This is a genomic window from Shewanella gelidii (genome assembly GCF_014647855.1).
Classification (GTDB): Bacteria; Pseudomonadota; Gammaproteobacteria; order Enterobacterales; family Shewanellaceae; genus Shewanella; species Shewanella gelidii.
Genome location: NZ_BMPZ01000008.1, coordinates 57,672 through 115,342, shown reverse-complemented (window position 1 = coordinate 115,342; position 57,671 = coordinate 57,672). Strand labels below are relative to the sequence as shown.

Here is a 57,671-nt window from a genome sequence, read left to right as displayed (position 1 = left end):
TCATAGAGTCTTACCGTGAGCGATCCAGCAAACTCAGTCGTTGTTCTCGATTTCGAAACTACCGGACTATCACCAACAATGGGTGACCGGGCAATTGAAGTCGGTGCCGTTCGTATTGAACAAGGAGAAATAACGGGCAGTTTTCAGCAGTTAATGAATCCAGGCTTTGCAATCAATTCATTTATTGAGGAATACACGGGGATTCGCAATGGCATGTTGGCCCATGCGCCAAGCTGTGAAGAAGTGATGGATCAATTTGCCGATTTTATCGGGGATGCAAACCTGATTGCCCACAATGCAAGCTTTGATCAACGTTTTCTTGATGCAGAGTTGGACGTCATCGGCCGCGGTTATGGCGGAGAGTTCGCATGTTCGATGCTCATCGCACGCCGCCTGTATCCTGATGCGCCAAATCATAAGTTAGCCAGTTTAGTTTCTTATAAGTCGATTGCGAATGACGGGGTATTTCACCGAGCGTTAGCAGATGCACAGGTTACCGCCCAATTATGGTTAACGATGCTCAACGACCTAGCGACTGAGTATCAAGTGAAACAACCAACATTTGCGATGATGCAAAAGCTATCACGTACTCCAAAGGCAAAACTGCATCGTTTTTTGCAAGCACAAATATAGTTTTAGTATGTTTGGCTTTGGTTTCGATCTAGAAAAGTGTCCTCTCGCTGTCGTTTGTGTGCGGCATTCCATCCCTTGCTCAAACAAGAAACAAATCCCACAGATACACAAAGTCGGGGTTCTCAGCCCTTGAGCGATTGAAAGCTGTAGATTGATTTCCGACCTCTCCTCTGAAGTATTGCCATATTCTTATGTATATTTTTTGCGGATAAGTTATCGCATTTTGTCTGATGGGCTTTGGATAAGTGTAAAAAAAAACACTTTACTAAGATATTTCCTCTGAATAGTGAAAATTTCCTTAGAAGTGTTTAAAAACTGACTTGATCGGCGTATGGTAGCAACCAGTTGTTAATGTGCTTTTTCATGAAGCAGAACAATGGTATGACCAATTGACAACTGACCCTTAGAACTCTAATAAAATATCGCGTTTCAGGACATAAAAATGGCAGATATACGTCAGCAAGCACTCGATTATCATGAATTCCCCGTACCAGGTAAAACCGCCGTTAGTATTACCAAGCCTGCTCAAACGAGCTTAGATTTAGCACTGGCCTACAGCCCCGGCGTAGCGGAGCCTGTGCGCGAAATTGCCTCTCAACCTGATGATGCTTATCGTTACACGAATAAAGGAAATAGTGTTGCAGTGATTTCAAATGGAACAGCAATTCTTGGATTGGGAAATCTTGGCCCTTTGGCATCTAAGCCCGTCATGGAAGGCAAGGCGCTTCTTTTTAAGCATTTTGCCAATATTGATGGGGTTGATATTGAAGTGAAGCATCGAACACCTGAAGAATTTGTGAATACGGTGGAAGCGATTGCGGATACTTTTGGTGGCGTAAACCTTGAAGATATCAAAGCGCCAGAGTGCTTTGAAATCGAAAAACAGTTAATTGAACGCTGCAATGTCCCTGTTTTCCATGATGATCAGCATGGAACTGCGATCGTAACGGCTGCTGGAATGATTAATGCGCTAGAAATCCAAGGCAAGAGCATTGAAACCGCAATATTTGTTTGTATGGGAGCGGGCGCTGCAGCAATCGCATGTATGACGATGCTCGTGAAATGTGGTGCGCTGCGAGAAAACGTTTATATGCTCGATCGCAAAGGGGTTCTGCATACGCGTCGTGAAGATATTAATGAATATAAAGCTTTGTTTGCCAATAATACGGATAAACGAACACTTCAAGACGTAATTCAAGGTGCCGATGTATTTTTAGGGCTATCTGGAGCAGACCTTTTAGCCCCAGAAGACATTGCGTTAATGGCAGAAAATCCAGTTATTTTCGCTTGTTCAAACCCTGACCCTGAAATCAGTCCCGAGCTTGCCCATGCCACACGCCAAGATTTGATCATGGGAACTGGCCGAAGTGATTATCCTAACCAAGTAAACAATGTTTTATGTTTCCCGTTTATTTTCCGTGGTGCTTTAGATGTGCGCGCTTCAAAAATTAACGATGAAATGAAAATTGCAGCAGTGCATGCGATAGCGGCGATCGCTAAAGAACCGGTGCCACAGTCGGTCTTGGATGCCTATGACGGCGTAGACTCTTTAAGCTTTGGTGCAGACTATGTTCTTCCTAAGCCAATGGATCCAAGGTTATTGCCTGCGGTTGCCAAAGCCGTAGCGAAAGCTGCTATTGACTCCGGGGTCGCAGCGCTTACCGACTTGCCTGACAATTATATGGCCTAGCGGGGGAGGCTAAACGCCGGGTGTCATTCATTGGGCGTGCTTGCCTATCGAGGTGCTCAACTGTCGCACCTGGTTACAAGTCTTTGATAAAGGAGCTTCGGCTCCTTTTTTGTTGGATGTAAATGGTATGTTGCCTTTTGGAGGTGGCTACTGAATAATCGATACGGAGCAGCTAAGTATAAAAATAAGAACTTAAGCGGATTGCAAAGATGAAGATGACGGGGATGTTAACGAAAAAGTTAACGGGTTTTTGGCTAATGTCTTTAGTCGCGGTAGCGTTTGTGTTTTTACTCACTGCGCTGACGAGCTTTGTTCAGTTATCTTATCGAGCGCAACAGCACAAAGTTGAAACCTTAGAACAAGTTTTACTGAGCCATCATCATCAGGACGCGAGCCAGCTCGATGAATGGTTATCGCCTTTGTTATCGGCCTATGATGCCGCTGAGTTGCGGTTATATCAAAACGATACGCTACATTATGAGTATCTGTCTTCAAGCCCTAAAACAAATCTTATTGAGTATGAGCGTTACCTTGACCGCGCGCGAACTCTCAGGCTCTATCTTGCTTTGCCTCAGCCTTTTGATAGCCATCAAGTGGGCATCTATGAAGTCATGATTGTACTTGTTGGTAGCCTCGCGGTTTTACTCTTTGTTCGCTTTGGCTTTAACTGGTTTAGTCAGCAACTCTATGGTGTTGAGGAGCTCTCGGCGCGGAGTCATTTAATTCTCAAAGGGAAGTTTGAAAAAGCTGCGGAGAAAAAAGGTTCAGGAAAACCGAGAATTATTAACCGAGCTCTGACTCGTTTGTTGGAAGAGCTGATAGACGCAAAGAAAGAGCGTTCACGGTTTGATAAGTTTATTCGTTCCAACACATTTCTAGATACAGAAACGCGCATTGGTAATCGCCTATTTTTTAAAAATAGGCTTGATGCGCTGTCGAGTCATCAAGGCATGATGGGCCATGGCGTGCTGTATTTGTTAGAGATGGAGGATATCGATTTTCTACAACAGCAATTGGGGCATGAATTGGTCTCTGAACTGTTAATCGCCAACGTGAGTGGTATTAACCAATTGCTGCATTCTCAGCCAGGCTCGATCTTTGCGCGTCGCTCGACAAATCAATTTGCAATTGTTATTCCTCAAGTCTCCCTTAAAGAAGCTGACCAATTGGCCGTTAAACTATTGAAAGTGTGTCTGAGCAACTTGCTACAAGAAGGCAAGCAAGGTGAGAGCACTTATTATATTGGTGGGGCTTACTTCAAGGCCGGAGATGACAAAATTCAGTTGCTAGAAGAAGCCGATATGGCTTTAAAAGCAGCGCAATTGCAGGGCAGTAGTAACTGGTTTATTTATGATAAAGGGGTGATTGACAGCGAGCTGGCAAAGGGGTCCGTGCGTTGGCGTAGCTTCTTAGAGAATTCATTGGTTGAGCAGAGATTTGTTGCTTTCACGCAAGATGTCGTGAACAGTGAGGAGCTCATTGACCACAAAGAAGTTTTCACACGAGTTCGTGATCGAAGCAATCAATTAGTTCGAGCGACTCTATTTATTCCAATGGCTGTGAAGTGCGGTTTAATGCCGCAAATTGAGCGGCGAATTATTGAAAACGTATTGTTTTCATTGCTTACAAAGCGTGAAAACCAACATGCAACTTATAGCATTAATTTGAGTCTAGACTCTTTGAAAAGTCGAGCGTTTGTCCGTTGGTTGCAGACAAGTTTATTGGAGCAACGACATTTAGCAGAGCGTTTAATCTTCGAGGTGAGTGAGTCTGTCGTCGTGCAGCATCAAGACGCGCTTGAACCAACACTAAACATGATCCGTAAGATGGGGGCAAAGCTTTGTGTTGATCATGTCGGCTTGCAAGTTGTGAGTACGCAATATATTAAGCAATTGCATTTTGATCAGATAAAGTTACATCGCGCGGTTGTTAGACAAATACATTTACGTCAGGAAAACCAGTTGTTTGTGAGGAGTTTGGTTGCTGGCCTATATCGAACGCAAGTGCAAGTCTTGGCCGAGGGAGTCGAGGAAGAGGGAGAGTGGCAGACCTTGCAAGCCCTAGGCATTATTGCCGCCCAAGGCAGTTTCTTTAATGATCCGCAAGAAGTGGTATAAACAGTTTAAGTAAATAAATGGACGAGATTGGGCTAGGTTAAAATATGGGGGATACCGCATGCGGCAAAATTCACCAATTTTACCTGTAAAATAAGTCAATTAGTGACTACAATGCCAATTATTATTCTAAGCAAAATTAGTCGTATCTTGCTTTAAATATTGTCCTTTTCGGGAATGCATCTGCGCAGTCAATACATGGTTTTTATACTATTGCAGGCGCGGCTTTGTTTTTATATTTCAAATGGATATGTTTAATTTTTATGGGTAAAAGTCTGGCGAATCAGTTCGCATTTTGGAAAAAATCATCTGCGAAAACTGAGATAGGTGTCTATCTTAGCGAGACTCGACTTTGTGTTTTTTGCCCTGCGACAGCAACGGAACCTGAGAAATATCAGACTTTTGAGCTGCAAAATAATGATTGGCATGATGCTTTTGCTCAAGTGGCTAAGCATTGTCCTGCAAGCAAGATGCATATTACGCTTGCAGCAAGCTTGTATCAGGTCATTTTAGCCGATAAGCCCGCAGTGGATGATGCTGAAATTCCTCAGGCACTGCTCTGGGCCGTGAAGGATTTGGTCAGTGTGCCAGTGGCAAACATTCACCTCGACTATTTCGCGTCTCCCATTGCAAGTATTGCAAAAATTAATGTGGTCGTTGTTGATAAGACGATGATGCAAAGTATTGCTGCCGCAGCTGAGCAGCATGATTTGTTGATTGCTGGTGTGAGTATCGAAGAGCTAATCCTAAGTAATTTAACGCGAGAGGATGAAGCCTCTCGTATGTTGATTTGTCATTTGCCAGAACAAGAGCTGTTGTTAACGGTCATTCGTCAAGGCGAGCTTTATATGCAGCGACGGATCCGGGGGTTTAATCAGGTTGACAAGAGCTCTGCCGATGAGTTGAGTTACGGAAGTGCAGACAACCTGAGTTTAGAAATTCAACGTTCGATGGATTACTACGAAAGTCAACTTCGCCAGCCACCAGTGAATGAAATCCAAATATTGATGGAAGGTGAAGCTGCTGCTTTAGCTCAATTGGTTGCAGTGAACTTTAATCAAACCGTTTGCGCACTGGATAAAACGAGCGTTGCTGAAAGAATTGCCCAATTATCATTCGGCGAGTTTGCGCGGGAGGCTGTGTAATGTCGGCAAACAAAACCCGAATCAATTTATATTCAGATGCTTTGCTTCCGGTAAAGCTTCGCCTTTCGTTCCAGCGCTTAATGGTATGGAGCCTTGTATTTTTAATGATCGTTTGTGGTTTGAACGGATTGGGTTATTGGCAACTTGAAAACCAAAAATCAGCACTCGCTGCAGCTAATGTGGAAAAGCAGATTCATGACAATGAAATAGCTCAGCTTAACGCACAAATCGCTGCGCATACAGCCGACAAAAAGCTTGTCAAACGTGTAGAGGTTGATCAGCAGCAACTCGACCTGAAACGGCTACTTTTAAATGAATTGAGCCAAAGAGAGAATATGACCAGCCAAGGATACTCATTAATGATGCGTGAATTGGCACAAGTGGCGGATGCAAATGTTTGGCTTGAAAGAATTCAGGTGGATGAGAGCCAATATATATTCCAAGGCTATAGCAAATATCCGGATAGTGTCCCACGTTGGATTGACAAATTAGCCGAAACCCAGTCATTAAAAGGTCATGCGTTTGCAACCATGAGCATGAAGAAAAGTGATAGCCACCCCTTGTCTTTTACGTTAACCAGCACGCTTGAAGCTGCGGATAAGGTGAAGGTGCAATGATGAAGCAATGGGCACAAAAGTTTGATCAATTGACTCGACGTGAGCGCGGCCTGATTGCCGGCGCTGTTTTTGTCTTCATCGGTATGCTCGGATACTTGCCACTGGAATCCACATTTTTGGCTTATCAACAGTCCACAAATAGTACCAATCAAATTACACAAGAAAACGGCTACGCAGTGCAGCAAATAGAGTTGCTTAAGCAAAGGTTAGCAATCGATCCCAACAGAGGCGTTATCGCGCGGCAACAAGAGATTGCAAAGCAAATGAAAGCGGTTGAAGAGCAGCTCGCGTTTGAAATGGTCGATATGGTTCCTGCTGATCACATGCCCCAATTGCTGTCAGACTTGTTGGCAAAGGTTAAAGGCATTCGCCTACAGAGTTTTACTTCAATCCCACCAGTTCCTTTGATTGAAGTTGGCGAGCAAGAAAAAATGAACTTGTATAGCCACGGGATCCAGCTCGTTGTGAAGGGCGACTATTTTTCTATTCTCAAGTTTATCCAATCTGTTGAAGCGATGCCCGACAAAATGTACTGGAAACGAATGGACTATCAGGTGGAGCGTCATCCGAATAGCTTGGTGACGCTAGAGATATATACGCTAAGCATTAATGAGGACTTTATTAGTGTTGCAAGCCAAAATTAGCCAAATACTAGCGTTTATGTTGGTGTGTGTTGCAGTGGCAGCCCAAGGGGAGCAACTGCGAGACCCAACTTTACCGAGCGTTGTCGTCGGAACCAGTTCAGCACAAAATGCTGCTCCGAAAACTCAAATCGTACTGCAAAGTGTGATGCGCGCGGGAAAAGGTTCGAGTGCGGTTATTAATGGTCGCATTTATGAGGTCGGTGACCGAGTACTCGGCAGTAAAATTCGCAGAATCGACGCAGACTCTGTAACCCTGAGTAGTGGAAGAAAGTTTAAATTGTTTGAAGCAATCACAGAGAGTGTAGGAAAATAGAAATGACTTTCAAAAAATCAATCATGTCTCTGCTCGTGCTATGTTTAGTCGCTTGTCAGTCTACTGACAGGCCGCAGCCAGAAGCTTCAAAGCAAGAACTCAAGCAGCTAACGACAACCGCAGAAAAGCCCAAAGTGGTACCTCCGCCAGCAAGTCTTCCTCTGGGGGTGCAACAAGAATTAACTGCGCAAGGGCTGCTGTCTGGTATTGCACCAGTCACACAAACTGAGCGTCGCATTGATGTGTCTGCAAGTGATGTTGATGCAAAAGTATTCTTCCCCAGCTTGGTGGCTGGAACGCCGTTTAGCATGGCCGTTCACCCTCAGGTCGAAGGTCGTATTTCGCTCTCACTGAAAGGCGTGACCTTAAGCGAAGTAATGCAGGTTGTAGAAGATATCTACGGCTATGAAATTAGCCGACAGGGAAAAATATTAAGAGTCTTCCCTGCAGGAATGCGTACCGAAACATTTGCATTGAATTACCTGTATATGGAGCGGCAAGGCTTGTCGATGACCTCCGTTACTTCGGGCAGGATCTCCGATGAAAACGAATCGGGCTCAGACAATAATAACGGTGACAATGGCAATAGCGGCAATAATTCCAACAGCAGTAATGGTGAAAGTAATACTGGTAGCAATGGCACTTTTATCTCTTCAAAAACTAAATCTGATTTTTGGTCGGATTTGCAAACCACGCTAGAGTCAATTGTTGGCAGTAAGTCTGGTGGACGCCGTGTCATGATTTCTCCGCTTGCAGGGCTAGTGACTGTGCGAGCTCTTCCCGATGAACTTCGTCAAGTGAGTCACTTTCTAAAAACTGCGGAGACGCATTTGCAAAGGCAGGTTGTTTTAGAAGCGAAGATTATCGAAGTGACCCTCTCTGACGGTTATCAGCAAGGGATTAATTGGCAGCAAGTCGCGGGCGGTAGCGGTGATAAAGCGATTACCTTCTCGACCTCTGCAGGAAACGCATTCGGTGATGCGATTTCTACTGCGCTTGGTGGCGCAGCAACGATTGGTATCGATAAGGATGGCGATTTTTCCGCTGTGGTAAGCCTACTCGATACACAAGGGGACGTTGATGTACTCTCGAGCCCGAGAGTGACCGCTTCGAACAATCAAAAAGCGGTAATTAAAGTGGGCACGGATGAGTACTTTGTTACTGAGGTTTCATCAACCACGGTTGCGGGAACAACACCAGTAACAACGCCTGAAGTCGAATTAACGCCATTCTTTTCTGGGATTGCGCTTGATGTTACACCGCAAATTGATGGCGAAGGTAATGTCTTGTTGCATATCCATCCCTCCGTTATCGATGTGCAAGAACAAACCAAAATTGTCAAAATATCTGACAGCGATCTAGAGCTACCACTCGCCCAAAGTGACATTCGAGAGTCGGATACCATTATTAAAGCTGCATCCGGAGAGGTTGTCGTGATTGGTGGCTTAATGAAGAGTGAGAATGTCGAACTTGTATCTAAAGTTCCTTTCCTTGGAGATATTCCTTATTTAGGTGAAGCATTTACTAACCGGAGCAAGAAGGCCAAGAAGACAGAGCTTGTGATTCTCTTGAAACCGACGGTTGTCGATGGCAATACTTGGAAGCAAGAATTACAGCGTTCGAAGAAACTTTTGGATCGCTGGTACCCAGAAGGGCCGTAATTCAATGTATTTGACTCACTTTGGACTAAATCAGGCACCATTCTCACTTACGCCAAATACAGGCTTCTTTTTTGGGTTAACGCCCCATGTAGAAGCGCTACAAGTATTGCAAACGGCGTTGCAGACAGGTGAAGGGTTTATCAAAGTGACTGGTGAAGTGGGGACGGGAAAAACCCTGATTTGCCGTAAGTTAATGAACGATTTGCCTGAGAAATATCGCTGCGCTTATTTACCCAATCCTTACCTTTCTCCCGACGAGTTGCGCTGGGCAGTTGCAAAAGAGCTCGGTCTCCAATATTCAGAGAATTTAGACCAGCAGCAGCTCACGGGGATGATCCAGCAGCAACTAATGGCGTTGAGTGCCCATGGTAATGCTGTGATTCTTGTGCTCGATGAGGCGCAAGCTTTGCCCAATGAGAGCTTAGAAGCATTGCGTCTTTTTACGAATTTAGAAACAGAGAACCGTAAGCTTTTACAAGTTGTTTTATTCGGTCAGCCTGAGCTTGATGAACGGCTCCAAAGCAGTGATTTTAGACAATTACGCCAACGCATAACTTTTAGTTATAAATTGCGCCCATTAACAATGGAAGAAACCCAGGCTTATATTCAATATCGCATGGGAATTGCTGGTTATGGGGGAGATGGTGTATTTGATAAACGTAGTTTACGAATGCTGCATCGAATGTCTCGAGGGATCCCCCGTCTTATTAATATTATCGCCCATAAAGCGCTCATGTTGACCTATGGCTGTGGTCATCACAAAGTGAGCTTTCAACATTTGAAAGACGCAGTTGAAGATACTGAAGATGCCGTATCTGTAAATGCCAGCTGGCAGCCGAAGCTCATGGCGTTATTATTTGTGCTCACCCTCGGCGCCATTTTTGTGAAGGTAAGTCTATGAGTGTGATAAATCAAATGCTCAAAGACCTAGACACCCGCCAGCAGCCCCATGCTGTTGAGCAGGTGCCAGCCGTACGAGTGCCGCCACAAACTAAAAAACAAGGTTATTCGGTATTATTTGCGGCTTGCGCTGTGTCACTGACTCTTGGCGGTGCCGCCGTTTTTGGTTATCAATATTGGCAGAGTTTAAAAGCGGATATTGCGTCACCCTCGGCCACTTCTTATGTGGAACACACACAAAAGAAGGCAGAAAAAGCAACCGAAGAACACACGATTCAGCCTGCCATGATTGATGGAAACAACGCGGCGATAGCCAGTCGTGAACCTACCGATACAGAGTTGGTCGATAAGATTCAGAACAAAGGTTCTCATGCTTCGGGGGCAGAGCAACTTGCTATGGCTGAGGTCACACCGATTCAAGAGCGTGTCGCGTCTTTTGCAAGTGAAAAGGAAGCTAGGCAAACCCAAACTCAAACCCAAGTTCCGCAACCTAAATCCCCCCAAGTAGCCAAAGTTGCAGCGAAAGTTGCACAACCAGTCACCAAGAAAGTCGCTGTTGTAAAGTCGCCGTCCGTTGCTCCCGTCAACATGGCGGTGAAGGAAGTTAAACTTTCAGCCAAAGAGCTTGGTCAGAAGTCAGCGCAAGCGGCGAAACGGGCTGAGAGCCTTGGTCGTTTAGATGAAGCAATAGCTGCATACAATCAAACCTTGGTATTGAATGCAGCCGATCATCAAACTCGCAAACAATTAGCTGCGCTTTATTTCGGGCGAAATCAGCTGCCACAGGCTGCAACCGTGTTGACTCAGGGCTTGGTTCTTTACCCTGATAATTCCGAGCTTTCATTGTTGTTATCGCGTGTGCATCAAGCATCAGGTGATTTTAAACAAGCGATTGCCGTACTGACTGATATTCCTGACTTCGGCGATTTTGCCCGTCAGAAGTGGCTTCAGCAGACCGATCTTGCCCAAAAAGTAGGGGACAACCCGCTTGCAGAGAAGGCATATCGGCAGCTTGTACGTGCTGAGCCCAATCAAGGGCGATGGTGGATGGGACTTGCCCATGCACTGGACTCACAGCAAAAATATACCGATGCCAAAGCAGCTTATCAGTTTGCGTTAACCAAGTCGGGTTTATCGGCACAAGCCGCAGAATACATTGAAGCACGACTTGTGCAGTTAGGAGATAGTTAATGAAGCCAAAGTTGAAGATGCGTCTAGGTGATTTGCTAGTACAAGAGCTGATCATTACTGAATCGCAGCTGCAGCAAGCGCTATCACAGCAGCGTACTTCAGGCAGAAAGCTAGGCTATACGCTGATTGAGCTTGGCAGTATTACTGAAGAGCAGTTGCTGCAATTTTTATCTCAACAGCTCAATATCCCTTATTTAGATATTAGTAAGCGTGCAATTTCTCCTGATGTGGTTGGGCTTTTACCTGAGGTGCAAGCTCGCCGTTACCGAGCGTTGGTCGTCGAAGATCGAGGCGACAGCGCATTGATTGCAATGAGCGATCCTGCTGATTTACAAGCATTAGACAATATTGAGGCGCAACTAGCTCCTCGGACGATTGAGCTAGCGGTAGTTCCTGAGCAGCAATTGCTAGAAGCGTTCGATAACTTATATCGCTTGACCGGTGAGATTGCTGAGATTGCAGGCAAGCTTGAAGAAGAATATGCCGCTGATGACATGTTCGATTTGGCGAGCTTAACTGAGTCTGATAGTGATAATGAAACTACGGTTGTCCGACTTTTACAGACGATTTTTGAAGACGCCGTAAAAATGCGTGCTTCTGATATTCATATTGAACCCGGTGAAAAAGTACTTCGGATCCGCCAGCGTATTGATGGGCAGTTACAAGAGACCGTATTGCAAGAGGTGAATATTGCAGCAGCTTTGGTACTGCGTCTAAAGCTCATGTCTGGGCTCGATATTTCTGAGAAACGCTTGCCACAAGATGGTCGTTTCCATATGGAAGTGAAAGGGCACAAAATTGATGTGCGGATGTCGACGATGCCGATATATCATGGTGAGTCGGTTGTCATGCGTTTGCTGGATCAATCCGCTGGCCTGTTAACTTTGAACGAAACCGGAATGCCACCGCACATTTTAGAGCGCATCCGTAAACAAATTAAACGTCCCCATGGCATGTTGCTTGTAACGGGGCCCACGGGTAGTGGTAAAACCACAACACTGTATGGGATCCTAAGTGAGCTCAACAGCGCGGATACCAAAATTATTACTGTTGAAGACCCGGTTGAATATCAGTTACCACGGATCAATCAGGTGCAGATCAACCATAAAATTGGCCTCGATTTTTCCAACGTGCTACGAACAACATTACGTCAAGACCCCGACATTATCATGGTGGGTGAGATGCGGGACCAAGAAACCGCAGAGATTGGTTTACGCGGCGCTTTGACGGGTCACTTTGTACTTTCTACTTTGCACACCAATGATGCGGTGACTAGTGCTTTGCGTTTGTTGGATATGGGTGCTGCACCGTATCTGGTGGCGAGTGCGCTACGTGTAATTATCGCCCAGCGCCTTGTTCGTCGCGTTTGTCAAAATTGTGCTGTTGATTATCAACTGAATTTACAAGACAAAGCTTGGGTGAATAGCGTAACAGAGCGAGATTTCTCGCAAGCCAAACTTCGCAAGGGGCTGGGGTGTCAAAGCTGTAATAGCACCGGTTATCGTGGTCGAATCGGTGTCTTTGAAGTGCTTGAACTCGATGAAACCATGATTGAGGCGATGCGAACAGGCAATCCACAAGACTTTATTAATGCAGCAAATAACAGCCCCAATTTTACGCCGCTACTTGATTCGGCATTGGCGTATTTAGAGAAGGGCATGACGACCATTGAAGAGGTTGCAAAACTCGCAGAAGATATGAGTGAATTACCTGTAAACACTGAAGAAGTGGGTATGGCTTAAATATGCCGACTTATCAGTATCGAGGGCGAAATGCCCAGGGCGAACAAGTCACAGGAAAGCTGGAGGCTGCGACTGAAAATGCCGCGGCAGACCAGTTATTGTCGCGTGCGGTCATTCCACTTGAGGTCAACCTTTCCAAAGAAAAGTCTGCAATTACGTTCGCGAGTATTTTTGGGCGTAAAGTGAGCCTTGATGAATTACAGATCTTTACGCGTCAAATGTACTCGTTGACACGTAGTGGTATTCCCATTTTACGTGCCATTGCCGGTTTGTCAGAAACGACCCATTCACAGCGAATGAAAGACGCGTTGAATGATATTTCGGAGCAGTTGACCGCGGGACGGCCATTATCTTCAGCAATGAACCAACATGGTGACGTCTTTGATGCGCTCTTTGTGTCTATGGTCCATGTCGGGGAGAACACCGGTAAGCTCGAAGATGCATTTATTCAATTATCCGGTTATATCGAACGAGAGCAAGAGACTCGACGCCGAATTAAAGCGGCAATGCGTTATCCTATTTTTGTTTTAGCCGCGATTGCGATTGCCATGGTTGTCCTCAATATTATGGTAATCCCTAAGTTTGCGGATATGTTCTCTCGCTTTGGCGCAGAGCTTCCTTGGGCGACGAAGCTGCTAATTGCTACATCGAATGCATTTGTGAACTATTGGCCATTGATGTTGATAGGCTTGGTTGGCACCATTATTGGCATTCGTGTCTGGCTCAAAACAGAAAAAGGTGAGCAACAATGGGATCGTTGGAAGCTACATATTCCTGCGGTGGGCAGTATTATTGAGCGCTCGACACTCTCTCGTTACTGTCGAAGTTTTTCGATGATGCTGAGTGCAGGCGTCCCCATGACGCAAGCATTGAGTTTAGTGGCAGATGCCGTTGATAATGCCTATATGCACGATCGAATCGTGGCAATGCGTCAAGGTATTGAGTCAGGAGATTCAATGCTTCGAGTGTCGAATCAGAGTAAATTGTTTACGCCTTTGGTATTGCAAATGGTTGCTGTGGGTGAAGAAACGGGTCAAATTGATCAATTGCTAAATGATGCCGCTGACTTTTACGAAGGCGAAGTGGACTATGACTTGAAAAACTTAACTGCAAAACTGGAGCCCGTTTTGATTGGAATTGTTGCCGGTATTGTTCTGATCTTAGCGTTAGGTATCTATTTGCCGATGTGGGATATGTTGAATGTCGTGAAAGGTGGTCAATAATACGTCATCTTTTGTAAACATTGTTTTAGGGTTAACTCTTTCGAGTCGCACTAAATGTTGATTTTTTCTAGACGTCACTCTAGGTGTTTTGTTTTATATTTATGATAGATAAGGGATTATGTTAAAGCAGCAGCAAGCGGAAGGTGAATTGCTTAGTGTGTATGGCAAGCTTATTGCTATAACCATCATAGCAATGGTATTGGCTGTTTTTAGCTATCGTTACTTTGATCAAGTTGAACGTGTTTCAGCGCAGGGGCAAAGTATAGAGCACCAACGCTTGCTCCGTATCTTGGTGACATTGAAGTCCCAATGGCTTTCAAAAGGGCAGCCAAGATACTTGAATTTGGATTGGCACCAAGTGATACCTGCGACGGCTAATTCCAAGTCGCCTCGAGAGATACAATTTGTAAAAATGTCTCGTCAGGGGTGGCCGATACCAGATTTTGAGACCGTTCAGGGATGTACAAAACTTTGGTCTGCGTTAATGGGCAAGGAAATTGATGCCGATATTGATGTAAAGTATCAATCTCAGCAATCAGTTTGTCGATATGTGTTTGATTCAGGGTATAGCGTAAGCTACCAACTGAGTTCAGGAAGAGTGATATATACAGCGAATGGGCAAAAGGTACCTTAATTTGCTTTGTATTTAGCCGTAAATGTCGTTCGTAAGTATTAATGTGATGCAATTTCAATAAGATGTTGCTAGATTTGAAACAGTAACTCTTGTATTTCCCTTGAGTGGTTGGGGAAAATCGATAAGAAAGGTATTTTTGTATGGGTAGAAATAGTCAAAGTGGTTTCTCGTTAGTTGAACTGGTGATTGTCATCGTCATTCTTGGTTTACTAGCAGCAACTGCTATTCCTCGTTTTTTGAATGTGACTGAAGATGCGCAAGATGCCAGTGTAGATGGCGTTGCTGGTGGACTTGCGACCGCGGTAGGGTTCGTTCGTGCCCAATGGGAAGTTGACGGTCGTGCAGGTTCATCCGTGGTGCTCGATGGTGCCAATGTATTTTTAGACCCTCGCTTTGGCTATCCGACAGGTGCAACTAGCGCAAGTACAAGTGCAACTGGCATGAGTAATGCGGAGTGTCAGGAAGTATTTGAAACCGTTTTGCAAAATGCACCAAGAATTGTGCAGTTTAATGCAAATGCTCAAAATCAGCGTTACACCGCGCGCGTTCTGGCGAATGTGGTTGGGGATGTCATTGACCTTGATGGTAATACGGTGACCGGCGTTGATTTATGTGTATATCACCAAGTTGCGACGCTTGTGCTCGGTACAAATGGCGTACCTACGCCAACCCCAGATTTAACCACAGCAAGTGCCAACGGAATTACGTATAATCCGGGCACTGGCACAGTGGCTAGCTTTACAAATCAATAATTTAAACCACTAACTTTTTAAAAGGTATTTATCAATGAATAAGCAACAAGGTTTTACTCTAATTGAATTGGTGGTGGTGATCATCATCTTAGGTATTTTGGCTGTGACTGCAGCACCTAAGTTTATTAATTTGCAGGGTGATGCTCGAGCTTCTGCACTGCAAGGCATGAAAGGTGCGATTCAGGGGGCTAACACGCTTGTGTTTTCAAAGGCCGCGATTGAAGGGGAAGAAAAGTTGGCGTCTGGTGCGACAACGCCACCTTCGGTAGACATCGGTACGGGCACCGCAGCAGTGACTGATTTTGGTTATTTACAAGCGACTAAAGCAGAGCTTCAAAATGCACTTGATGTTACTTTCAATGATGGAACAAGTGCGACAGACCCAACAACTACCGGGACGAATGACTGGACTATTTTTGAAGGTACTGGCGTGGTAACAATCTGGCAAAATGGCGCTCCAGCCGATTGTCGTTTTACCTATACTGAGGCGCAAAGTGCAACCGTGTTACCTGCGTTTTCGCCTATGCCAACGGCAACAAACTGTTAACAAATATCGATAGAGTAGAAGGCCTGCCTAGCAGGCCTTTTTTATACCTATCTCTTGCGGCCTAGTTGTCGATTCTATCGGTACTAAAGTTGTTATTGGCGATGAGAGTGATTAAGCTTAAACAAGGTTTTAGTGTATCGAAACCCTCTGATTTTAAATCAATTGCAGTTGTTGAACTTGAGATTGAAGTATATGTATAGAGGAAAACGCTCGGGCTTTACCTTAGTCGAGCTGGTCGTCATCATCATCATTATTGCAATTCTTGCAGTAACAGCGCTGCCACGCTTGTTCACTCAATCAAGCTATAGTGCCTATACATTACAAGATGAGATTATTGCTGAGCTGAGGAAGACTCAGTTAATGGCACTGAACAACACCGATCGTTGCTTTCGGATGCAAGTGTCTGCCAGCGGTTACCAAATGATTCATTTTGCGGGCAGGAATGCCAGCAATCTATGCCAAGGTGTCGTGCATAAAACGGGTCAAATCCAGTCTTTACCGAGCAATACATCGATTACCCGAATTAGTGATGGTGCCTCGACTTTTAATATCGATTTTGACCCTTTTGGGCGTGCATTCCCGAGCTGTTCAGGCCCCTGTCTTCAGGTGAGTTCAGACCAAACACTCACGGTGTCTATAGAGTCAGAGGGGTACATCCATGAAGGTTAAAGGGTTTACCTTGATTGAATTGGTGGTCGGGATGCTTGTGATTGGCATTGCGATCGTGATGCTAACGAGCATGCTATTCCCGCAAGCCGATCGCGCTGCATACACACTACATAAAGTCCGGAGCGCGGAGCTTGCCCATGCCGTATTGAATGAAATATGGGGCAAGCGTTTTGATGAAAATACTGATGCTAATGGTGGTGCACCAGCGTGCGGTAGTGGATTAGCAGGAAGTAGTGCTTGTTCCGCGACATTGGGACCCGATTCTGGTGAATCTCGCCATGATTTTGATGATATCGATGATTATGCTGGCGTGAGTGGCTTAACAATCAATAGCAACATGCTCGATAGTACGCAAACTTATTTGAGCCAGTATCCGGGTTATCAATTGAGCGTGAGCGCGAGCTATCCCAATGGTCTTGCTGACCGTAACACAAAGTTAATTCAGGTCGACGTTACCACACCAAGCGGTGAAGTAATTACTTACCATGCATTACGGAGTAATTACTAAATGATTCGGTTTAAACAAGGCAGGGCCTGCCTAGGTTTTACGCTCGTTGAAATGGTGACGGTGATTCTGATCCTCGGTATTTTAGTCGTTGGGGTGAGCAGTTTTGTGATATTTGGAACTCGAATATTCGTGGAGTCGACTTCTATTGATCAAGTGCTGAGTCAAAGCCGGTTCGCGATTGAGCGTTTGACGCGCGAGTTACGTGGTGCTTTGCCCAATAGCATCCGCCTCAGCACGAATGGTACGAGTTCCCAGTGCCTAGAATTTGTGCCGATTCAGGCAAGCGCATCCTATACTCAGGTGCCCATTCACCCAGCTGTCAAGCAAAGCAGTGCGCAAGTCTTTTCCGCAAGCCAAGTCATCAGTGCTGGCGAATTTATGACTGTATATCCACTGACTGCTGCCGATATTTATACCAACCCTTTAGCGCCAATTTCTGATGGCAGGATTTTTAGTATCGATAGTGTTTCGAGTAGTGCCGGAGTCACCACGGTCGATTTTGGAAGAAATGTGCGCTTTGATGAAGCTTCTCCAAGAAAGCGATATTTTGTAGTGAATCAGCCCGTGAGCTATTGCGTATTTGAAGGTGGAGCGTTAGGTGGCAGTATGTATCGTTATACTGGATATGGCATCGATAATGCGACTCAGCCTTTGCCAAGCGCAATGGGTTCGGGGGTTTTAATGGCTGAGAATATTGTGAATAGTTTGAGCACCGATGCGCCATTCCGGATTTCTCCTTCGAATTTACGTAATAACGCCATTGTGCAAATTCAGCCTCAATTTGTCGTAAATGGCCAAAATTTTAGGTATCAACATCAAGTGCAGGTGATTAATGTACCCTAATTCAAACGTGTCAACGATCCGATATCAAATGCACGCTCGCCAGCGGGGAAGTGCTTTGGTGATCGGCGTGTTTGTGATTACGGTGATGTTTTTATTGGCATCGACGCTGATCCGAGTGCTTGAGGACAGTGATGAGCAAGTTATTTTGGAGGTATGGGGGATTCGGGCTCTGGCAACTGCCAATAGTGGCGCTGATGTGGCTATGGCGCGGCTATTTCCTGTTGATGGTTCGTTAGGGGTATGTGCTGCATCGAGTGTTTGGACGCCACCAGCCAATACACTTGGGTTCCATGGCTGTGCAGATGTGCAGTTATCCTGCAATCAAACCAATGCCACTGTCGATGGTCTAATCGTTAGTCAATATCGTATACGCAGCCATGCTGTGTGTTCATCCGGAAGTTGTGATGGTGGTGCTGGGGTTTCAAGTCGCTGCGTGCGTGTAAGCCGAACTGTGGAGGTGGAAGCTCGTGCTGAATAGATATTTTGTGACGGCTTGTTTTTTAGTGCTGCTTTACTGCGTTGTTTTGCCTGCTTTTGCCTTTGACACCATCGATTTTCCTGGCATAGCGCAAGGGCATAATAATCGAAGCAATACAAACTGCAGTGGGAATGGCAATGATGCGCAGTTGACCATTTATAACGCTGGACGTATCAGAGGAACTAATGGTGCTGATTTAGATTTTTGTCGTCAAAGCGCGGGCATGCCAAATACCAGCTGTGACACTGCGGCAGGGGGGGATCGAGTCTGTAGTATCAGCGGTAGTGCTTCTGCTGGTTTAAATATGAATGCAAATCAGAACCGTTTTTTGAGTAGTTCGAATGCCGATGGTTCTCATAGCTGTTTTGGTACCAACACACTTGCATTGGGCTCTGCAAGTGCGAACCAGTTTAATCAAGTCAATATTGGTGGTAGCTGTGAATTAACGCTATCCAATCAAAATAGCGAATACCGTTTTAGCGCGATGAACTTGAGTAGTGATGCCATCGTTAACTTTCCGGAAGGCGATTATTGGATTGGAAGTTTAAATATCAGTGGCAATGTTGAAATAAGAGTTGAAGGCAATGTTCGGATCTTTGTCGAAAGCAACAGCCTCGGAATTAACAATCAAGTAATCCTGAACCCAGATAATCAAGGGGCGTTACAACTTGTCGGTTATGGTGATATTTCTCTCAGTACTTCAGCAAAAATATATGGCAATGTGTATGCCCAAAACGCGATTACAATTAACAATGATGCGGTGATTTATGGTCGTACTAAATCCCATGACCTCATCATTAACGGTAACGGTCAGATTAATGTTCCACCAGTCGCGCCTCCAACGGATTCGTTAGCACTACAATTCGGCAAGAGTAATTCCGGCAGGGTAGATTTTGAGACGCCATTCTCAGCGGGTGTCACGCCCTTAGTTTTTTTGATGCCAACGATTACACCTGGTAACCCAGATGCGAATGATGGACCCGCTTCCGTTTTTGTTACTAGTGTTACAAATAGCGGATTTACTTGGGTTCAAAGTGAGCCTCAGAGTGTTGCCAGTCGCTATCTAGCTTCACAGAGTATGCCTGAAATTCATTGGGTTGCGATCACCCAAGGACAACACGTTTTGTCCGATGGTACGCAGATCGTCGCGGATGTCGAATCTATCGCCTCAGCTCAGTATGGCGGTGTTAATGACACTGCTGCCAACTATCTTGATATTTCCTATCCTGGGCATAGTTATGATGTGGTGTTGAGTCAGTTGCAAACAAGGGTGAATAATTGTTGGGTAACCAGCCTGGCAAAAACATCGGCAAATGATATTTCATTGTCACTTGAAATATCAGAGGTCCATAATCGAAGTAACCGTCGCTGTCAGCCGGCCAATATTCGAACATTGGCACCAGAGCAGGTCGCCTATTTAGCTGTGAGTAGTGCAACCGGGCAGTTTCGACTGAATAACCAAGATATTCGCTACCATTTTGGTACCGCTTCCACCATTCCAAGTTTTGGGGATTTAACCGCGCAATGTAATAGTTTGACTGATTTAACCGGCTTTGAAGATGCGCCAACTTTTGTTGCTGGTAAGTTATCTCGTGGGGGCGGTGACGGTGGCTGGTTAAGGCGCTGTCAACTCAGTGCGGCGCAGGTCAGTGTTGTTGTGGATGAGGATACCTATAAAGACCGAGATCGAAGTCATCTTCCCGAGGATTATGGGTTTGTTGCTTTTGAGGAAGTCACAGCGGTCGAGATTTGTTTTCAAGATAATTTTGAAGATGCAACCTTAGGACGCGAGTGGTTAGGTACTCGAAGTAGTGGCAGTTTTAACCCTAGTATCGTAAATGGACGCTTACGTTTGACGGAGAACTCTGGCAATCAAGCTACAGCGGTTACTTATCAAAGTGCATTGGCAGCCAAAGATAGTATCGTGACGGTGCAATTTGATTTATATGCCTACGGTGGCAGTGGGGCCGATGGTATGGCGATCGTGTTGTCGGACTCAATGGTCGCACCCCAGCCTGGATCATTTGGTGGGCCACTGGGTTATGGCCATCGTGCGGGGTCAGGTATTCCCGGTTTCGCGGGAGGTTGGCTTGGTGTCGGATTAGATGAATACGGAAATTTCTCGGCAGAAGGCGGCAGTAACAGTAAGGGAAGACGACGACAGTCCGTCGCCATTCGTGGCTCAGGTAGCGGTACGACTGGCTATCGTTATTTACATGGTACCTGTAATGATGGCAGTACCAATACTGGAGGCAACTGTTTATCTCCTACGGTTGATGGTAATAGTGCAACCCAGCATCGATATAAGGTGACAGTTGACTCGAGTCAATCGGGAGAGTCTAAAGTCAAAGTCGAACGAAGTATCGCTGGCGCAGCTTTTGTCGAATTAATTCCAGAGTTCGATGCCGCCGCAGAACCCGGTCAAGCGGCCATCCCCGAGAACTTCATGCTTTCTTTGACCGGCTCAACTGGCGGTGCAAGTAATATCCATGAGCTTGATGATTTTGAAGTCTGTTCGATAGACACTTCACCACCGACCGCCAGTGTGCATCACTTTGAGTTTAACTATTCAACGAGTCCACTCACTTGTAGAGCTGAAAATATACGTATTAAAGCGTGTTTGAATGCCGATTGCAGCCAGCTATTTACCGACCCTTTAAGTGCCGACTTAAGCCCCGTGTCTATGACTAATGGCGGCTGGGTTGGCGGTAATCAAGTGACTTTTGTCAATGGCCTTGCAACTAAGCAACTGCGCAGCAATACCATTGTGCCAGTGACAATTGGTGTTGATAGTTCTAACCCTGCCGCAGGAACCGGGAGTGTCACATTGTGTCAAAGTGGCGGCGGTGTACTTGATACCGCGAGCTGTACCTTTGCTTTTGCAACGGCTGGTTTTGAATTTGATGTACCCCATAAAATATCGAATAAGCCGGCCACAAATATTGTGTTTAGAGCGGTGAAGCAAGGAGATAGTAGTGAGCAATGTGTGCCTGAATTTGCTGATGAAACGAAACAAATCGCATTCTGGACCACTTATGATATCCCTGATGCAACGTCACGGCCGGCAAGCCTAGCGGCTTCAGTTAATGCCACGAATGTAGGCACATCTTCTGCAGCCCCTACCCTTGTTGATGTGACCTTTGATGTTAATGGTCGCGGCTCTATAGATGTCAATTATGCAGATGCAGGCCAACTGATTTTAGATGCGCTATACACCGGCATCGCTGGTACCGATGAAGAAGGGCTCGTTATGGCGGGCAGTGATAGCTTCGTGAGTACGCCTGTAGGACTATGTGTGACACCTGAAGTTGTATGCGCAGCTGGAAATGATTCATGCCCAGTATTTCGAAAAACAGGTGAGCCTTTTAATATCACGGTGCAGGGGAAAGCTTGGCAAAGCGATGGCGATAGTGACTTCTGCGACAATGTGAATACGCCAAATTATGCGCAAAATGGGATGATGTTAACGAGTGTTTTAGTTGCCCCGAGTGGCGGCCAGCCGGCGGTTCTCGAGCGGATTCGTTATGATCACCTTGCTGCCGCGAACAATAGTAATACCTTTACGCAAGGTGTGGACGAAGTTGGCGTTTTTGATTTCATTGTTACACCAGAAAGCAATTATTTGAACAGTGGTTTAAGTGTTGCTCAGGCAACGAGTGAGTCTGTAGGGCGGTTTATTCCTTCGGATTATGAAATGACGAATCATGGCGTAATACCTGCGTGTTTAAGTGCAGCATCGCTGACCTATATGGACGAACCATTCGGGATGTCTGCGACTGTCATTGCCAGAAATCATCGCGGTAATCGGACACTGAATTATGATAGCGTTTTTGCAAAAGGCACTTTAAAACTTGTCGCGCAAAATAATAATTTCGGTGCAGACCTTTCGAGTCGAGTTTCTGGGGTCGTCGCTGATTCCACCTGGAATCCCGGTAATCAGGCATTTGATATGGGCTGGAACCAAGGACAAGTCACAGTTTCTAAATCGATTGTTTTCTCGCGTTTAGCCACGGGATTTGCCGACGGTCCGTATCCGTTGTTAGACGTAGGTTCGTGGATTGAAGACAATGAATCTGGCAGTCGCCGTACGCAAATCGCCGCAGCAAATATGAATGCTGCTACAACGGGTGATTGTTCTGCTAGCGCAACTTGTGATGCGATTGCTTTACCTAGTGCGATGAATATGTTGCAAGGCCGAATTGTTGCAGAGAACACCTATGGTCCCGAGTCTGAGGTGTTGAACATGCCCGTACAGGCACAATACTGGAACGGCAGTTCATGGGTGCGGAGCATTGATGATCATTGCAGTGTGCTTGGGGTTGCGACATTGCCTTATCCATATGCGGATGATTCCACCTTAGGTTATCAGTACCTTGAATTACCTACGGGGGACCAACGGGTGAATCGTAGCTTAGGGGGGAGCAACTTTGTAGGCGGTGAATTTGATTTGTTATGGCAAGCCGTCTTGTCACCAAGTAGCTCCACCGACCCGCTTTATCGAGGGCAAATCACCGCGCCAATTCAAGTGCCGACTTGGCTGACTTGGTATTGGAACTGGAATGGAACTTCGCCAACTGTATTTGCTCAACCCAGAGCGAGTGCTTTCTTTGGGACCTACCGCGGTCATGACCGGATCATTTATTGGCGTGAAGTGCAATAAATGTGGCAAGTAAAGTCGGCTTTTTACAAGTAAAAGCCGATATTTGCTTTCAATTGCCAGAATTAATCAGAAAAATACCCATCAATCACCAATCATCAACAGTTCGGCCTTGTGGAAATTCAATGGCATTGATAAAGTTAGCTGATTTTTCTTTCTTCTGATCCACTGATACAGGCTGGTTACATGTTCAAGAAGCTACGTGGCATTTTTTCCAACGATCTTTCGATCGATTTAGGTACTGCTAACACCTTAATTTATGTTCGTGAAGAAGGCATTGTCTTGAACGAACCTTCGGTAGTTGCAATTCGTGGTGAGCGTAACGGTGCGGGGCAAAAGTCCGTAGCAGCCGTAGGTACCGAAGCAAAACAAATGTTGGGTCGTACCCCTGGCAACATCCAAGCGATTCGTCCTATGAAAGACGGTGTGATTGCCGATTTCTATGTGACTGAAAAAATGTTGCAGCATTTCATCAAGCAAGTTCATAACAATAGCTTTTTTAGACCCAGCCCCCGCGTTCTTGTGTGTGTCCCTGTTGGGGCGACTCAGGTTGAGCGTCGTGCCATTCGTGAGTCGGCAATGGGTGCCGGTGCGCGTGAGGTGTACTTAATTGAAGAGCCGATGGCGGCGGCAATAGGTGCAGGATTACCCGTTTCTGAAGCGACGGGTTCTATGGTTGTTGATATTGGTGGTGGTACCACAGAAGTCGCGATTATTTCTTTAAATGGCGTGGTTTATTCTTCTTCGGTTCGTATCGGAGGCGACAAATTTGATGATGCAATTATTAACTATGTGCGTCGTAACTATGGCAGCTTAATTGGTGAAGCCACAGCAGAGCGTATTAAGCACTCAATTGGTACTGCTTATCCTGGTGATGAGGTGCTAGAAATTGAAGTTCGTGGACGTAATTTAGCTGAAGGTGTACCAAGAAGCTTTACACTCAATAGCAATGAAATCCTCGAAGCATTGCAAGAACCACTTTCTGGCATTGTGAGTGCCGTAATGGTGGCGCTTGAGCAGTCCCCACCAGAGCTCGCATCTGATATTTCTGAGCGAGGAATGGTACTTACCGGTGGTGGTGCCCTCTTGAGAGATTTAGACCGACTGTTGATGCAAGAAACTGGAATTCCAGTCATGGTGGCTGAAGACCCATTAACTTGTGTTGCTCGTGGCGGTGGCACCGCACTTGAAATGATCGATATGCACGGCGGAGATTTATTCTCCGAAGAAAACTAAGCATTCCGGTCATAGGCGGTGCTTGCACCGCCTTGTTATTTTATGAAGCCCATTTTTGTCCGCGGTATTTCTAATCAGTTTCGCTTAACGCTGGCCATTATGATGTCGGTGGTGTTGCTGGTGGCCAATGAGCGCCTAGAACCCTATCGTCAGTCACTTGCCTCTTTTTTGAGCCCTATCCAATATCTTGCCAATGTTCCTGGTGCAGTCCTCGACTGGAGTGCTGAAAGCTTAGCTACTCGGAATATGCTTGCGAAACAAAACAAAGATTTGCTGCGACAACAACTGCTGATGAGTGAGCGTTTGCAGCGTTTTGAACATCTTCGTCAAGAGAATGACCGTCTTCGTGCATTACTGGGTTCGCCTTTACATATGGACTCTCGCAAGGTTGTTGCGGAAGTGATGGAGGTGGCGAGTGACCCATTCCATCACTATGTGGTTGTGAACCATGGGGCAGGTAGTGGTGTTTTCGTTGGTCAACCTGTTGTTGATGCCCAAGGTATTGTTGGACAAGTGGTTCAGGTGAACGAGCTTACCGCACGAGTTCTGTTGATTTCGGATGAAAGCCACGGCATTCCGGTGCGGATTACTCGGAACGATGTGCGGTTGGTCGCCAAAGGTATCGGACGAATCGATGAGATTGAGCTGCAATATGTTGCGAAAAGTACTGATATTGAAGCCGGTGATTTAATTGTCAGTTCGGGTCTAGGAAAGCGTTTTCCTGAGGGCTATCCAGTTGCGCGTATTACAGACGTTACTCGAGAAGATGGTCAAAGTTATGCCAAAGTTCGTGCTAAACCCCTGGCAGCATTGGATCGGGTGCGCTACTTGCTGTTGATTTGGCCCGATATTGATGCGACCAAGAATCGCGAAGACGATGCTGCGAATGCGGCAAGTATAAATGGTCATGAAGGCTCACAAACGAGTAGTGACAGTAATGAAGCGCCAAAGAGTACTTCTGAAGCTTCAAATGAAGTAACGCCAACCAAACCTGAGCAGGAGAGCCAGTCATGAGTATTCATGTTGCCAATGGCCGCTTGGTTGTTTGGTTTACAATATTTGTTGGTTTGTTGTTCCAAATTATGCCTTTGCCAGAGCTTGTGGAGCATGCTCGGCCAGATTGGCTATTACTTGTGATGATTTATTGGGCAATGGCATTACCCCATCGCTACAATATTCTCACCGCTTGGCTCCTCGGGGTGATGTTGGATGTGCTATTGGGTGCGACTTTAGGCATTCGTGCTTTGGCCATGTCGCTAGTCATTTATGTGGTGGTTTTGCACTTCCAGCGCTTACGTAACTTTCCGATGTGGCAACAGTCTCTGCTCGTTGCTTGCTTGGTAGGGATGTATCATTTAGTCGTCTTTTGGGTGGAATTTGTCGCCATAGAAGCCGAATTTAGCCTCTCTATCATTCTGCCTTCTCTTTCAAGTCTGATTATCTGGCCATGGGCGTTTTGGTTCCTGCGCCGAATCAGACGTCATTACAAGGTTCGCTAACGATGACGCTAGTTCTTGCCTCAGGTTCACCTCGCCGCCAGCAAATTCTCACTGAGATTGGTCAATTACAGCGCGATTTTGAATTTGAAATTGTAACGCCTGATATTGACGAAACCTATCAAGGTGAAGCTGCTGCTGACTTTGTTTTACGCCTTGCCAAAGAAAAAGCACAGGCGGGTTTTGCATTGTGCCACCACCTTGAAGCCCCTCGAGTGATCGGCTCTGATACCATTGTTGTTCTTGATGGCAAAATTTTAGGCAAGCCAGTGGATAAAGCTGATGCAGTCAAAACATTGCAAGCGCTCTCGGGACAAACTCATCAAGTGATGACCGCTGTGGCGATCACCAATGGCAGTGAAACTGTGTCAAAAGTCGTTTCTACCGCTGTAACGTTTTGCCAATTGAACATGGAAGATATCCTCGCTTATATAGAGACGCAGGAACCGATGGATAAAGCTGGAGCTTATGGTATTCAAGCGATTGGCGGGAGTTTTGTGGCGAGCATTAACGGTAGCTACTCGGCGGTTGTTGGCTTGCCTATGGTTGAAACTCGACAGCTTTTACAAGCAATGTCTGTGATTTAGAGATTAATTATCTTTCCAGCGTTTTGGGTTTTATTACGCTTTCACGGCAATAATTTGCAAAATCGATGAAATTCTTCTTCAATTTTAAGGTCATATAGGTAACAACCTGTGACAAATAATTCCCAAAATGGGGTATATGGTGAATAGCAATTATCCGGCAAATACAAAAGCTCAGGGCAAAATTGGCTCCGAGTTACTGATTAATGTCACGCCGACTGAAGCTCGAGTGGCGCTTGTTGAACATGGAATGTTGCAGGAAGTGCATGTTGAAAGGCGGATGAAACGCGGCTTAGTCGGTAATATTTATAAAGGCAAAATTAGTCGCGTATTGCCAGGTATGCAGGCCGCATTTGTTGATATCGGTTTTGATAAAGCCGCTTTTTTACATGCATCGGATATTGTGCCGCATACGGAGTGTGTTGCTGATATTGAAAAGGGCAACTTTGTTGTTCGAGATATCGCTGAGCTTGTGCGTCAAGGTCAAGACATTATGGTTCAGGTGGTGAAAGACCCGATTGGAACCAAAGGCGCACGTTTAACAACAGATATTACGCTCCCGTCTCGCTACCTAGTATTCATGCCCGGTTCGAGCCATATTGGTGTTTCTCAGCGAATTGAGTCTGAGGAAGAAAGGGGTCGTTTAAAGAAAATTACTGAACCATTTGTCGATGACGACGGTGGTTTTATTATTCGTACTGCGGCCGAGGGGGTGGGTGAGTCTGAGTTTGCGCAAGATGCTGCATTTCTGCGCCGAGTTTGGGCGAAAGTGTCGGAGCGGCGTAAGCGTCGCGGCGTAGCTTTGCTTTATCAAGACTTGGCACTCCCCGTGAGAACCGTTCGAGATTTTGTGGGCGCTGAGCTTGATCGGATCCAAGTCGATTCAGGACAAACCTATACTGAGTTAACTGAGTTTGCACAAGAGTTTATGCCAGAGATTGCCGAAAAAATTGAGCACTACTCTGGGCCGGCACCGATTTTCGAGTTGTATGGTGTAGAAGGGGAAATTCAAAAAGCTCTCGGTCGTAAAGTAGAGCTTAAATCTGGCGGATACTTGATTATTGATCAAACGGAGGCTATGACCACGGTTGATATTAATACGGGGGCTTTTGTTGGTCACCGTAACCTTGAAGAGACCATTTTTAATACCAACCTTGAAGCAACTCAGGCTATCGCTCGCCAATTAAGGTTAAGAAACTTGGGTGGTATCATTATTATTGATTTCATCGACATGCTAAACGAAGAGCATCAAACGCGAGTGTTGAATAGCCTGACCTCAGCATTATCCCACGACAAAGTGAAAACCAATATCAGCGGCTTTTCAGGTCTGGGATTAGTGGAAATGACTCGAAAACGAACCCGTGAGAGCCTTGAACATGTGCTTTGCGGTGAGTGCCCAGCATGTAAAGGCACAGGTACGATGAAAACTGTTGAGACAGTTTCTTATGAAATATTTCGTGAAATTATCCGCTTAAATCGGGCTTATGATGCGGATGAATTTTTAGTTTATTGCTCGCCCGCGGTTTATGAGAGTCTCAGCGGTGATGATGGCCATTGGGTTGCAGAACTCGAGGTGTACATTGGCAAGCGTATTCGTTTACAAAATGAACCTATGCACGCCCAAAACCGATATGATGTGGTAATGGTGTAGTGCGACGGCTCTTTTGTCCTCGGCGATTCAGCTTTTTATGCTGGCAATCTCTTGCTGTCATACTTGTGGTTTTTGCACTGGTTGTCAGCTTGATTCGAGGGCTATTGCCACAGTTGGATGAGGTGCGTCAAGAGCTCGTTCAGTATGTCGAAGACCAATATCAAGTCGAAGTTCAAGTCGGTAAAATATCGGCTCAATGGCAAGCATTTGGTCCTGCCGTAACGATTGATGAGCTCGTCCTCCCTCCTCAGCAAAACCTACCGATTACCCTGATGATTAAGCAAGTCCATATCAAGTTGGACTTTTGGGAGTCGGTACTATCTTTAAGTCCCCAAGTCGAGAATGTAACGTTCACTGATGCCAATATTGCGGTCGATGTCGATAGAGTTCGCTTGGCTGCGCAGCACTCTCAAGCCGTGACTGAGGAAGGCAATATTGACTGGCTTTATAGCTTGCTTCTAGAGCAGTTAAGTCGATATTCGATCTCTGAAGTTGATATTCAACTGCTTAGCCAAACCCAAAATTATCGGCCTATTCATATCACCGATCTCAAATGGCTTAATCATGGTGAGCAGCATCAAGGGAAAGGGTTTGTTTATTTAGATCATCAAGCGACTGCCGATGAGCGACTCACTCTTCGAATTGATCTTGAAGGAGATGGTCATCAGGTTCAAACCCTAGCAGGGCAGCTTTATTTACAAGCGCAATCTCTCGATATTGGCGCTTGGGCCTCTCGACAGCCCAACCCTTATGCGCCTCAAGAAAGCTTACCTTTAGAAGGCGTTGTCAACCTGCAAGCTTGGTTTGGGATTGAGCAAAGTCGATTTAAATCTGGCGTGGTGCAATTTGAACCCAGTTGGTTGCAATGGGACCTCAACAGCGAGCCTCAAAAATTTGCCATCGATTCTGGAGAGATCCATTGGGTACCCACAGACATCGGTTGGCAGGTGACCAGCCAAGATTTGCAGGTAGCAACCAATGGAGAGTATTGGCCTGCGTTGGCTTTTGGCTTTAATAAGCAAAACCTACGCACGCAGGGGTACGTGAGCCAGTTTGACCCTTATCTTTTGCTACCCTTGCTCCCGCTCGTGCCTGGTGTTGAACTTGAGCACTTAGAGCTTTGGCAAGCGATGGAGCCGACTGGGCTCGTTGGCCCTATCCAATTTGTAGAAGATGAACACGGTAGTCGTGCAGCTACAGAGCTGCAGCAACTCACTTGGTTACCGAGTGGTCCTATACCGGGGAGCAAGCCCGTAGACTTGTCTCTTACATGGGTCAAAGAGTTGTTATTGATTCATGCACCAAAACAAAGCTACTCAATTGACTTTAATGGTGCCTTTGATGCGCCATTGGTTTTTGAAGGTGAACCATTTCAAGGGGTGTTCAATAGCGAAGAGGCTGCGTTGGATATTACCGAGCTTGTGCTTAACAACGAGGATTTATCGTTGAATGCGACGACGAGAATCTTATTTGACGAGGAGTTGCACTTAGCACTTGCTGCGGCCGTCGAGGTTAAAAATGCAGGCAATGCCGGTCGATATTACCCAGTGAAAGCAATGGGGCAGTCTTTAGTCGACTATCTAAATGGCGCATTGTTCGCAGGGCAATCCAACGATGCCAAAGTTTTATGGCATGGCGCCTTACCCCAGTATCCTTACAGTCAACATCAAGGGGTATTTCAAGCTGGCTTCCAGTTAAATCATGCGGAGTACCAATTTCACCCCGAGTGGCCAACCGTTGAGAATATTGAACTGTATGGTTTGTTTGAAAATGCGCGAATGGATCTGTGGGTTGATCAGGGCTCGTTGGTCGATATTCCGATTGCCGGCGCTCACATCTTTATCCCAGAGCTCGGTGAGCGTACAGAAGTTAAAGTTCAGGCCAATGTCAATACCACTGGGCCCGCTGCAACCACAGTGATGCAACAGTCTCAGCTTGCAGACTCAGTAGGGAAAACTCTTGAGATCATTCAGGTTCGCGGTGAAGTCAGTGCCGATCTTGATTTAACAATTCCCCTTTTTGCAGGGCAAGAGCCTGATATTCGTGGCGAAGTTCATTTAAACAAAAACAATGTATTCATCCAACAACCGGGGCTCGATCTTGCGCAAGTGAGTGGTGCGGTTAGTTTTGTGAATGATGTGGTGAGTGGGCGAGATGTACAGGCTCAGCTGTTTAACCAACCCACACGCATTACTTTTGATACTGGCGCGATTCATCAGGATTTTGCGCTAAACGTTCAACTGAAAAGCACTTGGCAGTTGGATGAATTGCCCCAAGAGTTAAGTAACCCCCTTGAATCGTTTTATGCTGGAACCATAGATTTGAGCGGGGCGATGACGATGATATTTGACGATACGGGATATCGAATTCAAGCTCAAGTTGAGTCAGATTTAATGGGTGCAGATGTAAAACTACCACAAACTTTTGCGAAACGAGTGGGTGAGCGGCGGCTCTTGCGAGCGGAACTTATCGGTGACAATAAGCAGTCTTCTTTAGGAATTAAATATGGGAAACTGGCTGAATTTTGGGGTGGATTTAATTTTGACCAAAGCAATCAGCTTGCGCATTACGACCTATTATTGGGACGCCAATATAAGCTTGGCGATACCTTGAAAAAACAAGATGGTTATATTCATCTTGCAATGCCGAAAACTGAGCTTTTACCATGGATGGATGTTATCCAAGCGTTTATTGACCAAGCGCAGTCTGCTACGCAAACCAGTCCGCAACGGACTCCATTGAATTCCAACGACGCTCTTGCAATAACCCCAAAGCAACAAGACCTATTTCCTCCATTACAAGGAATGACTGGGTATATTTCTCAATTAGATATAGCTGGTCAGACACTGGATAAGTTACAACTCAATATTTACCCAAGAGACACAACTTGGCGGCTTGATGCGATTTCAGAGCAGTTTGTTGGTAACGTAGATTTTTACCCGAGCTGGCGGGAGCAGGGATTAAAAATTGTTGCAGATAAGCTGCATTTGTCGAGCAATATGACGATTCCCCAAGATCACCAAATTGGTGCCACTGAAGTGGTGAGCCACCTACCACCATTAGCCGTAGAAGCAAAAGAGTTTCAAGTTGATCAGTTTAACCTAGGGCAGTTAGTGCTACAGGCAGGGCCTGATGGTAAGGATTATCTGATCCAAACGCTGAGGCTGACGACCCCTGAAACTCAGCTACAGGGACAGGGACGCTGGTTAAATCAACATAATGAGAACTTGACGGAGTTTGAATTCAATCTCAAAAATAGCAAGTTCGATTATTTATCGGAGCGGCTGGATCTCAACGCAGGAATAAAAGATGCGCCGCTTGAGGTCAAAGCGAAGTTAAACTGGCAAGATGCGCCCTATGCGTTTGCCGTCAACAAATTAAACGGCAAGGTTAACTTCGAGCTTGGTAAAGGTGTGTTGACTGAGGTGAGTGACAAAGGTGCTCGAATATTCTCTTTGTTTAGCCTAGATTCTCTTCTACGAAAGCTCTCATTAGACTTCAGTGATGTCTTTGGCAAGGGGCTATATTTTAATTCGTTTGGTGGCAATTTATCGATTGACCAAGGCGTGGTGAAAACAACCGATACGGAAGTTAACGCGATTGCTGGCAATATGAAGGTCAGGGGTTTTACGGACTTAACCACGCAAAGCTTAAACTATGATATTCGTTTTGTACCGCAATTGGCATCAAGCGTGCCCACAGTAGTATTATTGAGTACAAGTGGTTGGACAATGGGGCTTGGGGCATTTGCTTTGACGAAGGTATTAGAGCCCGTGATCGAAGTGATATCTGAAATTCGTTTTAGATTAACAGGCACCATGGATGATCCCAAGCTTGAAGAGCTAGAGCGAAAAAGTAAAGAGATTGAAATTCCAGAGTCGGTATTACCGAGTAAACCGTCAAACGTAGAAGTGCCTACTAAATCGTCTAAAAAATAGCTAAGCTGACAATCGTTTAAAGCCGTATTGATAGACCATTTGTACGTTCTATTGTGCGACGGAGTTAAAAGGAGCCTATCGGTGCATATCAGTATTCTGCAGTGCCAAAGTGGTCGTGATGTTGCTGCAAACTTAGCATTTATTGAGTCGCAGTTGCGATGCCTTGAGCCAACCCAAGGTGCTAGGCTTGTCGTATTGCCGGAATGCTGCTTGCTATTTGGCGGCCATGAAAGCCAACAGCTGCAATATGCACAATCATGTGGCACCAGTGACTTAAAGCAAACGATGGCGAATTTTGCCAAACAATATCAAGTCTATCTGGTCGCAGGCACTTTGCCCATTCTTGCCAAAGACGGCAGAGCATATAGCCGTTGCTATCTGTTTGATGACCAAGGGGAAACTCTTGGTCACTATGACAAAATGCATCTGTTCGATGTCGATGTGTCAGATAATACAAAAGCTTATCGAGAAAGTGATACGTTTTGTCCAGGTCACGAAATTTGTGTGGTAGAAACGCCATTTGGTAAATTGGGCTTTGCGATTTGCTATGATGTTCGATTCCCCGAGTTGTTTAGAGCCCTACGGATGGCTGGCGCTGAAATAATTGTTTTGCCGTCAGCATTTACTCAGGTAACAGGCGCAGCGCATTGGCAAGTTTTGCTGCAAGCGAGAGCGATTGAAACCCAGTGCTTTGTTATCGCTGCAAATCAATCGGGGCAGCATAATCAGAGCCGCCGTGAAACATGGGGCCATAGTATGTTGGTCGATCCTTGGGGTAACATATTGGCGAATCAACAACGTAATATCGGCTGGCTCCATTATGAATTTGATGTGAATGCAGCTAAAGCACAATTAAAAGAAATTCGTGCCAACATGCCGGTGATGCAGCACAATCGATTTGCACGGCCTCAAATTCAGACCAAGAAGCTTTGAGTAGAACTTTGCTCGAGGCAGAACTAAAAAACTCAAAGGTTGAGTTACCATGTTGTGAACATGTGTCATTAGAAATTTTAAATTAATCCCATGATCATGGGTGTTACAGAGAGAGAGTTCATGCCATTTTTAACACAGGTCGCGCAAAATTTATTACAAGAAGGGCTCAGCCTTGATGATCTGCAGCAGCACTTACGAGTGATACATCAGCATAAAGTTGATTTCTCTGACCTATATTTTCAAGGGAGCCGACATGAATCCTGGGTGCTCGAAGATGGCATTGTTAAAGAAGGCAGTTTCCACATTGAGCGTGGGGTCGGGGTTCGAGCGATTTCAGGAGAAAAAACCGGCTTTGCTTATGCAGATGAAATCACGCCGTCGGCTTTGGCTTCTGCGACTGAAGCAGCAAGAAGTATTGCGAATGCCGGTGAGCAGGGTCAAGTAAAAGCATTTTCATCTCAGCAAACACAGCCCCTTTATACCACCGATGATCCTATCGCGGCGATGGAAGAGGCCAAGAAAATTGCACTGCTGAAACAGGCCGATGCCTATATACGAAGCCTAGATTCTAGAATCATTCAGGTCGTGATTAGCCTGTCTGGTGTCCATGAAGAGATTCTAGTTGCTGCGAGTGATGGCACCTTAGCCGCAGACATTCGACCGCTTGTTCGATTTAATTGTAGTGTGATCTTGGAAGAAAACGGTAAACGTGAACGAGGTGGCAGTGGCGGTGGCGGTCGCCATGATTATCAGGTATTCATGAATAGCGATGATGCAGGCTTACCGTTATGTTTTGCCTATGCTCGAGAGGCTGTACGCCAAGCTTCGGTTAACTTAACCGCGATTGATGCCCCCGCAGGTGAAATGCCCGTTGTACTAGGAGCCGGATGGCCAGGTGTTCTCCTTCATGAAGCCGTAGGTCATGGGCTCGAAGGCGACTTTAACCGAAAAGGCAGCAGTGCATTTAGTGGAAAAATTGGTCAGCAGGTCGCATCGAAATTGGTAACTGTCGTGGACGATGGCACGATTGCAAACCGTCGCGGCTCATTAAGTATTGATGATGAAGGGACGCAAACTCAAGTCACTACGCTAATTGAAGATGGTATTTTAAAAGGCTATATGCAGGACAAACTCAATAGTCGTCTAATGGGACACGAGCCGACTGGAAATGGACGTCGAGAGTCCTATGCTCATTTGCCGATGCCTAGAATGACCAATACCTATATGAAGGCTGGTGATTCCGATCCGAAAGCGATCATTGCATCGGTTAAACAGGGTATATATGCCCCCAATTTTGGCGGCGGCCAAGTCGATATTACTTCGGGTAAATTTGTGTTTTCAGCCTCAGAAGCTTACCTCATTGAAAATGGCGAAATTACTCAGCCGATTAAAGGCGCGACACTGATTGGAAACGGTCCAGAGTCTATGGCGCAAATCTCGATGGTTGGTAATGACATGAAGCTCGACAATGGTGTGGGAGTATGTGGTAAAGATGGTCAAAGTGTACCCGTTGGCGTTGGCCAGCCAACACTCAAACTGGACAAGTTAACCGTTGGTGGAACGGCTTAGCATCGCAGTCGATTAAAGCTTGCATAAGAGCAATTATTGCTGAGGTTGTGGCGCGCTACGACCTTTCTTATTCTTCACTACAGCTCAATAAATTAAGGCGTAAATCATGATTCGACTTTTCGTTATTGCAACTGTGCTATGGCTGGCGGCTTTTAGTTGTCACGGACAGGAAAAAGTGGAGTACAAGACTTATGTAGAGGTTGGGCAGACCTTGCCCATGACGGTGTTTGGCGATATTCAAGGGCTACAGATTGTGCTAACTGACTCGAGTAACAACAAGTTGCTCGTGTTGTTTGCAACGTGGTGCCATGACTCACAGCGTGCGATGAAGGCGATAATGGCGAGCCATCTCGCCACCCAGACGAATATTGACATAATCGGTATTGGTCGGGAAGAGTCGGTCGAGTCACTAAAAAATTTTGCTGCAGAATACCAATTGAACTTTCCATTGGTCGCAGACACTGATAGAAGCATCTACGCTCAGTTTGCTAACGCAGGTGTGCCGCGGTTGATTTTAATTGATGGCAATAATACCATCGTAAAAACCATCATTGCGGAGAATGAGCAACCTTTGGCTCAAGTTCAATGGCATTGATGTGTTCGCAAAAACCTAAAGAACGGCGGCCCGCCTAAATCAGCTATGGAGAACACATGAGCAAAGTCATTATTGAAACCTCACGGCTCATTATTCGCGAATTTAATCTTGATGACTTGGAGGCGGTGTTTGAATTTAGCATCAATGAAGACGTTACACGTTATACCGGTGATGCGGGGGCGATAAAGACCCGAGAAGATGCCAAAGGTGTCATTGAGTCGATTTGGTTAGCTGAGTATAAAAAGTATGGTTACGCTCGTTGGGCGTTACAACATAAACAAAGCGGAAAAGTGATAGGCTTTTGCGGATTCAAAAATGATGACAGGATTCAAGCAACCGACCTTGGTTATCGGATGCTCCCCGAGTTCTGGGGGCAGGGCTTAGCAACGGAAGCATGCACAGCCTGTCTTCAATATGCGAAGCAACACATGGCGTTAGATAGAATTTTGGGTGAAGTAGTTGTGCAAAACACCAACTCAGCCAATGTGTTAGAAAAGCTGGGATTTAAATTTGTTTCTGAATATCCAGATCTCGGAGTAACGATCAAGCGTTACGAGTTGTGGCTTAGACAGCTCCCCTCTGGTTAGCTTGAATGGTTGTGTTATTTATTCGAGTCGATAGCGTTTATTGGCTTGGTTGTATCTGTCATTTTTGAGCATTCACTTTACATCTGAACGTCTAAGTTTACCTTTCCCTTTCACCGATGCCTTTGAGTAACTCACCGGATAATTTGAAGTTGATCGATAATGCTTTGAGTATTGCTCTAATCATCTCATTGTTCATGTTAGCTTTGGGAGCTGAATAGAGGTTGGCCGTGACCAAGCTATTCTCTGCCATGAATGAATGCTAAAATAACCCAAAGTAGAGTCATTGCTCTAGAGGCGTAAGTGAGAATTTTTCCTTTAATTATCTTAATACTGATTTCTGGTTCGGTTTCTGCCCAGGAATATGGTTTTGAGCAAGCGTGGCACAGACTATTGCTGGTCAGTGATGCATTGCAGGCGGAGCAGCAACAAGTGAATCGCGCCCGTGCGGAGCAAGAGGCAAGTCATAGCCTCGACTATCCTTCGGTGAGTATCGGCGGAAGCTATACGCATTTAGAAAAGCCCCTCGAACTTGATTTGAGAGACTTAAATCCACTGGCGTCGTTGGAGCCCAGCAGCTTACCTCCAGCTCTTGGTGCTGCGATGGCGGCGATACCGAATTCTCTTTATGTCACGCCCTTTACTGAGCAAGATGTATTTAGAGCAAGCTTGCAAGCGATGTGGCCGATTTATACCGGGGGAAAGATTACCGCTGCCCACGCCATTCACGCAGCGGAAGTGACCGAAAAAGAGCAACAAAAGTTGCTAAAACAACGGCAGTTGTTTACTGCACTTGTTGATCGTTATTATGCGGTTTCAGTGACGCAAACCTTGATGAATACACAGCAGCAGCTGGTTTCATCATTGTCGCATCACGCTGAGCATGCGCAAAAACTTGAAGCTCAAGGGCAGATCGCTAAGGTAGAGCGCCTTAATGCACAGGTTGCATTAGAGAACGCGCGAGTGAGTTTAGGGAGTTCCAAACGTCAGTATGAAATGGCGCAAATTGCCCTGTCGAGAATGCTACATCAGCAATCGGTATTAACCAACTCCCCGTTATTTATGTTAGAGCGCTTGCCTTCATTGCCAGATTTAACACAATTAACGTTGCACCAACACCCTGCTCTTCGACTGTTAGATGCGAAAGCTGAGCAAGCCGAAGGTTTGGTCGCCGTTGAGCTTGGTAGTTATAAGCCAACGGTATTTCTTTACGGCAATTACACCTTATACGAGGACGACAGTTTGTTTTCCAAAATGGAGCCAGACTGGATGGTTGGTGTGGGTGTGAGAATGCCTTTGTTAAGTCGAGATGGGCGTAGCGGTAAAGTTTTAGCGGCAAAAAGTGCTTTGTTACAGGCGCAACACACGAAAGCGCAAACAACACAAGATTTAAGCTTATTGGTCGATCAAAGTTATCGTCGCTTATTGCAAGCACAAGAGGAAGTGCTCGCACTGAATGCGTCATTAAGCTTAGCGAAAGAAAATTTAAAACTTCGTGACCTCGCTTTTTCTCAAGGGCTATCTACTTCCATTGAGCGCGTGGATGCACAGCTTAAGCTGACTGCAGTGAGCACACAGCAACTTGGTGCCCGTTATCGTTATGTTCAAGCGTTTGCCAGATTAATGGCCGTTAGTGGTCAAGTTGATGAATTTATTGGTCGCTCAAAGACCTCGGAGAACTCCCATGCGCACAAATAGAGTATTGGCCATTGCGGCATTACTCGGTCTCGTTTTGATCTTGACTTACGGCTTAAAACTCGCTTTTACGCCGAAACCCGCACGATTGCAGGGGCAAATTGAAGCGCGAGAGTACAATATTTCGTCCAAGGTTCCTGGTCGAGTGGAGCAAGTCTTAGTACGGCGCGGAGATATGGTCACTGAGGGCGATATGTTGTTTTCGATTCAAAGCCCAGAGTTAGATGCCAAGTTAATGCAAGCTCAAGGGAGCAGGGATGCCGCCAAAGCGATGCAGCAACAAGCGGACAATGGCGCCCGCAAGCAACAAATTATGATGGCAAAAGAGCAGTGGTTAAAAGCAAAAGCTGCTGCCGAATTAGCACATACAACTTTTAATCGCGTGGAAAACCTATTTGTTGACGGGGTTGTTGCTCGTCAAAAGCGTGATGAAGCATTTACCCAATGGCAAGCATCGAAATATACCGAGCAAGCAGCAAATGCGGCGTTTCAAATGGCGCAAGAAGGTGCGCGTAGCGAAACGAAAGCCGCAGCTGCGGGACAGGCTCGTCAAGCCGAAGGCGCTGTGAATGAAGTGAGTGCCATACTTGCAGATAGTCAAATCAGAGCTTTTCGCGGCGGTGAGATCAGTGAAGTCTTGCTTCAGGCCGGTGAGCTAGCACCAAGTGGTTTTCCGGTGATGAGTCTGATCGATATGCAGGATGCGTGGGCAATATTTCAAGTGCGAGAGGATCAACTGCACCAATTTAAGCAAGGCCAACAGCTTGATGTTGAGATCCCCGCATTAGGCCAAAAATATGCCTTTGTTGTGAGTCATATTAGCGTCATGGGAACGTTTGCCAATTGGCGTGCGACAGAAAGTGGTCATGATTTTGATATGCGCACTTTTGAAATTGAGTTAACTCCTGTTGATCCCATCGTAGACTTGCGTGTGGGTATGTCTGTGTTACTGAGTTTGTAACTGATCATGCTCGCAATGACTAGCTTGATCAAACGTGAGCTTAAAGCGCTGTGGAACGATCCATGGCAACTTGCGTTAATTAGCTATATTCCACTACTGGGAATTTTTTGTATTTGGTGGCTGTTTAGCGCCGCTTTGCCGAGGCATCTTCCTGTTGCCGTGGTCGATATGGATAATACAAGCTTGTCCCGCAGTTTAACTCGACGTATCGAAGCCAACCCAGCGGCTAGGGTGTTGAGCTATTCAGATCTCGCAAGTGCCAAGCGTGCCATGTTGCAAGCGGATGTCTATGCGATGGTGGTGATCCCTCAATCGATTCGACGAGATATGTTAACCGGCCGACAACCCGGAATAGATATCCGTTATAACAGTCAGTTTTTGTTGGTTGGTAAATTGCTCTCGAGTCAGATCCAACAAAGCCTTGCTGATGGGCTTCGAGATGTTGCACGGCAAAAGCAACTGAGTATGGGGATCCCTAAGGTTCAAGCCGAGTTACAAATGCAGCCGCTGCAGACGCAGGTCACCGCACTGTATAACCACAATAGCAACTATGTGGTTTTTTTACTGCCACCGGTTTTGATTGCCTTGGGTCAGCTGATGGCGATGCTTATCTTTGCGAATAGCCTCAACCGAGAGCTGCGACAAAATACGATGCGAGACTGGTTTTCCCACGGCATTTGGCGTGGTATTGGGGTAAAAGCTATCGTTTATGTGCCGTTAGTGGTGATGCAAGGGCGATTGATTTTGGCTTTGCTGTATCAGTTTCTTGGTTTACCGCTTGCGGGAACTTTTGGGCAATTATTGGTTGCACAGTTGGTGATGCTCGTGGCCATTTGGTTACTGGTTGTGGCTATTTTCTTTCTATTGCAAGACTGTGCTCGAGTGATTAGTTTTTGCTCTGCATTATTTGCGCCAGCCTTTCCATTTATGGGCATTACTTTTCCCACCCATGATATGCCGATGCTGGCACAATGGTGGCGAAAGTTAATGCCGTCAAGTCACTACATCGATAGTCACATTGGTTTAGTGAGTTACGGTCAGGCATGGCCACAGTTATTCGAGCAGCTTACCGATTATTGGGGTTATAGTTTGTTAATTCCCCTTATCATTGTGCTTGCCATTAAGGTTAGGGATGGCATTTTTGCTGATCAAAACGCTTTAGCTGGTGGTGTCTAGCATGAGTTTTATTCAATTAGTGCTGCATGAATTACGCGCGATTGTTCAAGACAAAGCCATTGCCGTGACCTTGTTTGGCGGCGTCCTTTTCTATTCAGTGCTATATCCATTGCCTTATAGTTATGAAGTGCCGACAGAGCAGAAGTTAGTCGTTGTTGACCAAGATAATTCGTCTTTAAGCCGTAAAGTGACGCGACATGCTGACGCAAGCCCAAAACTACAGGTTGTCGCCAAACTCGCCAGTTTACCCGAGGCGCAACGATGGATTGAGTTAGGCAAGGCCCACGGCGTGCTCCATATTCCACAAGGATTCAGGCGTGACTTGATGCTAAACCGGGGAGTTACCTTAGGTTATGGTGGTGATGCGAACTTTTTTCTGGTCTATTCCGCGGTTATTGAAGGTCTCGTCTCTGTCGGACGTAATGCCCAGCAATATGTGCAGTTTATTGGGCTGTTGGCAAAAGGGAATGACCCCAAAGTGGCCAAGGTCACTTTAAATCCGATTGAGTTGAATAGTGTGCCAGTATTTAATCCAAACCTTGGCTATATGGGCTACGTGGTGCCAGGGGTGTTGCTCCTCGTGCTGCATCAAACCTTGTTAATCGGCACTGGTATTCTTGGCGCGGGTCAATGGCGTCATTCTGGCTATTGGTCATCAGTGCACCCGTTGCAGTTGGTTTTAGGCCGCCTTGTTGCATTTGGCTTGATTTACAGCACATTTGCCAGTTATTACCTCGGGTGGTGTGCCTATTTTTACGGTCTCAGATCCTTGGCTACTTTAAGCCAGTTGGCGCTGTTTATGCTGCCGTTTCTCCTCGCGACTTGTGCAGCCGGAATTGCATTTAGCTGTGCATTTGTTAGACGAGATTTACCCACACAGTTCATGTTGGTGATCTCAATGCCTATCCTCTTTTTAACCGGGTTTATCTGGCCGCTGGAGCTCATACCAGAGCCATTGGTGATGGGGTCGCAGCTCATGCCAGGTGTACCTGGAATCATGGCTATCATCAAGCTGAATCAAATGGGTGCACCCTGGGAGAGCGTTGCCGATGTTTGGCTGCAATTATGGGGGCTATTCGTACTGTATTTTGCGATTGCATTGATAGGGGTCCACTGGCGTCGAGGCCAGCTAGAGGCTCACTAAATTTTACAGAGTTTCCTCAAGTGCAGTCCAATTATTGCGATGCGCTTGATGCTGTTTTTCTTGATGAAAAGCGCAAGGAATAAGCCCTGCGCTTTCTTTTCTGCTCATTACCTCTCGACTCGCTGTCGTGCGAGCACCGCTCTGATTACATCTTATTGAAAAATAAAGGTGGAAAACTCGTCAATTGTTCAAAAAATAACTAAAGTTATGGGTACGAGGTGAAGATACAGTATGCATAGCCAAGTGTTTTTTGAGCGTTTCGCCATGAGTTCACTACGCTATGCGCTTCAACAACTGGACAAAATCTTTGACAGGGGGATGACATGGTTAGGATGAACAAAAAGCTCTATGAAAAAGAGTTGGTTCGATTACAGATTGAACTGGTGAAATTACAAGAGTGGGTGAAGCAAGAAGGCTTAAAAATCGTTGTGATATTTGAAGGTCGAGACGCTGCCGGAAAGGGGGGGGTCATCAAACGAATAATGGAGCGACTTAATCCGCGGATTTGTCGAATTGCAGCGCTCGCGACGCCGACTGAAAGAGAGAAAAGCCAATGGTACTTCCAGCGTTATGTTGCTCATCTGCCTTCGGCCGGTGAAATCGTATTGTTTGACCGGAGCTGGTATAACCGAGCCGGAGTCGAGAAGGTGATGGGCTTCTGTACCGATGATGAATATGAAGAGTTTCTTCGATCATGTCCAGAGTTTGAGCGTATGTTACAGCGCTCTGGGATTGTACTTTTAAAGTATTGGTTTTCTGTTTCTGATGAAGAACAAGAGAAACGCTTTCGAGAGCGAATTAACACGCCGATTAAGCGCTGGAAATTTAGTCCTATGGATCTTGAGTCTCGAAATCGTTGGGCTGAATACTCTGAAGCAAAAGATAAAATGTTTACTTATACCGATGGACGTCAGTGCCCTTGGTGGGTTGTCCCCTCTGATGATAAACGTCGAGCTCGTTTAAACTGTATCAGTCACTTACTTGAGCAGGTCGATTATCAAGAAGTGGTCCACCCACCGATTGAACTGCCGGATATCAATAAAGAAGGCTACATTCGTTCGCCTCTTGATAATCAATTGTTTGTACCAGATAAATATGAAACGGAATAAAGTAAAAAGCCTGCATTGAAGCAGGCTTTTTTATCCGGGTGGCTTTCTTAGCCATTCGTAGCCTGCCGCGGTGGCTAGCCAGTCATTTCTGCGCGAATGTACTTGAATAGTTCCTTCGCCGATTTTGATTCAGCTTGCGGATTTTTAGTCTGCTCTTTTTTGGTTTGACGAATGAGCTGGCGCAGTTTTTGGCGTTCAAGCTGAGGATAAGTCTCGAGAACCTTTTGTACTTCCGAATCCCCCTCTGCGATTAAACGCTGGCAGGTTTTTTCAGTAATTTGGTTCTTTGCGCATTCATGGTTGTCTTTATTCAACGCGTGATCGAGTGAGAGACGCAAAGCATCTAAATCTACAGTACGCATGAGTTTGCCAATGTATTGTAAATGGCGACGGTATGCTTCCGTTTTAGCCTTAATCGTCTTGGTTTTTAGAATATTGTCGTACAGGAGTTCATCCATTTCGATTTTATCAAGCTGAGATTTACTCAGCGTGACCAAACGCTCTCCAAGCTTTTGGATCTCAGCGCTCTCCTTTTTCAGATCACTGCGACTAACGTATTCGTCATCATGATCATAGGGTTGCTTGAAATGTTCTGAGTCACCAACAATATTCATATAAAAAATCTCTTAAATCTTAAGTCATTATCGAGACAATAATAGCATTTTTAACGAATCTTCGCCTAGTTGCCATTTACAGTTAATTAATGAGATTGCGCTATCGGTTTGATATGCTTAGTACACGATTGAAAAATGAAGGTCTTTCTGTGTCTGGAAATAGAATTGACGCTGAGCTCGCTTCACTGAAAGAAGCGGTTGGTGTTGCGTTAGAATACGCGGATGAGTTAGGAACAAGCGCAGCAGAAGTTGCAATTAGTAAACAGCAAGGGCTTTCCGTCTCGACGCGTTTGCAAGAAGTGGAAACCGTTGAATTTAATAAGGATGGTGCGCTCGGCATCACTTTATATCGAGACGGTTGTAAAGGGAGCTCATCGACTTCAGATCTAAGCCCTGAAGCAATCCAACGAGCTGTAAAAGCTGCGGATGATATTGCCAAATATACATCGAGCGACCCTTGTCATGGCCTTGCCGAGGCGTCTTTGATGGCTCAAGACAATCAAGATTTGCAACTCTATTACCCAGAAGCAGTGACCGCAGATGAGCTGGCGCAGTTGGCAGCCAAATCAGAAGCCATTGCCATGGCTGCAGATCCCCGGATTAAAAATTCAGATGGCGCGAGTGCGAATGCACACAGTGGTATCAAGGTCTATGGTAATAGCCATGGCTTTTTAAATGGCTACTGTAGTACTCGCTATAGCTTAAGTTGTGTTGTCATTGGCGAAAGTGATGGCAATATGCAGCGCGATTACGACTATACAGTAGCCCGCCGGTTCGCTGATTTATGGACGCCAGAGGCCGTTGGTAAAAAGGCCGCAGAAAAAACACTTGGTCGTCTCGGGGCTCGGAAAATCGGGACAACAAGCCTTCCGGTATTGCTTGCACCAGAAATTTCGACCGGTCTCGTTGGTCATTTGGTTGGGGCGATTAGTGGTAGTAGTTTATATCGTAAGTCGAGCTTCTTACTTGATAGCCTTAACACTCAGCTGTTTCCAGATTGGTTTAGTATTCAAGAGCAGCCGCATTTACTCGGTGGGCTTGCGAGCGCCCCATACGATAGCGAAGGGGTTGCGACTAAAGATCGAAAAATCATTGATGATGGCGTTTTAGCGACGTATTTGCTGACAAGTTACTCAGCCCGTAAATTGGGCATGTGCAGCACAGGTCATGCTGGTGGTATATATAACTGGACTCTATCGGATACTGGCCATAGTTTTGAGGATATGATTAAAACCATGGACAAAGGCATTATTGTCACAGAGGTCATGGGGCAAGGTGTGAATATGGTTAATGGCGACTATTCACGAGGTGCAGCTGGCTTCTATGTCGAAAATGGCCAAATTCAATTTCCTGTCGAAGAAATCACCATCGCTGGTAATTTAAAAGATATGTTTGCTGGGATTGTGGCTGTCGGTAAAGATAGAGATTTACGATCATCGATCCGCACCGGTGGCATTTTACTCAGTGAGATGAAGATTGCTGGCAATTAGTGGCGCTTAGTCGCCATTTTTTGTGGAAAGGGAAGGACGCCATGAATGATTGAAACATCTGAATCGATGTTTCAATCGTTTATGCGCAGATTGCAATAAAACGAGCTTCAATTCGAAGCTCGTTTTTTTGTGCGTTTTTAAACTTGAACGTTCACAGTAGAGTTGAGGTGTTCAGCGGCGCTTCTTGGGGTCAGTTAGGTGCCTGATAGTTTCTAATTTGCAACGTGAGTCGCATAGCGCTTTTGATTATTGTTGAAATAGAGGTCTCTCAATTTTACCGTGATCCCAAGTTGATGCATCCGCGATAGCGACTTAGCAAATTGATTTGCTTTACTCGAAACCAGCAACTTCTCCGGTTGGTTGGTCGGGCTGAGAGGCTGTTTACGGTCATAGTCCGCGTTAGGTTCTGAGGCATAGTAAGGGCTCATTTTTGAAAAGCCCAAATACATTTTGTTGTTATTGACACAGCATTTATGGTGGATTTTAATTTCTGGATTCGGAAATTGGGTCAAGTGATAACGGATACTTGCTTCTTCATAAATAAAAAAGTCACCACTTTTCTGCAGTATCAATTCAATGGCGGTTCTAATGTCCATCTCTGGAGGCTGACGCGTTGACAAATGTTTTGGCAATCCACCATCGATATGACTACCCGGCGCGATCAACAAGGTTTTATTTCGAGTTAACAGTTGGTTTATATCGGTCACTTCAGGATCTTGGCGACGACTAATACCGATTTGGTTACTGGGGAGCCCATTCGCGATAAAGTGCGCGATCTTGTTGCGCTTCGGCGAGTAATTTAAGTTGGGATAGAAATCAATACGCCCAAACTCGAGCTCCCTAAGGATGCGTTTTTTTGGCGCGCGCAATATCTCTAGACGACAACCGATTCGTTTTGCTGCCTTGTCATACAAATCAAAATAAAAGCCGTCATTACTCGGGGCTTTTTGGATATAAGGTAGGCGCTCGCTAGTCCGGTAACCCATAGTTAATACACACTGTTTTGCAAAGGCGCTTGGGAGCCAAAGTAGACCTATAAAACATAAAAGTGGGTATTTCATTTTCTTAAGCATAAAGATCAATCCTTGACGATGAGCTTAAATTTGAATCAACGGTATAGTGTATAGTATAGCCTTGGTATAAAAATGAATCTAATTCGCATTTTATTGCTTGGTTAGATTACAATGTGCTCGCTTTTAAAACGGAGAACTATTTATGGCAAAGCGTAAACCTGAGCCCCATGATTATGACCACGGTCGGGGACAAATTTATGACAATGCGTTAAAGGCGGTGGTGACCAGTCCACTGTTTAAAACGAGAACTGAAAGACCTAAAAAAGGGAAAGGTTCATACAACCGGAAGGGGCATAAGCTGAAGGGCTATGCCCCTTTTGATTGGGCGTTTGTTTTTAGTGGGTAAAAACCCTGCGCTTAAGTAACAGGCTGCAGTACCTCTGCTGATTGTGTAGCGTCTTTATTGTTCGGAGCCTTGTGAATGACATCGACAAAATTTGGATCGAGTTGTCGCCACCATCGTTGTTGATGATCCTGATTTTCTAGAACATGGGCTTGTTGTAGTTCATTTAAACGGATAGGCGCCCCCATCAGCGGCGTAAGTACGACCTCATTAGACGCACTCGCCAACTGTACTAATTGCTCTAAGGGCTCATACCAAGGATGCATTGCTAAATCAAAAGTGCTGTTATGAACAGGTAACAGACGTTTTCCTTTTAAATCGATATGCGCTTGTAAAGTTTGTTGTGGATGCATGTGGATATCTGGCCAGTCTTTATCGTAAGCACCAGTTTCCATGAGTGTGATATCAAAGGGGCCGAATTGCTCGCCTATTTGCTTAAACCCGTCAAAATAACCGCTGTCACCACTGTAAAAAATATTTGCACTCTCACTTTTAAACACCCAAGACGCCCACAGTGATTGATCGGTGTCTGTCAGGCCACGGCCTGAGAAGTGTTGTGCTGGCGTTGCCGTGATTGCTAGTTTGCCAAGGTGCGTGGTCTGCCACCAATTCAGCTCTTGAACTTTATCGGGATCGACTCCCCATTTGATCAAGGTGTGTTTAACGCCCATCGGCACCACAAAGTGTGCAACTCGAGCGTGGATTTGGCGGATTGTATCGTAATCTAAATGATCATAGTGATTGTGGGAAATGACCACTCCTTGAATAGAAGGTAAATCCTTGAGACTTATAGGAGGTTGATGGAAGCGAGCAGGACCGGCCCATTGTACAGGGGAGGCTCGTTTTGAAAACACGGGATCAATTAACCATGTTTCTCCCGAAAAATTCATCAATATGCTCGAGTGGCCTAAACGATAGATAAGGGTATTCACAGATTGTTGCAATGCTTCGATAGGTATCACCTCTACTGGAACCGGATGTTCAGGTATTGCCGCAATACGCTTCTCCGTCATATAGCGCCATAAAATACTGCCAAGTTTACTCATATCTTGCACGACGCTCGTATCTTGATTGTGGAACTTCCCATCCAAGAACATCGCTGGTGGCTGACTTGTTTTGTGTGTACGAATAACGGATTGCTGGAGCTCAGCAGCATTTGTTGAATTAAGCTTCATAAAAAATAGTCCTAAACATAAACTGAGCAATAGCCCAATCAAACTTGCAATGAAAAGAGTGCGCATCGTGTTCTCTGTTGAAACTCCGGTTTCAGCCCTGAAGGTCATGTGTCGCGAACTCTGGGGCTGGTCTTGTTGCATAAACATATGACCTGTTTTTCAGTCCACAAGTAAACTACACTGAGTAGTTTACTTGTGGGTTTGTGAAAAGTAAACTGCGTAGTGTAATATTTATGGGTAAATGATATGCTTATCGGCAAAAATGAAGCCGCTGGCTTGCGAAAGATGGCCTGTAGTCAGCTAAAAACTCTAAAGTAAGATAAGGAACGCCACCATTGAATTCCCAAAAGCTCACATTGACTGAGCGTAAACGTCTAGCAATTATTGATGCTGCGATAGAAGAGTTCCATGAATGTGGTTTTCAAGGTTCGAGCATGGATAAAATTTCAGCGAGAGCCCAAGTGTCGAAACGGACGGTTTACAATCACTTTGCTAGCAAAGAAGTGCTTTTTTCAGAAATCATGGCGCAAGTATGGGAAAAAGCGCTCGCTGCGACTTGCTATCCTTATAGCAAGACGGCACCGCTAGCGACTCAGCTTTATGACATAGCGATGCAGGAGGCGGCGTTATTGAGATCTGAAGCGCACATGCGTATGTCGAGACTCGTGATTGCGGAGTGTTTTCATTCTGCTGACATGGTGCAGCAAAATTTGGCGAAATTGAGTGTTGCTGAAAGTGGCCTCATTGTTTGGTTAAAAGCCGCGCAGGAGGATGGGCGTTTAAAGCCACTTGATTATGAAATGGCATCAACACAATTTATTGGACTAATAAAGTCTTTTGCATTTTGGCCGCAAGTGATTACACAAGCACCACAGCTTGATGATGCTGCGACAAAAGCGATTGTTGAGTCTTCCGTTTCAATGTTTTTAAAGCAATATCAGGCTTAATTGATTTTGTTTTAGCAACTAAAAAGGCGCCATTCGGCGCCTTTTTAACCTGAGATATTGTGATGACTAAACAATTAAGTCGTAATCATTTTTTAAAATTTCGATAATTTCTGCTTTCGGGTTTTGCGACAACTCGAGTTTTTCACCGGTAATTTTTTCGGCAATATCGATATAAGTCGCAGAAACCTTCATCATCACTTCGGTTGGTAGCGCGTTGTCATTTGCGAGTGCGCTACGCTCATCCATGCGATCTTTGTTGAGCAAAACATCAGGATCTGGGAAGTGATTCAATAGCATTTGGCGGAAACCTTCTTTTGAATTCTCTACGACCTTCCCATAGCGGTAGGCTGGACCATCCCATATGCGAGATGAATCAGGAGTGCCGACTTCGTCCATGTAAATGAGTTTTGACTGGCCATTTACATCGTTGACATAGCCAAATTCGAACTTAGTGTCGACAAAAATTTGGTCAAGGCTACCGAGAGCCTTTTCAATTACAGCGAAGCCTTCAGATAACAGTTTCTCATAAAGTGCAATGTCTTCATGTTTCTCAAACTTGAATGCTTCATAGTTGTTTTCAATATCAGAGCGAGTGATGTTGACGTCATCTTGCTCTGGTACACCAGGAATGCCACTCAAGATACCTTTAGTGGATGGCGTCATTAACAGCTCTGGTAACTTTTGGTCTTTTTGTAAACCTTCAGGCAGTTCAATCCCACAGAAGTTACGTTCGCCCTTGGTATACGCACGCCACATTGAGCCCGTGATGTACTGTCGGCAAATCGCTTCAATCATAATTGGACGTGCTTTTTGCACAATCCAAACAAAAGGGTGTGGAATATCTAGAATATGGCTATCTGCTAACCCTTGCTCTTTAAAAAGCTTAAACCAGTGGTTAGAAATAGCATTGAGCGCTGCGCCTTTACCGGGAATACCTTGCATGCCGCCTTCGCCATGGAAGATGCAATCAAACGCCGAGATTCGATCGCTGATGACCATAATCGCAAGGGGAGTATCGGCAGGGACATCATAGCCTTTTTGTTCAATCAAACGACGGCTATCGGCTTCGGTAAGCCAATAAACACTACGGACTTTGCCACTGTGCACTGGGTCGTTAGTACGGATGGGTAAATCATTGTTAACAGCTAGAACTGAATCGGCAAGACTCATGACGAGTAGACCTCTGAATGGTTTGAGTAGGGTAGTGCTTTCGTTGCCCAGCCTCTCTTACTGCTGAACACGAAATGATTTCTTTTGTATTTATGTTTGCTGGGCTCGATTCAATAGGCGGCTTGATTATTGTAAACCCTGCATAAGCCAGATGAATCAACCTGCCAACTAAAGTGGAGATATTTTACCTGTCTTTGCAGAATTTTCCATGGGTAATTTCGGGATTGTTTGATTACAAAAACAGACAACAAACGGGCAACGTTTGCCCGGATGTATGTGGTTTTTACTTAGAAGCGAGTGCAATTCTTTATCGGTGGGTCACACTTTATGGATTAACTTGTAATAAAGGTGTTATTAAATGCATGTTTTGTGGTTTCATCATGAGCGACTTTAAATTGGTGCTTTCTATGCAGTGCCAAATCATGAACAATAGAACTTTCGGTTTAGTGTAGGAGCCCAATGATAAGCCCCACAGTTTGTTTCAAATCTTTGTCAGATGAAACACGACTCAAATGCGTGCTGCTCATTATGCAGCATGAAGAACTGTGTGTGTGTGAGCTCATGGCTGCTTTAAATGATATTCAACCGAAAATCTCTCGTCATCTAGCAAAGCTGAGACAAAATGGTTTGTTGGTGGATCGTCGCCAAGGCCAATGGGTTTATTACCGTATCAATCCCGAACTCCCGGAGTGGGCTTGCCAAGTCTTGGCCGAAACCAGCCGTGAAAACCAGTCTTTTATTAAGCAAGAGCAATTCAACCTATTGCACATGCAAGAGCGACCTATTCGCGAATAATCCTTGAGCAAATCTCAGCATTATTGTTAAAAAGTGCTTTATGATATGCGTTTTACCATATATTATCGGTCAGTATATTCTGTGCTTTCTATGAAGCATTTAAGAGGGTGATGCGCGTTAGCCCAAACAAAACCTGAGGTAAGTATGACAATTAAAATTGGTATCAATGGATTTGGCCGTATGGGTCGACTCGCATTACGTGCTGCTTGGCAGTGGGACGATGTTGAATTTGTTCAGATTAATGACCCTGCAGGGGATGCAGCGACGCTAGCGCATTTACTTGAGTTTGACTCAGTGCATGGCCGCTGGGATCACGCTGTAACGGCTGACGGCAATCAAATCGTGATTGGTGGCAAGGCGATTCAAACGTCGCGCAATATGGAAATTGGACAAACCGATTGGTCTCGTTGTGATTTGGTCATTGAAGCTTCGGGTGTGATGCGCCAAAAGGACAAACTGCAGACCTACCTCGATCAAGGTGTAAAACGCGTTGTCGTTACTGCACCGGTCAAAGAAGACGGGATTTTGAATATCGTGATGGGGGTGAATGATGATCTTTATGATAAAGACAAATATCCTATCGTGACCGCGGCCTCTTGTACTACAAACTGCCTAGCACCAGTGGTTAAAGTGCTGCATCAGAAGATTGGCATTAAGCATGGCTCAATGACGACCATTCACGACATTACCAATACGCAAACGATTTTGGATGCGCCTCACAAAGATCTACGTCGTGCCAGAGCTTGTGGTCAGAGCTTAATTCCGACGACAACTGGCAGTGCGACAGCGATTACTCATATTTTTCCAGAGCTAAAAGGCAAGTTGAATGGCCATGCGGTTCGTGTGCCGTTGGCCAATGCATCCTTGACCGATTGTGTGTTCGAAATGCAACGTAGCGTTACAGAGGCGGAAATTAATCAGTTGATGCAAGAAGCTGCCGAAGGGGAACTTGCTGGCATTCTCGGTTATGAAACTCGTCCACTCGTGTCGGTGGATTATAAAACTGATCCTCGTTCAAGTATTGTCGATGCGCTATCGACAATGGTTATCAATGGCACGCAGCTGAAACTATATGTGTGGTATGACAATGAGTGGGGATATGCGAACCGTACTGCGGAGTTGGCGCGTAAAATCGGTCGTCTTGATCAGAAAGCTTAGATAGTGCGCATTGACTAACATGCGCCTGTGCAATGCGCATAAATATGATGTGCGACAAATAAATGATGAATGAAATAGAGAAGTGAACCACATGGGTCTGAGCATGCTTCGTAACCTGTCCCCTGCAATTCGTCAGTACTTGATTGTGACTGGCAATTATTGGGCGTTCACGCTGACAGATGGTGCACTACGTATGTTGGTCGTGCTGCACTTTCACCAACTCGGTTACAGCCCATTAGCAATTGCCATGTTGTTCCTTTTCTATGAGTTTTTTGGCGTGGTCACCAATTTACTGGGTGGCTGGCTTGGTGCTCGATTTGGTCTTAATCGCACCATGAACCTTGGGTTGGGGATGCAAGTCATTGCATTGTTCATGCTTATGGTTCCAAACGATTTTCTTTGGTCTGCAATGGCAGGAGTGCCTTGGGTCATGGCTGCGCAAGCGCTTTCTGGCATAGCTAAAGATCTCAATAAAATGAGTGCCAAGAGCGCCATAAAACAATTGGTTCCGAAAGGAGAGGAAGGGCAATTATATCGCTGGGTAGCTTTGCTAACCGGCTCAAAAAACGCCTTAAAAGGGGTTGGTTTCTTTCTTGGCGGTGCCTTGCTCAGCTGGTTTGGCTTCCACGGTGCTTTGACCTTGATGGCGACGGCTCTCGGCTTGGTCTGGCTCTATAGTGTGTTCAGCCTTGGGGAGGACTTGGGTAAAGCCAAAACTAAGCCTAAGTTTTCCGAGATGTTCTCTAAGAGCCGTTCGGTCAATGTACTTTCAGCTGCGCGTCTATTTTTGTTTGCCTCACGGGATGTTTGGTTTGTGGTGGCCTTGCCGGTGTTCTTAGCCAGTGAAATGGGCCTGCCCCATAGTTTGGTCGGAGGCTTTCTCGCCGCTTGGGTGATAGGTTATGGCGTGGTGCAATCATTTGCGCCTAAGTTTACTGGCACTGAGCGAAACCAAGCTGATACAAATAAGTGCCAAATGCCCGATGGCCGCAGTGCCATGATTTGGGTGGGGTTATTAGCATTTCTTCCTGCTGCGATTGCTATAGCAATGGGACTTGGTTTTGATCCACTATGGAGCGTGATCATCGGCTTGCTTGCTTTTGGTGTGGTGTTTGCCGTTAACTCATCCTTGCATAGCTACTTAATTGTTAGCTATGCCAAAGATGATGGGGTGTCCCTCGATATCGGTTTCTACTATATGGCTAATGCTATGGGGCGTTTATTGGGCACTGTATTATCTGGCTGGCTCTATCAAGGGTATGGCTTAACGGCTTGCTTGTATGTATCAACCGCCATGCTATTGCTGACGTGTTTGATTTCGATTGCACTGCCGCGTCATGCCGCGGTCAGCTAAATCAAGATGCGAAATGAAGAAATGGAGCCAAATGGCTCCATTTTTGTAGAGGAATAAATAAGTTCGTTGAGCAAAGTGTTAAACCACAACTTGGCTAAAGATATTTTGCACTAGGTATAAACCAATCACACAAGCGATGGTCGATAAGATTGGCGTGATTACCCAGCCAGATAGAATGCGTAGCAGCATGCGCCACTGGATTGGTAATCGCTTGAGTAGCCCAATACCGACGACTGCGCCAATCACTGCCTGGGAGCTAGAAACGGGTACCAAGGGAATGGGGGGTAAACCTAAGGCGACCGCGGTGTCCGACAAGCCCTGGGATGCAAATATAAACAGCACGATGGAGTGGGCCATGACCACAACCCAGGCGGTGACTGGCGTCATAGCAATAAGGTTGTCTCCAACAGTCAACATGACTTTTTTAGAGTAGGTAAATACACCAATACTTATTGCTATTGCGCCAAAAAAGAACAGCTGCATTGCCGGACTAAAATGGAGACCAAACCACACGCTCTCTTCCAGTGGTGAGCTTCTGACAAAGACGCCCATCACGTTGGCAATATTATTGGCGCCTAGGCTATAGGAGCCAAATGCACCGGCGGTAATTAGGCCTAATCGGGTCCAAAAATCTAGTGAGAACAACCCGGGTCTGAGCCAGTCTATCAAGCGATTGACGCCTTTATAGAGCAGTACTGCAGTAATTGCAGCAAGGATTGGGCACATCACCCAAGTAGAGACAATTTTGCTTAATATTTTCGGATCGGTTTGCATGCCGCTAAATAGGTTCCAGCCAATAATTGCACCCACAATGGCTTGTCCGGTTGAAACCGGCAGGCCAGACTTTGTCATCAAATACACAGTACTTGCTGCTGAAAGCGCCACGGTAAATGCGCCGCCAAGGGCTGATACCTTGCCTAGGGCTCCCAGGGTATGGGATGCGCCGGCGCCGCTAATCACCGCGCCTAAAACCACCATTATGGAGCAGATAATCGCCGCCGTAGAAAAGCGCACCATGCGGGTACCAACAGCGGTGCCAAATACATTTGCCGCATCATTGGCGCCAAGCGACCAACCTAAAAATAAACCACTGGAAAGAAAGATTGCGAAGGTTAAATCCATAAGCCCTCCTCTGCTATTGCATGCGTTTTAAGGTGAAGATTGAGATACGATCACTAATGTCCTCGGCCTGGCTGGCGACTTGATCAATGCGATCGAAGAAGTAGCGCAGCTGCACTTTGTTGACTAGTGGCAAGTCGGTTTCAAACAGTTTGGTTTTAGCGCGGGTGCAGCAGGTATTGGCATCGCTTTCAAACAGAATGACTTTTTGGTGGTATTCCTGTACGCGGCGTAGATCGCTTAAAAAGCTGCGGGCACAGAGCAAGGTGTGATCTATCGTGTTGCCAACAGCTTCAAGCAGCTCCATCAGCTCAGCATGTACCGACAGTGGAATGTCAGGCCGCTCGATTTGCAGGTGCAAGCCAATGGTTTCTTGCTGGTTAATCAGTCGGTCGGCGGTTTCAATCAGCAAGGCTACATCTGAGCGCAGATCCGGGATCAAAGTCTTACGATAGAGGGTATTTTCAATTTCCCGGCGTAAATCGTCAGCTTGTTTTTCAACATCTTGTAACTCAGCCAAGGCAACCACAAAGGCTTCGCTTTCGGCGCCGTGGCGTAAATAGTGTTGCCATAGCTGCACAAATTTGTGCTGCGCGAGCGTGATGTGGTCAAAGAATTCATAGATTTGTGCTTCAGTTGACTGGCTTTGCGAAAGCAAAGAGGTCACCCGAGATAGGCCAAACATAGGCATCTCCTGTGTAAACTAAATGTGGAAAAGAGAGCCATACCTCTGAGAGCGCAGGTATGGCTCTAAAGCGGGGGTTATCGATTAAACCCTGGGGTCATCTTGAATGTTGATTTGGTCTTAGAGCCTTGATGTCCTTTGTCCGCTAAACCAGTGGCGCTGACTTTTTCAGCCAGTAGCTTGTATGCTTGATCAAGCTCGGCTTTATCGGCGGCGCTGCCTTTGAATGAGAACTCGGCAAACGTGACTCTGGGCTTACGGTAATATGGCGTCCAGATTTGAAAATCGATTTCTAGATTGTCATATTTCGAGTTCTTCAGTGCGCCTTCCCAGCCATGGGTGCGCATGACGATGGTTTGAATTAGCTTGCCTTTGGCTTGTTGATAGCTGGGCTGCAATTTGGGCCAAATATCATCATTGCCTTTTAAGAGGGCAAACACCTTGTCAAAGTCTACCCGCTTCACATCAATGTCCGCCGGTGAGTACTTCATGTCATAGCTTACGCTGTAAGCCGCCTTGTTTTTGGTAAAGTCAATTTCAGCCTTGGAGTAGTCATCTAGTTCGCCGAACCCTTGTGGATCGGCAGCCCTAAATTTAACCGTGACCTTACTCTTTCTCGGCTTGGTCATATGCTCTCGCACGCGGATATAGATGTTGTTCTTGGCAAAGATGCGGTCAGGGGTATCAATAAAGGTGACCCACTTTTCCGATAATTTGTCTTCCATATCCAAAAAGCTAAATTGCTGTTTAAAGGCGTAAGTGAGCTCGGTTGCTGCGTAGGGTAGGGTGTTATCTACCCCAGTATTGACATGATATTCCAATTGACTAAACGCATCTTTGGGTAAGGCTAAAGCGGCGCTGCTACAACCACAAATTAGTAAGCCTAAGCATATATTTGTATATCGGTTCATAGGACGCTCCTAGAAGGCAAATTGCAGTCTGGCTTGAATGATATTGGTATCTTGCTCAGTGGCATCATCCATGTTGCTTTGCGGGTTGTCATATTCAGCTTCAGCATAAACATAGTTCAGCTGCAGCTTGAGGTTGTCTTCCATATACCAGTTTAAACCAAGTACATAGTCAGTCATTTCACCGCCATCTATATCTGCCGATGCGTCGCTAAAGTTAGCTTGATCCATTCTTAGCGCAATTTCCCATGCACCTAAGCCGCCTTCAGATAATGGTTTGTTAGGACGGATGGCCTTGAAGGTACCTTTTTTGTTTTTATAGCCCCACTTCTCTCCGGTCAGTACATAGCTGGCCATCAGGTAATAGGCATCTACATCAATGCTAGGGTCTTCAACTTGATCGGCACTGGCTTTGACATATTCAGTTTGTAAGCGTAAGCCACGATACTGATAGGCAGCTTCCAGGCCATAATGCATGGTGCTCTCAGCATCAAACTTGCCGGTATCGATAATGCGACCTGTTGGTCGGCTACTTGGTCGAGCACGGTAACGGGTTTCTAATGCATCATCATTGTGATGGCTATAGAGTAAGCTGGCACCAAGATGCAATAAGTGACCGTCACTGGCAATTGGCGTGCCTGTTATACGGGCATTAACTACGCTCAGTTTTGGATTTGTCACATCATCTTCATCGGAATCATCAACGCCAAAATCAACGCCATAGCCTAAATGTGCGGCAAAGTTATCGCTAACATAACGGTATTGCAGACCTACAGCGCGATCAGGAGCAAAGCGGTCTACCACACTGCGCTCTAGCATAACTAAGCGGCTTGAGCTTTGGGTTGATTCCATACCAAATGCATATTTTTGGAAGCCAATCACAAGTTGTGAGTCATCCCAACCTTTATAGGTGACATTGGCGTCTTTTAAATCAACTTCATTATCAGCGAAATCGAATTCAATTTCGTATTCCCAGTCGCGGGCGAAATAGCCTTCTACGCCAAAGCGAAGACGGCGAATGCTGGTATCGCTAAAACCTTCTTCAAGCTCACGCTTTTTGCCTGTGTACATATCGTCAGCGTGGACATAGTCAGTCTGAATTCGGCCCTTAAAGTTCATGGTGGAGCGACCATCTTTAGAGACGAATTCAGGTGCTGGCGTTTTGCTAGAAAACTTAACTCTGTCTACTTTCTTGGCGGCATCTTTCGCTTCGATTAAATCTGCTTCAAGCGCGTCAATGCGTTGCTCGAGTTGTTTAATGCGGTCATCTTCACTTGCATAGGTCACTGGGGCGAATCCAGCCAATGATGCTGAGATTGAGACTGCGATGATTGTTAGGGGCGTCAGTAGTGTTTTAGCCATAATCTTCATTCTCCGAAGGAGTTGTTTTATATGCGACAAAAATTAGGTTTTGTCTGTTGCGGACAGAGTACGATTTTTATGCGGGGTAAAACGTGATCTGGCTCAATTAATCTCAACTTAATCGTACACTTTTGCTCGCATTTTTATTTGTGTAAATTGAAATCGATTTAAGTGTTTATACGGCGGAAAGCCTTGTGCCTTGGCGGTTTGCCAATTTGAATCAAACTTGATTTTCAACAACCAAGATTATGTATTGGTGTGATTGGACTGCTCAATTACTTCGAGTCTGTGTATTCCTCTGCGGCTTGTAATTAAACGGAAAAGTTGGACACTCTGCTCTTGTTGATGGGATTGTTCAATCACCACATAGATAGGTTGAACCCGATATACGGACTCTGAGCAAACTTTATCGGCAACCACGCGGTAATGATTGCGAGTGATTCCTGGGGCAGCCCTTAAGCGTTTGCTTAAATTAATTGTCAGCTTATCTTTAAACTTTCTTGGTGTGCTTTGATCTTTGTTTGTTTGTGGCCGGTAGTGGCGATGGAATACGGATATGCCATCAATTGAATTTGTGTCCAATTCGGCGAAGTACAGGCGATGTTTCTTTACGTTGTCATCAAGCTGGTGGCTACTGATGCGGAAGAATGACTCACGAATATCCATGACAGCTTTGGACGAGTATTTACTGTATAAGCGATAGTGGCTTTGGAAGAAGAACTTAAAATATTTGTCGAGTAGATAGTTGCGGCCAAGCTCTTTGATCCTGTCTTTGAAAATATAGGAGATCACCAAAGAGAAAAAGAAAGGTGTAGAAAAATTGCCGAAACTCTGTTGTGTTGCAAAGGCGACTGCTGTGGCAAATGCCATGGCAAGGGCGGCTGCAAAAGCAAAAATCATCTGCTCGGCAACTTTACTACCGCGCAATTTTTTCCTTTTCAGTAAGTAAGGGGTATTTAGGATCCTGCGTGATACTTCATATTTATCCAACAGCCGCTCGCGACCGCCTTCTGTGTCATGGCTCAGACGATATTTATATTTTTCGGCTCGGGCTAACTGCTTTTCAATTTCTATATTCAGCCAAGGTGCCTTGTTTCTTTTTTTGTGGGCAAGTAGTGCTTGAAACAAGTGATAACTTAGCAGCTGGGTAGCTAGTTTAAGGTAGCGATGTTTTTTCCCTTTGGGCAAACAGGCAAGCAATTTGTGTAAAGATTCAATTTTATTAGCGACTGGTTGAAACTGACCCATTAAAGATTGGCTGTCACCAAACGGCTGTTTTTGCGCTTTTTTTAGTTGTTTTAATTGTTCCAAAAGGTTGTTAACGCAATCTGCTAGCGCGGTAAAGAATAAGGGGAGGTGCTGAGCGTCTTTTTGTGTCGTCAGCTTGGTCAAGTTGGTGATATCACATATCGAGTTATCTTGGTTGCGATGCGTAGATAATGTTTGTTGCTGTAATAGTTTAGGTTTGAATTGGCCTGGGGCATAAGTATCGCTATCGTTCGCCATAAATGCAGGGAAGAACAGATACATTTTCCACTGAGCGGATTTAATTTGTGTATCCAGTTCTACATCGAGCTGCAGGTGATATTTATCGACGATCGATAGCGATAACATGTTGATAGCCTTTTACCACTTGGTATAAGGGTGCTTCATTAGCATCGAGTTATAGTATTTGGCATCGCCTGTGACTTCTGCTCCTAACCAAGCGGGTTTAACAAAAGCCTGAGTTTCAGATTCAAGTTCGACTTCGGCGACGATTAAACCTAAGTTGTCGCCATAAAACTCGTCGACTTCAAATGTCATACCCTGAAAGTCCACTAAATAACGGGTTTTGTCGATGACGCCT

Annotated in this window: 51 protein-coding genes (1 of these 51 only partly in view); 41 read left to right on the top strand and 10 right to left on the bottom strand. The window is 45.6% G+C overall.

The window, feature by feature from the left end; all coding sequences use genetic code 11:
• Window positions 1-15 precede the first annotated feature (15 nt).
• From IEY18_RS13630 to ppk2, 35 genes are all read left to right on the top strand, one after another.
• Window positions 16-633, top strand: a complete 618-nt coding sequence (locus tag IEY18_RS13630) for a 3'-5' exonuclease (protein ID WP_229779905.1) — start codon at window positions 16-18, stop codon at window positions 631-633.
• A 442-nt stretch (window positions 634-1,075) separates the two neighbouring features.
• The gene (locus IEY18_RS13625) at window positions 1,076-2,323 is read left to right on the top strand and encodes a malic enzyme-like NAD(P)-binding protein (protein WP_188921732.1); all 1,248 of its coding nucleotides are present in this window, start codon (window positions 1,076-1,078) and stop codon (window positions 2,321-2,323) included.
• Window positions 2,324-2,532: 209 nt separating this feature from the next.
• Window positions 2,533-4,440: an RNase E specificity factor CsrD gene (gene csrD, locus IEY18_RS13620; RefSeq protein ID WP_188921730.1), complete on the top strand. Its 1,908-nt coding sequence runs from the start codon at window positions 2,533-2,535 to the stop codon at window positions 4,438-4,440.
• Window positions 4,441-4,700: 260 nt separating this feature from the next.
• Window positions 4,701-5,582 (top strand): MSHA biogenesis protein MshI, encoded by an 882-nt coding sequence (locus IEY18_RS13615; protein WP_188921728.1) that lies wholly within the window; start codon window positions 4,701-4,703, stop codon window positions 5,580-5,582.
• Window positions 5,582-6,199 (top strand): PilN domain-containing protein, encoded by a 618-nt coding sequence (locus IEY18_RS13610; RefSeq protein WP_188921726.1) that lies wholly within the window; start codon window positions 5,582-5,584, stop codon window positions 6,197-6,199. The genes IEY18_RS13615 and IEY18_RS13610 overlap by 1 nt, the downstream gene beginning before the upstream one ends.
• The gene (locus tag IEY18_RS13605) at window positions 6,196-6,843 is read left to right on the top strand and encodes a type IV pilus inner membrane component PilO (protein WP_373290748.1); all 648 of its coding nucleotides are present in this window, start codon (window positions 6,196-6,198) and stop codon (window positions 6,841-6,843) included. Before IEY18_RS13610 ends, IEY18_RS13605 begins: the two co-directional genes overlap by 4 nt.
• Window positions 6,824-7,156 (top strand): MSHA biogenesis protein MshK, encoded by a 333-nt coding sequence (locus IEY18_RS13600; protein WP_229779904.1) that lies wholly within the window; start codon window positions 6,824-6,826, stop codon window positions 7,154-7,156. The genes IEY18_RS13605 and IEY18_RS13600 overlap by 20 nt, the downstream gene beginning before the upstream one ends.
• A gap of 2 nt (window positions 7,157-7,158) precedes the next feature.
• Window positions 7,159-8,817, top strand: a complete 1,659-nt coding sequence (mshL, locus tag IEY18_RS13595; RefSeq protein WP_188921724.1) for a pilus (MSHA type) biogenesis protein MshL — start codon at window positions 7,159-7,161, stop codon at window positions 8,815-8,817.
• A 4-nt stretch (window positions 8,818-8,821) separates the two neighbouring features.
• Window positions 8,822-9,718: an ExeA family protein gene (locus tag IEY18_RS13590; RefSeq protein ID WP_188921722.1), complete on the top strand. Its 897-nt coding sequence runs from the start codon at window positions 8,822-8,824 to the stop codon at window positions 9,716-9,718.
• Window positions 9,715-10,908, top strand: coding sequence for a tetratricopeptide repeat protein (locus tag IEY18_RS13585; RefSeq protein WP_188921721.1), 1,194 nt, complete (start codon window positions 9,715-9,717; stop codon window positions 10,906-10,908). The genes IEY18_RS13590 and IEY18_RS13585 overlap by 4 nt, the downstream gene beginning before the upstream one ends.
• Window positions 10,908-12,650, top strand: a complete 1,743-nt coding sequence (locus IEY18_RS13580; protein ID WP_188921719.1) for a GspE/PulE family protein — start codon at window positions 10,908-10,910, stop codon at window positions 12,648-12,650. The genes IEY18_RS13585 and IEY18_RS13580 overlap by 1 nt, the downstream gene beginning before the upstream one ends.
• A 2-nt stretch (window positions 12,651-12,652) precedes the next feature.
• The gene (locus IEY18_RS13575; protein ID WP_188921717.1) at window positions 12,653-13,873 is read left to right on the top strand and encodes a type II secretion system F family protein; all 1,221 of its coding nucleotides are present in this window, start codon (window positions 12,653-12,655) and stop codon (window positions 13,871-13,873) included.
• Window positions 13,874-13,991: 118 nt separating this feature from the next.
• Entirely contained in the window at window positions 13,992-14,507 is a 516-nt protein-coding gene (locus tag IEY18_RS13570) for a hypothetical protein (RefSeq protein WP_188921715.1), read from the top strand.
• Window positions 14,508-14,647: 140 nt separating this feature from the next.
• The gene (locus tag IEY18_RS13565; RefSeq protein ID WP_188921713.1) at window positions 14,648-15,259 is read left to right on the top strand and encodes a type II secretion system protein; all 612 of its coding nucleotides are present in this window, start codon (window positions 14,648-14,650) and stop codon (window positions 15,257-15,259) included.
• A 34-nt stretch (window positions 15,260-15,293) separates the two neighbouring features.
• A complete protein-coding gene (locus tag IEY18_RS13560) occupies window positions 15,294-15,806 on the top strand; it encodes a type II secretion system protein (protein ID WP_188921711.1) in 513 nt (170 codons plus the stop codon).
• A gap of 192 nt (window positions 15,807-15,998) precedes the next feature.
• The gene (locus IEY18_RS13555; protein WP_188921709.1) at window positions 15,999-16,475 is read left to right on the top strand and encodes a prepilin-type N-terminal cleavage/methylation domain-containing protein; all 477 of its coding nucleotides are present in this window, start codon (window positions 15,999-16,001) and stop codon (window positions 16,473-16,475) included.
• Window positions 16,465-16,983: a type II secretion system protein gene (locus IEY18_RS13550; protein ID WP_188921707.1), complete on the top strand. Its 519-nt coding sequence runs from the start codon at window positions 16,465-16,467 to the stop codon at window positions 16,981-16,983. The genes IEY18_RS13555 and IEY18_RS13550 overlap by 11 nt, the downstream gene beginning before the upstream one ends.
• Window positions 16,984-17,826 (top strand): PilW family protein, encoded by an 843-nt coding sequence (locus IEY18_RS13545; RefSeq protein WP_188921705.1) that lies wholly within the window; start codon window positions 16,984-16,986, stop codon window positions 17,824-17,826.
• Window positions 17,816-18,304, top strand: coding sequence for an MSHA biogenesis protein MshP (locus IEY18_RS13540; RefSeq protein WP_188921703.1), 489 nt, complete (start codon window positions 17,816-17,818; stop codon window positions 18,302-18,304). Before IEY18_RS13545 ends, IEY18_RS13540 begins: the two co-directional genes overlap by 11 nt.
• Window positions 18,294-22,964, top strand: a complete 4,671-nt coding sequence (locus IEY18_RS13535; protein ID WP_188921701.1) for a DUF6701 domain-containing protein — start codon at window positions 18,294-18,296, stop codon at window positions 22,962-22,964. Before IEY18_RS13540 ends, IEY18_RS13535 begins: the two co-directional genes overlap by 11 nt.
• Before the next feature lie 183 nt (window positions 22,965-23,147).
• Complete coding sequence (locus tag IEY18_RS13530) at window positions 23,148-24,197, top strand: rod shape-determining protein (RefSeq protein WP_188921698.1); 1,050 nt, start codon at window positions 23,148-23,150, stop codon at window positions 24,195-24,197.
• 42 nt (window positions 24,198-24,239) lie between these two features.
• The gene (gene mreC / locus IEY18_RS13525; RefSeq protein WP_188921696.1) at window positions 24,240-25,211 is read left to right on the top strand and encodes a rod shape-determining protein MreC; all 972 of its coding nucleotides are present in this window, start codon (window positions 24,240-24,242) and stop codon (window positions 25,209-25,211) included.
• A complete protein-coding gene (gene mreD, locus IEY18_RS13520; protein ID WP_188921693.1) occupies window positions 25,208-25,696 on the top strand; it encodes a rod shape-determining protein MreD in 489 nt (162 codons plus the stop codon). Before mreC ends, mreD begins: the two co-directional genes overlap by 4 nt.
• A gap of 2 nt (window positions 25,697-25,698) precedes the next feature.
• On the top strand, window positions 25,699-26,280 hold the full coding sequence (locus tag IEY18_RS13515) for a Maf family protein (RefSeq protein WP_188921691.1): 582 nt from the start codon (window positions 25,699-25,701) through the stop codon (window positions 26,278-26,280).
• A 181-nt stretch (window positions 26,281-26,461) separates the two neighbouring features.
• Window positions 26,462-27,928, top strand: a complete 1,467-nt coding sequence (gene rng / locus IEY18_RS13510; protein ID WP_229779917.1) for a ribonuclease G — start codon at window positions 26,462-26,464, stop codon at window positions 27,926-27,928.
• Window positions 27,928-31,866 carry a YhdP family protein gene (locus IEY18_RS13505; protein WP_188921687.1) on the top strand — a complete coding sequence of 1,313 codons (3,939 nt, stop codon included), beginning with the start codon at window positions 27,928-27,930 and terminating at the stop codon, window positions 31,864-31,866. Before rng ends, IEY18_RS13505 begins: the two co-directional genes overlap by 1 nt.
• Before the next feature lie 81 nt (window positions 31,867-31,947).
• The gene (locus tag IEY18_RS13500) at window positions 31,948-32,799 is read left to right on the top strand and encodes a carbon-nitrogen hydrolase family protein (protein ID WP_188921685.1); all 852 of its coding nucleotides are present in this window, start codon (window positions 31,948-31,950) and stop codon (window positions 32,797-32,799) included.
• Window positions 32,800-32,919: 120 nt separating this feature from the next.
• Entirely contained in the window at window positions 32,920-34,368 is a 1,449-nt protein-coding gene (gene tldD / locus IEY18_RS13495; protein WP_188921683.1) for a metalloprotease TldD, read from the top strand.
• Window positions 34,369-34,474: 106 nt separating this feature from the next.
• Window positions 34,475-34,963, top strand: a complete 489-nt coding sequence (locus IEY18_RS13490; RefSeq protein WP_188921681.1) for a TlpA family protein disulfide reductase — start codon at window positions 34,475-34,477, stop codon at window positions 34,961-34,963.
• Window positions 34,964-35,019: 56 nt separating this feature from the next.
• Window positions 35,020-35,550, top strand: coding sequence for a GNAT family N-acetyltransferase (locus IEY18_RS13485; RefSeq protein ID WP_188921679.1), 531 nt, complete (start codon window positions 35,020-35,022; stop codon window positions 35,548-35,550).
• 318 nt (window positions 35,551-35,868) lie between these two features.
• Window positions 35,869-37,245 carry a TolC family protein gene (locus tag IEY18_RS13480; RefSeq protein ID WP_373290753.1) on the top strand — a complete coding sequence of 459 codons (1,377 nt, stop codon included), beginning with the start codon at window positions 35,869-35,871 and terminating at the stop codon, window positions 37,243-37,245.
• Window positions 37,232-38,203 (top strand): HlyD family secretion protein, encoded by a 972-nt coding sequence (locus IEY18_RS13475; RefSeq protein WP_188921675.1) that lies wholly within the window; start codon window positions 37,232-37,234, stop codon window positions 38,201-38,203. Before IEY18_RS13480 ends, IEY18_RS13475 begins: the two co-directional genes overlap by 14 nt.
• Before the next feature lie 15 nt (window positions 38,204-38,218).
• Window positions 38,219-39,379, top strand: coding sequence for an ABC transporter permease (locus IEY18_RS13470; RefSeq protein ID WP_188921673.1), 1,161 nt, complete (start codon window positions 38,219-38,221; stop codon window positions 39,377-39,379).
• A 1-nt stretch (window position 39,380) separates the two neighbouring features.
• Window positions 39,381-40,523: an ABC transporter permease gene (locus tag IEY18_RS13465; protein ID WP_188921671.1), complete on the top strand. Its 1,143-nt coding sequence runs from the start codon at window positions 39,381-39,383 to the stop codon at window positions 40,521-40,523.
• 323 nt (window positions 40,524-40,846) lie between these two features.
• Window positions 40,847-41,632, top strand: coding sequence for a polyphosphate kinase 2 (gene ppk2, locus IEY18_RS13460; RefSeq protein WP_188921669.1), 786 nt, complete (start codon window positions 40,847-40,849; stop codon window positions 41,630-41,632).
• Window positions 41,633-41,706: 74 nt separating this feature from the next.
• Here the strand turns inward: ppk2 and yjgA are convergent, their stop codons facing one another.
• A complete protein-coding gene (yjgA, locus tag IEY18_RS13455) occupies window positions 41,707-42,246 on the bottom strand; it encodes a ribosome biogenesis factor YjgA (RefSeq protein WP_188921667.1) in 540 nt (179 codons plus the stop codon).
• Between the two features lie 149 nt (window positions 42,247-42,395).
• Here yjgA and pmbA point away from each other — a divergent pair, with 149 nt between their 5' ends.
• Entirely contained in the window at window positions 42,396-43,736 is a 1,341-nt protein-coding gene (gene pmbA / locus IEY18_RS13450) for a metalloprotease PmbA (RefSeq protein WP_188921665.1), read from the top strand.
• A gap of 212 nt (window positions 43,737-43,948) precedes the next feature.
• Here the strand turns inward: pmbA and IEY18_RS13445 are convergent, their stop codons facing one another.
• Window positions 43,949-44,809 carry a substrate-binding periplasmic protein gene (locus IEY18_RS13445; protein WP_188921663.1) on the bottom strand — a complete coding sequence of 287 codons (861 nt, stop codon included), beginning with the start codon at window positions 44,807-44,809 and terminating at the stop codon, window positions 43,949-43,951.
• A gap of 142 nt (window positions 44,810-44,951) precedes the next feature.
• Here IEY18_RS13445 and IEY18_RS13440 point away from each other — a divergent pair, with 142 nt between their 5' ends.
• Window positions 44,952-45,155: a ribosome alternative rescue factor ArfA gene (locus tag IEY18_RS13440; protein WP_188921661.1), complete on the top strand. Its 204-nt coding sequence runs from the start codon at window positions 44,952-44,954 to the stop codon at window positions 45,153-45,155.
• A gap of 11 nt (window positions 45,156-45,166) precedes the next feature.
• Here IEY18_RS13440 and IEY18_RS13435 read toward each other — a convergent pair whose 3' ends face one another.
• A complete protein-coding gene (locus tag IEY18_RS13435) occupies window positions 45,167-46,327 on the bottom strand; it encodes an MBL fold metallo-hydrolase (RefSeq protein ID WP_229779901.1) in 1,161 nt (386 codons plus the stop codon).
• Between the two features lie 335 nt (window positions 46,328-46,662).
• On the opposite strand from IEY18_RS13435, the gene IEY18_RS13430 reads away from it, so the two are divergent.
• Window positions 46,663-47,274 carry a TetR/AcrR family transcriptional regulator gene (locus IEY18_RS13430; protein WP_188921660.1) on the top strand — a complete coding sequence of 204 codons (612 nt, stop codon included), beginning with the start codon at window positions 46,663-46,665 and terminating at the stop codon, window positions 47,272-47,274.
• 66 nt (window positions 47,275-47,340) lie between these two features.
• Here the strand turns inward: IEY18_RS13430 and IEY18_RS13425 are convergent, their stop codons facing one another.
• A complete protein-coding gene (locus IEY18_RS13425) occupies window positions 47,341-48,444 on the bottom strand; it encodes a phosphoribosylaminoimidazolesuccinocarboxamide synthase (RefSeq protein ID WP_188921659.1) in 1,104 nt (367 codons plus the stop codon).
• Between the two features lie 462 nt (window positions 48,445-48,906).
• On the opposite strand from IEY18_RS13425, the gene IEY18_RS13420 reads away from it, so the two are divergent.
• The 3 genes from IEY18_RS13420 (at window position 48,907) to arsJ (ending at window position 51,751) form a co-directional block, all read left to right on the top strand.
• Window positions 48,907-49,239 (top strand): metalloregulator ArsR/SmtB family transcription factor, encoded by a 333-nt coding sequence (locus tag IEY18_RS13420; protein WP_373290752.1) that lies wholly within the window; start codon window positions 48,907-48,909, stop codon window positions 49,237-49,239.
• 144 nt (window positions 49,240-49,383) lie between these two features.
• Window positions 49,384-50,397, top strand: a complete 1,014-nt coding sequence (locus IEY18_RS13415; RefSeq protein ID WP_188921657.1) for an ArsJ-associated glyceraldehyde-3-phosphate dehydrogenase — start codon at window positions 49,384-49,386, stop codon at window positions 50,395-50,397.
• A gap of 103 nt (window positions 50,398-50,500) precedes the next feature.
• Window positions 50,501-51,751 carry an organoarsenical effux MFS transporter ArsJ gene (arsJ, locus tag IEY18_RS13410; RefSeq protein ID WP_188921656.1) on the top strand — a complete coding sequence of 417 codons (1,251 nt, stop codon included), beginning with the start codon at window positions 50,501-50,503 and terminating at the stop codon, window positions 51,749-51,751.
• A gap of 78 nt (window positions 51,752-51,829) precedes the next feature.
• On the opposite strand, the gene IEY18_RS13405 is transcribed toward arsJ, so the two are convergent.
• The 6 genes from IEY18_RS13405 to IEY18_RS13380 form a co-directional block, all read right to left on the bottom strand.
• On the bottom strand, window positions 51,830-52,873 hold the full coding sequence (locus tag IEY18_RS13405; RefSeq protein ID WP_188921655.1) for an inorganic phosphate transporter: 1,044 nt from the start codon (window positions 52,871-52,873) through the stop codon (window positions 51,830-51,832).
• Window positions 52,874-52,886: 13 nt separating this feature from the next.
• Window positions 52,887-53,555, bottom strand: a complete 669-nt coding sequence (locus IEY18_RS13400) for a DUF47 domain-containing protein (RefSeq protein ID WP_188921654.1) — start codon at window positions 53,553-53,555, stop codon at window positions 52,887-52,889.
• A gap of 77 nt (window positions 53,556-53,632) precedes the next feature.
• The gene (locus IEY18_RS13395) at window positions 53,633-54,466 is read right to left on the bottom strand and encodes a hypothetical protein (RefSeq protein WP_188921652.1); all 834 of its coding nucleotides are present in this window, start codon (window positions 54,464-54,466) and stop codon (window positions 53,633-53,635) included.
• 9 nt (window positions 54,467-54,475) lie between these two features.
• Complete coding sequence (locus IEY18_RS13390; RefSeq protein WP_188921649.1) at window positions 54,476-55,825, bottom strand: OprO/OprP family phosphate-selective porin; 1,350 nt, start codon at window positions 55,823-55,825, stop codon at window positions 54,476-54,478.
• 246 nt (window positions 55,826-56,071) lie between these two features.
• Window positions 56,072-57,439 (bottom strand): hypothetical protein, encoded by a 1,368-nt coding sequence (locus IEY18_RS13385; RefSeq protein ID WP_188921647.1) that lies wholly within the window; start codon window positions 57,437-57,439, stop codon window positions 56,072-56,074.
• Between the two features lie 12 nt (window positions 57,440-57,451).
• Window positions 57,452-57,671: the 3' end of a CYTH domain-containing protein gene (locus IEY18_RS13380; RefSeq protein WP_188921645.1), read on the bottom strand. The gene runs 251 nt beyond the window's last position; 220 of the gene's 471 nt are visible here — the last part of the coding sequence; its start codon lies off the right edge, out of view; its stop codon occupies window positions 57,452-57,454.

Bases quoted from the DNA above. Each gene is read 5' to 3' on its own strand.
- IEY18_RS13625 (WP_188921732.1), top strand. From the start codon at position 1,076: ATGGCAGATATACGTCAGCAAGCACTCGATTATCATGAATTCCCCGTA.
- csrD (WP_188921730.1), top strand. From the start codon at position 2,533: ATGAAGATGACGGGGATGTTAACGAAAAAGTTAACGGGTTTTTGGCTA.
- IEY18_RS13615 (WP_188921728.1), top strand. From the start codon at position 4,701: ATGGGTAAAAGTCTGGCGAATCAGTTCGCATTTTGGAAAAAATCATCT.
- IEY18_RS13610 (WP_188921726.1), top strand. From the start codon at position 5,582: ATGTCGGCAAACAAAACCCGAATCAATTTATATTCAGATGCTTTGCTT.
- IEY18_RS13605 (WP_373290748.1), top strand. From the start codon at position 6,196: ATGATGAAGCAATGGGCACAAAAGTTTGATCAATTGACTCGACGTGAG.
- mshL (WP_188921724.1), top strand. From the start codon at position 7,159: ATGACTTTCAAAAAATCAATCATGTCTCTGCTCGTGCTATGTTTAGTC.
- IEY18_RS13590 (WP_188921722.1), top strand. From the start codon at position 8,822: ATGTATTTGACTCACTTTGGACTAAATCAGGCACCATTCTCACTTACG.
- IEY18_RS13585 (WP_188921721.1), top strand. From the start codon at position 9,715: ATGAGTGTGATAAATCAAATGCTCAAAGACCTAGACACCCGCCAGCAG.
- IEY18_RS13580 (WP_188921719.1), top strand. From the start codon at position 10,908: ATGAAGCCAAAGTTGAAGATGCGTCTAGGTGATTTGCTAGTACAAGAG.
- IEY18_RS13575 (WP_188921717.1), top strand. From the start codon at position 12,653: ATGCCGACTTATCAGTATCGAGGGCGAAATGCCCAGGGCGAACAAGTC.
- IEY18_RS13570 (WP_188921715.1), top strand. From the start codon at position 13,992: ATGTTAAAGCAGCAGCAAGCGGAAGGTGAATTGCTTAGTGTGTATGGC.
- IEY18_RS13565 (WP_188921713.1), top strand. From the start codon at position 14,648: ATGGGTAGAAATAGTCAAAGTGGTTTCTCGTTAGTTGAACTGGTGATT.
- IEY18_RS13560 (WP_188921711.1), top strand. From the start codon at position 15,294: ATGAATAAGCAACAAGGTTTTACTCTAATTGAATTGGTGGTGGTGATC.
- IEY18_RS13555 (WP_188921709.1), top strand. From the start codon at position 15,999: ATGTATAGAGGAAAACGCTCGGGCTTTACCTTAGTCGAGCTGGTCGTC.
- IEY18_RS13550 (WP_188921707.1), top strand. From the start codon at position 16,465: ATGAAGGTTAAAGGGTTTACCTTGATTGAATTGGTGGTCGGGATGCTT.
- IEY18_RS13545 (WP_188921705.1), top strand. From the start codon at position 16,984: ATGATTCGGTTTAAACAAGGCAGGGCCTGCCTAGGTTTTACGCTCGTT.
- IEY18_RS13540 (WP_188921703.1), top strand. From the start codon at position 17,816: ATGTACCCTAATTCAAACGTGTCAACGATCCGATATCAAATGCACGCT.
- IEY18_RS13530 (WP_188921698.1), top strand. From the start codon at position 23,148: ATGTTCAAGAAGCTACGTGGCATTTTTTCCAACGATCTTTCGATCGAT.
- mreC (WP_188921696.1), top strand. From the start codon at position 24,240: ATGAAGCCCATTTTTGTCCGCGGTATTTCTAATCAGTTTCGCTTAACG.
- mreD (WP_188921693.1), top strand. From the start codon at position 25,208: ATGAGTATTCATGTTGCCAATGGCCGCTTGGTTGTTTGGTTTACAATA.
- IEY18_RS13515 (WP_188921691.1), top strand. From the start codon at position 25,699: ATGACGCTAGTTCTTGCCTCAGGTTCACCTCGCCGCCAGCAAATTCTC.
- tldD (WP_188921683.1), top strand. From the start codon at position 32,920: ATGCCATTTTTAACACAGGTCGCGCAAAATTTATTACAAGAAGGGCTC.
- IEY18_RS13490 (WP_188921681.1), top strand. From the start codon at position 34,475: ATGATTCGACTTTTCGTTATTGCAACTGTGCTATGGCTGGCGGCTTTT.
- IEY18_RS13485 (WP_188921679.1), top strand. From the start codon at position 35,020: ATGAGCAAAGTCATTATTGAAACCTCACGGCTCATTATTCGCGAATTT.
- IEY18_RS13475 (WP_188921675.1), top strand. From the start codon at position 37,232: ATGCGCACAAATAGAGTATTGGCCATTGCGGCATTACTCGGTCTCGTT.
- IEY18_RS13470 (WP_188921673.1), top strand. From the start codon at position 38,219: ATGACTAGCTTGATCAAACGTGAGCTTAAAGCGCTGTGGAACGATCCA.
- IEY18_RS13465 (WP_188921671.1), top strand. From the start codon at position 39,381: ATGAGTTTTATTCAATTAGTGCTGCATGAATTACGCGCGATTGTTCAA.
- ppk2 (WP_188921669.1), top strand. From the start codon at position 40,847: ATGGTTAGGATGAACAAAAAGCTCTATGAAAAAGAGTTGGTTCGATTA.
- yjgA (WP_188921667.1), bottom strand. From the start codon at position 42,246: ATGAATATTGTTGGTGACTCAGAACATTTCAAGCAACCCTATGATCAT.
- IEY18_RS13445 (WP_188921663.1), bottom strand. From the start codon at position 44,809: ATGCTTAAGAAAATGAAATACCCACTTTTATGTTTTATAGGTCTACTT.
- IEY18_RS13440 (WP_188921661.1), top strand. From the start codon at position 44,952: ATGGCAAAGCGTAAACCTGAGCCCCATGATTATGACCACGGTCGGGGA.
- IEY18_RS13435 (WP_229779901.1), bottom strand. From the start codon at position 46,327: ATGAAGCTTAATTCAACAAATGCTGCTGAGCTCCAGCAATCCGTTATT.
- IEY18_RS13425 (WP_188921659.1), bottom strand. From the start codon at position 48,444: ATGAGTCTTGCCGATTCAGTTCTAGCTGTTAACAATGATTTACCCATC.
- IEY18_RS13415 (WP_188921657.1), top strand. From the start codon at position 49,384: ATGACAATTAAAATTGGTATCAATGGATTTGGCCGTATGGGTCGACTC.
- arsJ (WP_188921656.1), top strand. From the start codon at position 50,501: ATGCTTCGTAACCTGTCCCCTGCAATTCGTCAGTACTTGATTGTGACT.
- IEY18_RS13405 (WP_188921655.1), bottom strand. From the start codon at position 52,873: ATGGATTTAACCTTCGCAATCTTTCTTTCCAGTGGTTTATTTTTAGGT.
- IEY18_RS13400 (WP_188921654.1), bottom strand. From the start codon at position 53,555: ATGTTTGGCCTATCTCGGGTGACCTCTTTGCTTTCGCAAAGCCAGTCA.
- IEY18_RS13395 (WP_188921652.1), bottom strand. From the start codon at position 54,466: ATGAACCGATATACAAATATATGCTTAGGCTTACTAATTTGTGGTTGT.
- IEY18_RS13390 (WP_188921649.1), bottom strand. From the start codon at position 55,825: ATGGCTAAAACACTACTGACGCCCCTAACAATCATCGCAGTCTCAATC.
- IEY18_RS13385 (WP_188921647.1), bottom strand. From the start codon at position 57,439: ATGTTATCGCTATCGATCGTCGATAAATATCACCTGCAGCTCGATGTA.